Raw genomic sequence first — 57,671 nt, 5'->3', positions numbered from 1 at the left:
TTGCTTATCCGCTTGCATCTTACACTCCCAACTTTTCCAAAATCGTATTCAAGGAGTGAATATCCGGAAGCATCAAAAGCCAGGAGGGGAGACTTTTGCCATCCATGAGGAAATCCGCATTACTGTACATCAGCTTATCCGATTCATATCCGAACTCTGCCATAGGTACCGTAAGAATTCCTCCCAACATATTCACCGTACTGCTGGGCACGGACAAGTGCAAATCTACATGCACCAGCTGAGAAAAGGCATTGATATAAGAGCAAATGATGATATTTCCGACTTCCTTTAAAGCGGAAAATGCCATATCATCCATGGCATCAAAATCTTTGTATTCCGTTTGCAAGAGTTTTTTCAGCATCTTCCTTGCAAAGCGTTTATCATAGAGAAACAGCATCAGTCCGTCGAGATCTCCGCTCATCTGCACAAGCGTTGCACCGATGATTTCCTCTTCCTTTCCTATTCTCTTTACCGCACCGTCAAAATCCAGAATCTGCACCTTGGGAATCGTAATGCGAACTTCTCTCTGCAGTAGCTTGGAAAGAGCCGTAGCTGCATGACCCGTTCCAATACTTCCTATTTCCTTCATGACATCCAGTTCTTGAAGATTCAGATCTTCATAGCGGTTTATCTTCATTTCTCTATTTCCTCATCTTAAAACAAGGTTCCTATCCTCTTAATTGGTTAATGGTGCCTTCCACCTCATCCGATGTCTGTACCATTTTTAGTGCATAGCTGAACGCTCTTTGGCTTTCTATAAGACGGGTCATTTCCTTTGCCATATCCGTTCCGGAGCGTTCCAGCGTTCCTTCCTCCAGCACCGGGTTTTCTACTGCCTTGTCTACATTTTGTGTATCTCCCGCGCGGACTGCAAATTCATTGTCTCCCTTATTTACTAATCGACTGGGGTAAGTCAATGTATAAACTCCAACCTTCTGTCGCTTTTCTTCTATGCTTTCTTCGTCGTTTTCGTTCTCGTATAGATTGTTTTCCCTATCCTGTCCTTGCTTTGCCGCATCCGCAAGCATCCTTAAGCCGCTTTCATTGGCGAGCATTTTTTCACCCTTCTCATCCAAAACATGCTTCCCGGATTCGGTAAGCAGGTAGAACTTTCCGTCGGGAAACTCTCCTATATGAAAATGTCCGTTTCTTGTATAGCTGATTGCTCCGGACTTCGGATCCTGTAATTTAAAGAAGGCATGATCCATTCCTATCGCATAATCATTCGGCTGACCGGTACTCATAAATGCAGCCGTTCCGTGCTCGGTATTGGTTCTGACCACCGTCGTACCGGCACCTGCCTGTAACTCTGTTCTTGCTTCCGGAGAATCGTTCAAGTTATAATTAATCAGCTCTGAAAAAACGGCATTCTTCGGCTTAAAACCGTCTGTATTGATATTTGCCAGATTATTTCCGATAACATCCAACTTTTTCTGGCTGGCACTTGCGCCAAGTGCGCCAACATAAAATGACATATTCATAAGATTATCCCTCTACCTCTTAAATTCGCCCTACATCACTACTTGCCTTACTCATCACACTGTCATACATCCTAAGCATCTGCGCAGCACTCTGTAATGCCCTCTGGGAGCTCATCATGGTCGTCATTTCTTCAACCATGTCCACATTGGATTTTTCCAATATCTTCCAATTTACCGTGGTATCTAAAGGCTTATCGAGCTCCGCCTGGTTTGTGCTGAAAAGGTTATTGTCTTCTTTATGCATTGCGTTATAATCCACAAAATCAACAACCTTCAGCGTTCCGTATACCGTTCTCTGCTCTCCCGTGCTTTGCGGGTCGTAAATACTTCCGTCCGGATCAATCGCAAAATTATCGTTTGGAAGCACGATATCTTGTCCGTCCGTACTCTGTACTCTTCCTACTCCTGCAAGCTCCAGCACTCCATTTTCATCCACGGAAAAGGCACCACCCCTTGTGTACATCGTTCCCCTTGGCGTAGAAATGGCAAAATATCCTTTTCCCCCCAATGCAACATCGTAAATTCCGTCGGTCGTTTCATAGGACCCCTGTTCGTGGTCCGTATAGGTTCTTGCTGCGGATTTAATGCGGGAAGCCATAGCAATATCCTTTGGATGGTTCTTGTTATAGTTACCGGTGCGCACCATCATCTCTTCTTTGAATGTGGTGCTGACCATAGTATCTTTTTTATATCCCGCAGTCTGAATATTGACCATATTGTTACTGATGGTATTGAGATTTCTTCTTTGGGTAATCATGCCCGATGTTAAATCATAAAAACCTTGATACATAGTTCATCCTTTCTTTTCCGGATACAGAAAAAAGAGTCCTCTATCCTTCACGAAATTGGTCTTCGTCCCTTTTTCCACAGGGATAAGCATCTCGCTCCTTGATTATCGGACTCTTTTCCTCATTTTATAACGATTTTACGGATTTATTTTACTTATTTTAGATTGAATCGCGTTCCCTTTTCCAAGTAAAGCGTATGGCGCTTTCGGTACTAACGGAAAACACGCTATCCCTCTCCATGTTCATCCATATATTTCCTTAACTTCCGGATGGCAATGCTATGGAGCTGAGAAACTCTGGGCTGAGAGATTTCCATGACTTCCGCAATTTGGTTCATATTCAGCTCTTCCACATAATAAAGGGAAATAACCAGCCTTTCCTTTTCCTGCAAAGCTTCTATCGCAGAAGTCAGAGCACGGACATTTTCCTTATGCATAAAGTTAAATTCCGGCTGGGTGCTGCTGTCTCTGGATGGAATCTGCAGCAAGGTTTCATTTCCCTCATCATAAGTCATGTCAAGAGAAAGAACGTTTACCATATTGCTCATGCGCTGAATCTTCTGCAACTTTTTTACACTGATATTGAGATAATCCGCAAGTTCCTCATCCGAAGGCACTCTGCCTAAACGGGAATTCAATTCCAGGCTTGCCGTCTCCACACTCCTGCTGTCTCTATGAAAGTTTCTCGGAAGCCAGTCATTTTTACGCATCATATCTATCACCATACCGCGGATACGACGGGAGATATAGGTTTCAAACTTATTATCCCGATTCTCGTCGTAACGCTCGATGGCGCGCATGATTTCAATAACACCTTCATTTACGATATCATCCGTCTGCATAAAGTCATGGTACATCTCCCGCATCTGGTATGCGATGGAACGCACGATATAAACATATCGCATAGTTAGTTCCTGCTTCACTTCCTGGGCATGATTTTCTTTATACAAAAGGAAGAGTTCTTCATTGGACTTTTCTTCTAAACTTGGGTATTTTAAAGCATTCAAGATGGATTCCTCTTTTCCCGGATTTCAACTTTAAGCTATTCCGTATTCTTTCTAAGCGCTTCCTTTTTCTTCGGTATCCTCTTCCAGTTGCAGGCTTCCAATTGCCTGTATCTGCACATTGCTGGCTACTTCATTAAAGGAAAGTACTCGCACGTTTGGATAAAACTGCTCTATCAGGTGGTAAAAATGGATACGCATAACCTGTGAGGTCAAAATGAGCGGAGGGCCGGAAAGATTATTAAATTTTCTGCACTCTTCCGCAACCTGCCGAACCAGACTCTGTAGGAGTTCAGGGTTTAAGGCAAGATACATGCCGTTCTCTCCTCTGGAGAGGGAATTGACCATGGTTCGCTCTAAAGCCGCATCGATGGTAATCACCTTCATGTTGCCGTCTTCACAGTACATTCTGGTAATGGTTCTCTTTAAAGCGGCACGAACCTTCTCCACAATCTGATCCACATCCTTTACCGGTAAACCGTTCTCACTGATGGTCTCAAAACAGGTCTCCACAATGGTTTCCAAGTCTTTAATGGAGATTCCTTCGCGGAGTAACATCGTCAGGACTCTTTGCAAGAGGTTATAACTGATGACTCCCGGAAAGGCTTCTTCACAAAGCTCCGGTGCGGTTTTTTTCAGATTCTCCACAAGACGGACAACTTCCTGCCTGCTCATCAGCTCATGGGAATGTCTCTTGATGGTCTCCGAAAGGTGGGAAAGCATTACCGCCAGAGGTTCGATGACCGTGTAGCCATACATCTCCGCCTTATCCCGATTTTCCGGTCGAATCCACTTAGAAGGAATCCCATAGGCCGGTTCAATGGTTTCAATGCCGTCAACTGATTCTTCTACATCGTCCGGTTCCAAAGCAAGCAGGTAATCCACAAGGATTTCTCCTCTGGCAATCTCCTCCCCCTTTACTTTGATACTGTATTCATTGGTTCCGAGACTCGAGGAATCACGAAGGCGGATGGAAGGCACTACAAAGCCCATATCCTGTGCGTACTGCCTTCGGAAAATCACGATTCTCTGAATGAGTCTTCCTCCAACCGATTCATCCGCAAGAGGAATCAGGCTATATCCGAAGTCCATTTCAACAGGCTCCACCTGCAAGAGGTTGTAGACATTGTTTACATCTTTGTAATAGTCTTCTTCGCTCTGTGCAGCCGTTTCCGCCTGATTTTCCTCTAAGCCCAAGCCGTCTCCGTCCATCGGGGAGAGAAGTCCTTCTCCTCCCGCTCTGGCAAATTCAGGCTCTTCCTTAATCTTCTTCTCCAGATAGAAGCCTGCAGCGATAAAGCTTGCCGCAACCGGGATAATCTGCAATATGGGCATCCCCGGAATCAGCACGAGTACCAGCATAGCCAATCCGGTAATCATGATAGACCGGGGTTGCTGTGTAAACTGTCTGGATACATCCTCGTTTAAAGAGCCTTCCGAAACCGCTCTTGTAACAATCATACCCGTCGAAACGGAAATCAAAAGGGAAGGAATCTGTGCTACAAGACCATCTCCGACTGTTGCGATGGAATAGGTGGAAAGCACGGTAGCAAGAGGTTGTCCGGACTGTACGATACCGATGATACTTCCACCGATAAGGTTAATTGCCGTAGTAACGAGAGACATGATTCCGTCTCCCTTTACAATCTTCGTGGCACCGTCCATGGAACCGTAAAAATCGGATTCCGTCTGAATCTTCTGTCTTCTTTCTCTGGCCTGCTTTTCGGTAATCATGCCGGAAGAAAGATCCGCGTCAATCGCCATTTGCTTACCGGGCATGGCATCCAATTTAAAACGCGCAGCAACTTCCGATACACGTTCCGCACCCTTGGTGATGACGATAAACTGCATGAGGACGATAATCAAATAGATGATTAATCCGACGACCACATTTCCCCGTACAACAAAGTCACCGAAGGCTTTGATAATCGCACCGGACTCTCCGCCTCTTGTCAGAATGTTTCTCGTTGTAGAAACATTGATTCCCAGTCGAAAGAGAGTGGTAATCAAAAGCAGAGAGGGGAAAATAGACAGTTCCAGAGGCTCTCGAATCGTCATGGTGATCACCAGAATCATCATGGAAATCGCCATATTAATTACAATTGCCACATCCACAAGGGCAGGTGGCAACGGAATAATCAAAAGTAATATGATTACCAGTACAAAAAGTACCACTGAATTTTGCAAAAGTCGTCTAAGCATTCCTATTATCTTCCTTTGCTTTCTCTAAAATATCCTGTCTATTCTCTTTCCGATAGATATAAACCAGAATTTCCGCAACAGCTCCGTAAAAATCTCCGGGAATTTCTTTTCCCACCTTACATACCGGATACATGGCTCTTGCCAGAGGCTTATTCTCAATTGCCGTAACATGGTGTTCCTCTCCCACAGCCACAATCTTCAGTGCCAGCTCATCCTGTCCTTTTGCAAGGACTATCGGAGCCTGATTCTTATCCGGATCATACTTAATCGCAATGGCAAGATGTTCCGGGTTACGAATAATCACATCCGCATCGGGAACCGCCTGCATCATTCTCTGATTGGCCCTGGAGCGCATCATCTGGCGAATTCTACCCTTGATTTCCGGATTTCCTTCCAACTGCTTGTACTCATCCTTCACTTCCTGCTTTGTCATCCTAAGATCCATCTCATACTGCCATTTTTGATACATAAAGTCGAAAAAAGCGATAGCAAGGAAGACAGCACAGATTCGGGTAATCAAGTCGAACATCATACTCATCAAAGTAATACTTGAATTTTTAATGTCCATATGAATCATTTTGGAAATAGGAATGATATCCGCCTTTAAAATCGAGTAGAGAAAACTGATTAGAATCAATATTTTAATAATATTTTTAATCAACTCCACCAGATTCCGTTTGGAAAAAATCCTCCCCAGTCCCTTTGTAGGGCTTAAGTTCGAAAGCTTTGGCGAAAGCAGTTTAAAGCTGATATTGAAGCGAGTCTGCACCAGGCTTGCCATAACGCCCAAAAACATGGTAATCAGCAGTAAAGGCAGTGCCATTTTTACGGAAAGCCATATAACGCGGTATAACAATTGATTGGATACCGGCTCTCTCTCCTCTATCAATTCCAAAATATAGGCGAGAAAATTCCGTAAATCTTCATAGATAAAGGGAATGAGAAAACGCGCAGCATAGAAAACCCCAAAAAGAACCACAACGGTAACGATATCTCGACTTTGAAAAACATTACCTTCTTTTCTGGCATCTTTTCGCTTTTTTTCGGAAGGCGCCTCGGTTTTTTCGCTGTCTGCCACTATTTTCCTCCCTTTCTTCTATAACAACTGCATTACTTTTCCAAGATATTCAAACGCATTACCGATAATGTCTTTCATCTTATCCGAAATGGGAATCATCAGAAAATAAATCATGGAAAGTCCGACGGCAATTTTCAGCTGGAAGTTCACCTGGAAAATATTAATCTGCGGAATAACACGCATCAGTATTCCCAGGGCCACCTCCGTCATAAGCTCTATGCCCATAATCGGAAAGGCCAGTTCCAATCCCATTTTCATGGAAGCAACAAAAAGACTGAGCATCAGCTTCGGCATCATAAGAAGTCGTATCGACACTTGACCGAAGGGGTTTGTATCTATAGTCCGGAAGAGAATCTCCAAAAAACGGAGATGCCCGTCAACGGACAGGAAAAGCAAAAGTAAAAATCCGTAAAACAGTCCCGTACTGACCGTGGCTTGTGAACGGCTTTGGGGATCGAATACCTGCGACATACTCAGTCCCATGGAAAAATCAATGACGGAGGTCGCAAAGCGCAGAGATAAAAAAGCAAGATCCATGGAAAAGCCAAGACAAAAACCCACAAACAGTTCCTTCAGGAGAAGAAAACCGTATTCGATAAAGCTTGTAGGCTCCACTGTAAGCTTCCCGCCCGTATAGTTGTAGCAAAGAAGAGACAAGACCAGGATAAACGCCGCTTTCGCTTTGTTTGGATAATTCACTCTTCCAAATATCGGGTTAAACGCCACAGCTCCGCTCATTCTCATCACTATATAGGAAAATAAAATCAGCATCTTATCCTCCCGCTACCAGACCGAGAATCATAGTAAAAAAATCCTGCATCGTCTTTAAAAGGGTACTTCCCAGAACAGAGAGTAAGATGATAATGGCAATCAGCTTCGGTACAAAACTGAGTGTCTGCTCATTGATGGAAGTTGCGGCTTGAAAGATGGCTACCACAATACCCAATATCATGCTAATCAAAAGAAAGGGCAGGGCAACACGCAAGGCCAGCATAAAGGTTTGATTCATAATATCCAGAATTTCACTGCTGTTCAGCATTGCATCCCCCTTTCCCGATCTTTTCCGCATTATCCGAAGACTGTCCTTTTTTCGCTTTCACTTTGATCCGTCCTCTTTTCATCTCTAAAACCATATCTATCGGAAACTGTGTACCAAGCTGGAAAACAGGAGGTTCCAGCCATCCACTGTGATAAAAAGCAAGAGCTTAAAAGGCATCGAGACCATGGCCGGGGGAAGCATAACCATTCCCATTGCCATAAGTGTGGTAGAAACTACCACGTCTATAAGCAGGAAGGGCAGGTAAATCAAAAAGCCCGCAGTAAAACCTCTTTTTAGCTCAGAGGTCATAAAAGCCGGCACCACTACGGTTAAAGGATAATCCTTTGGATCTTTTTTCAGCTCCGCCTTGCTCATACTCACAAAGCGCTCCAGCGTCTTTACTTCCGTGTTTCGCAGCATAAATTCCTTCATATCTCTTCCCATGGTGTCCAGCGCCTGCTCCTGACTAAGGTTTCCCTTCTTATAGGGTTCATAGGCCTCAACATTAATTTTATTGATAGTGGGAGCCATGATATACAGCGTCAGAAAAAAGGCAACACCGGCTAAAACCATATTGGGAGGAGTCTGCTGCACTCCCATGGCGCTTCGGGTAAAAGACAGAACGATGATGATTCTCGTAAAAGAAGTCATCATAATGACAATAGACGGGAGCAGTGCCACAAAAGTCAGGAGATAAATCAATTCCAGTGTAGGCACGGACCCGCCGTTTAATCCAGTTAATAACTCATTCATCCGGACTCCTTTCCGAAATTGTTCGCTCCCTCGTCATTTATTACTTTCCCATCTCCCGCTTTTCCTCGGAAAATATGGGAAAAATCCACCCCTGCCTTCTTCCTTCCAAGAAGGAGAAATTCCTCTATCGGATTCATCCCGGGCAAGGCTGCCGCCTCCGGGTAATCCGCCTTCAGTTCTGAAATCAAGTTGCAGCCTTCAGGACCGGATGCGAGAAGTAGACAGCGGTCTTCCTTCTCCAAACAAAGAATAAACAGCTGTCTGTCCTGCGTGATCTGTATTGAATCCACAACCTTCATATAGCGCCCTTTTTGAAAGGCTCTACCGTATTTTCCGATAAACCGGCTCAGTGCCCATGCTCCCAGCAGGAAAAGACAAAGGAGAAGAAAACCCGATACCAAGGAAATACTGTCTTCCGTAAACATTATAAGCTCTCCTCATTGATGTCTTTCTTTAAGATTTCCGTTACACGAATACCGAAGTTATCTTCAACAACTACGATATCTCCCTTGGCAATACATTCTCCATTTACATAGAGATCGGCCTGTTCTCCCGCCATCTTATCCAAAACAACAAGAGAGCCTTGTGTGAATTCCAAGATATCCTTTACCAGTTTTCTGGTTCTTCCGATTTCTACGGAAATCTCCAAAGGAACCTTCATAAGGAGTTCACGGTTACTTGCATTTTCATCTCTTTCCGCATCATCCTCCTGGAACTCTTTTGAGTTCAAAGGACGTATGATATTGGCTTCGTTTTGCTTATCTCTTTCCAGTTTCATGTCCCGGATTAATTCCATCATCTGGTTCTGGGACTGCTGCATTTGATTGATAAGCTGCATGGTCATCGGTTCCAAATTGCCCCCCATTTCTACGCCTTGTGGCATGCTCATCATCGGTGTTCCGGCAGGAATTCCTTCCGGATACCCCTGCGTCGGGCCTGTGCTTCCTGTCTGCATCGTACTCCCTACTGTTCCGGCAAAGCCATTCCCTCCCGGATTAACAAAGGGACTCTCTCCCGAAACGGACTGTGCAGAGCTCTCTGCCGACCTGTTCGCTGTTCCTTCGGAAGCTGTGCTTACATTGTTTTCATCCGTTCCACCATGTAAGAGACTGTCCAGAAGTACATCCGACTGAGTCGGATCAAGGGATCCTGCATCTTGAGGAATAGGCACTTTCTCACTGTCTTCTTCCTCTTTTCTTTTCTTAATTCTTTGCAAAATCTCTTCCCGTATTCCTTCGTGCATCTCCTTCTGTACTTCCTCTTGTGTCTCCGTCTTTGCTTCAACAGGAGCTTCCGCACTGTTTGCCACAGACTTTTCAGCACTACCGACTTCCATAGGAGCTTCTGCACCGCTTCTATCCATAGGTGCTTCTGCGCTGCCGCTTTCCACAGACTCTTCCGCTACGGTACTCTCCGGATAAGCATCCGGGATTTCCGCTTCGGCTTCTTCCGCTAAACCGTACTGTGCTTTAAATGGCTCCAAGAGACGTTTCACAAGATCTACAGACATGATGTTAATGAACTCACTCTTCAGCTTTCCTTCAATCTCTAAAGTGAAGCGAATCGCTACTTTTACTTCACTTTCTTTAAAACATTTATCTTTAAAGGCATCTCCATCATTAATCTCATACGAGATTGGAGTGGAAATGTTTACCGTTGTTCCCAAAAACTCAGACAGTGCCGTTGCCGAGGCCCCCATCATCTGGTTCATAACCTCGCGAATCGCACTGGTATTGATTTCATCCATTACAAATTCTTCCGCAGAAATATCTGCCCCCATCATCGTCGATACAATGATGCGCACATCGTTTCTGGAGAAGAGCATAATGCTTTTTCCGTTTATTCCCGTAACATACGAAATTTCTACTCCTACCGCAGGTTCCAAATCATGAAAGTCAAATTCTTCCTTTCTTTTCACCTGTACTACCGGAGTAGTAATATTTACTTTTGAGCCCAAAAGAGTGGATACTGTCGTCGCAGATGCCCCAAGGCTGATATTCATAATCTCGCCAATAGCATCTATTTCCATTTCATTGAATCTTGTGGTACTCATCAATCATACTCCTTTATATTCCCTGGAATGAGTTATGTTGCTTTTAAGCACATGAAACACAACCCGCTAACTAATACAAACAATCCCTGTCTTATTATTTACCAATCTCCAACGCACGTTGTGCCATCGTTTTCATGGCATTGAGCGCTGTTACATTTGCTTCATAAGAACGAGTCGCAGACATGGAGTCTACCGTCTCTTTCAAAATGTCCACATTCGGATAATTCACATAGCCTTGGGCATCCGCATCAGGATGATTCGGATTATAGACCCTCTTCATTTCCCGATCGTCCGCAATAATACTATGCACTCTAACTCCCGCATGCTGCCCTCGGAAGCCTTTGCCATTTGCCGCATTCCTAAGCGCCTGCTGGAAAGAACGTGCTCCGAAGCTCTCCAAAACGACATCTTTTCTTTTGTAAGCTCCGCCACTTTCCGTTCTTGTGGTATCCACATTCGCAATATTCTCTGCAGCGATGTCCATTCTGACTCTCTGCGCACTCAAACCTGAAGCACTGATATCAAATGAATTTAAAAATGACATACTCTTCCTCTTCTCTCTTTAAACCCCTAAAATGGTTTTAACCGTAGAAGTGATACGCTCGGCATTAAAAGGCTTCACAACAAAATCTTTCGCCCCCGACTTAATAGCATCCACTACCATACTTTCCTGACCCATGGCGGTACACATCACAACCTTTGCCTCAGGATGTCCCTCTCTGATTTTCTTCAAGGCCTGCAAACCGTCCATATTGGGCATCGTAATGTCCATAATCACCAAGTCCGGGCTCTCTTCATCAAACTTTTTTACCGCCTCCATGCCGTCCTGTGCTTCCACGAAGGTGCAATCTGCAAACCCTCCCTTGGTCAGGGAGTTTTTGACCATCATTCGCATAAACGCTGCATCATCCACTAACAAAATCTTTGCCATCTTCGTTTCTCCTATCCTTATCTTTGCTTTTCTATATCTCCTGGTGTCTCCACCTTAAGAGTATCTTTTTCCACCTTACTCAGCTAAGGAATACTCCGAACTCACGTCTTCCAAAAGCTCCTGAACATCCTCCGCCATAACGCCTGTATTGGGACTTTCTATCTTAGCGTCAGCATCGGGACTGTCTGCCATGGCACTTACATCAATGCTTTCCGGCAACTTTTCACCGGATGCCTCTTCCCTAGGTACCTCTTCCAAAAGATCTTCCTCTGCTGTATCTTCTTTCGGCAGATCTTCCTTTTGCATAATGCGTTCCTCTATACGAACAGCAATATTTTTCTTGAAAACTCCCATCTTTCCGGTAAACCAAGGCTGTCTTCCCACATATAATTTCACTGCGGAATCCTTTTCCCTGTTCAAATCGATTACATCGCCTACCTTTAAGTGATACAAGTCTTCGATATCGAGTCTCACAATACCGAGCTGTCCGGTCATCGGGAACTCGGACGCACGGAGATGCTGCATAATGATGTCCTGGTTGTTTTCGTAAGCAAAACCTCTTGCCAGATGCTTCCGGTTATCAATAATCTTGAAGATATGCTCCAGCAGAGTTCCCGGAAGACAAAGTCTGATTCTTTCCATTGCAAGACCGGAAATGTCAACGTTCAATACGACAATGACTACCGTCTCATCCAAACCGACTTCCTGAACCATGGAGGGGTTCGTCTCTACCTTTGCGATCTTAAACTCCGCATTGATATAATTGCTGAATCCGTCTCCCAAGGCATGAACGATATAGTCCATAATCCTTTTGTACAGCGCCATTTCCACATCCGTGTAGCGATATTCCCCTTCCGTCTTTAAGAAGGATTCCGTACCGCCCAGCATGTGACTGACCAGAGTCAGAGTTAATCCGGGAGAAAGATAAGCCATCAAAGGCACATTGCTCTTTCCTTTTCCCTCAACATGGGTTTCCACGATGGTCATACAGTCGTTTTCATGAAAAGCATTGACGTACTCGTAATACCGGGTTTCTCGTAATTCCAAAACCGTAATATCCGTTGTAGTACGGAAAATACCGTTCACCTGGGAAGTCAAGATTCGAGCATAGTTATCAAATATACTCTTTAATAAACGAATCTTCTCTTTGGTAAACTTCCTCGGGCTGTAGAAATCATACTTACTGTAATGATCCTCTTGAACCTGCGATTCCTCATTATTAAGCTGGTCTAAAATCTCGTCCAGATCCGTTTCCACCGCCTCTTCTTTTGGCGGAGTGTCCTGCATGGATTTCAGAAGCGCATCAATTTGGCTTTGAGATAATACGTCTGCCATCTACAAACCTCTTCCTGAACTGTTGCGAAAAAGCTTTCCCTTTTTCACTTAACCCCTTTCGCCCCGATTGCAATTCTCTTTCCTTTTTTTCTTATCGTGAATGTCCCAGTCCCAGCCCTCTGGAAAGCTCTCTTACAAGGTAAGGAAAAAACTCCTCTTCCTCTTCTCCGGGAATTTCACGAGAAACACCGGCGACAGTCGGTACCTTATTTCGCGCCTGCTCCTGAGAGTGAGGCGCACGACCTGCGGGAACGGCTTCCTCCGGTTGAACCGGTACTTCCTCCGGTACTGCTTCCGGCTGAGCTTGCACTTCTGCCGTTGCCATCTCTCCGCCTGCCTCTATATTCTCTGCCTGAGGCTCTTCCCCTTCAGGGGAAACCTCTTGCAGTGCTTCCTGATTGTTTCCATTTTCAATATTTTCCGGAACACCTGAAGTTACAATCGTTTTATCGGCGTTCTTTCCGCTGTAATATTCTTGAAAATACTCATTTATGTCTCGAATTTGAGCCCCTTCATCGATAAGAAGAATCTCAACCCTTCGGTTTTTCGCTCTGCCTTCAGAGCTCTCATTATCCGCAATTGGATGGAATTGCCCATATCCTATACTGATGAGTTTTTCGGGAGCGATGATTCCTCTTCCCTGTATAAAGAGACAAACTTCCGCGGCTCTCATAACCGAAAGCATTCTGTCGTTTCTCGGATTGTTCGGTCTTGTGGGATCTCCTTGCGCCGTATGTCCCATAATATTGACCTGAGATAACTTTTCTCCACTGTTTTGCAGTGCATCACAGAAGACGGTTAAGGTTTCCTGCCCCTGCTTTGTAATCACGGAACTGTCTCCATCAAAGAAGGCTTTATCCTTAAATACCACAAAGGTATAATCCTCCCCTCGGGAAACCTCTACACCGGAAATTCCGGCATCATTCAGGGCTTTGACAATCTGAAGATACAGGTCTTCTGCATTCTCTATCGTCTCTGTTAACTCCGAAGGGTTTCCTGCTCCCGCACTTTCGCTCTCATTCGTTGACTTACCGTTTATAATAATCTGCTCCGCACTTTTCTCTCCCGGTCTTCCGTTCGGAAAAATGGAGCGGACAAAAACATCCCACTTTGCAGCATCCAGGGTAGACATCGAATAAAGAAGTACAAAGAAAGTCAGTAAAAGAGTAACCATGTCTCCATAGGTGTCCATCCAGGAACCGCCTTCCGGTCCACCTCCTCTTCTCTTCATTACTTTTCTCCTTCAGTCGCTCCATGCGACGAGTTCAGTCCGACCCTTGCCAAAATCTTACTCTGCTGTTTCTGTGCAAGGGAGGCAAGAAGTCTCTCTCTTATTACCTTGGGATTCTCACCCGACTGAATGGCAATAACACCCTCGATGATTGTCTGACAATATAAGATTTCTTCAGCATCTCTTAACGACAACTTTTGTGTAATAGGATGAAAGAAAACATTACTTAAAATAGTACCGTAAAAGGTGGTAACCAAGGCCACACTCATGTCCTGTCCCAACGTACTGGAACCTCCGGATCCGGAAAGATTCATCCCCTTTAACATATTGATCAGTCCTACCAGTGTTCCAATCATTCCGAAAGCAGGTGCATAGCCTGAACCTCTTATATACAGGCTCTTTGCTTCTTCATGTCGGATCATCATGTCTTCCACCTGTTTCTCTAAGGATTTTCTTACTTTATCGGGATCATTTGCATCGACAATCATCAAGACCGCCTGTTTGAAAAACGGTTCTTTTAAATCCTCCGCTCTTTCTTCCAAGGCAAGCAATCCGCTTTGTCTTGCAATTAATGCCAAATCCACTATCGAATCCACAGCCTGCGGTACACTGTATTTCTTATTGCCCCGGAAGCAGATAGCGATATGTTTCGGAACTTCCTTCAGTATACGGAAAGGATAGCTGGCAACAATTGCCGCAAGAGTTCCTCCTACGGTAATCAGAATACTGGGAATATCCCAGAAATTCATCAGCTTATCAGCGGTAATACCGTTAATGATTAGTATTATGGCCACTACCCAGCCTATAATCATTGATAAATCCATACTCTATCCATTAGCCTCCTTGCTTATTTCTTCTAATCAGAATACCTCTGTCCCCTTTATCTCAAGGACATCATCTCCGTCGTGGAGCTTATTCTGAAAAGTAAGGCAATTCCCCAAGAACCCCTGTACCTGCTTGATAATAGACTCTACGCTATCCTTTACAAGGTAAAAGTCTCCATTGGCAAGCTTGATTTTCGTCTCCGGTATTCGTCGAATGTATAAAACCTGAAAATAATTTAAAAAGATTTCTTCTCCGTTTAACTTTGTTAGGCGAATCATGATTCCCTTCCTCTCTTCAACCTAATCGGGTAATGACTCATCTACGGTTTATCCCGCAAGATAAACCGCAGATAAGTGTATACTTAGCTTAGAAGCTTCTTCCCTTATCGCTTCATGTTAACAAGGTCCTGTAGTACTTCATCAGACACGGTAATTATCTTGGTGTTCGCCTGGAAACCTCTTTGCGTGGTGATCATATCCGAGAACTCCTTGGCAAGATCTACGTTGGAAGCCTCAAGATAGCCGGCCATCAAAGTGGAGGTTGAACCTTCTCCCGGCATGGTTGCGGAAATATATCCCGTATTATCCCCGACTCCGGCATTAAAGGTGTTGTTTCCTGCCTTGCTCAAACCTTCCTGATTCTGGAAGGAAGCCACGCCGACCTTTCCTAAAACGATAGAAGTTGCTGTAATCTGTGCGGGTGGTCCGAGGGTCTTCAAATCAATAATGCCCTTTATAATACCGTCCTCGCCGATTTCAATCGACTTCATCTGTGCTGCACGGTTTGCAAAGGAGGGCGGTGTAAGGTCAACCGTTCCGTCGGCCTTTAACTCGGGAGCTCTTAAAGGAACTAAATCCTTGCCCTCGTCTCCATATTTCGTAGGCTCTGTCAGAGAATCCGGCTGGAAGCCGTATACGAAATTATGATTTGCATCCACAATATAGCCGTTTGCATCCACAGAGAACTGTCCTACTCTGGTATAGGCGAAATTGCTCTTCTTCAGTACCGCCGTAGTTGCCCGAATATCTGCAGGATCCAACACCACCTTCTTATTGGAAGAACTGGTGATAAAAAAACCGGAACCGTTGATGGCTGCATTAAATCCGCCTACATAGGTCGGTGTACTGGTTGTAAAGTCCGTTGCAATCGATCCGGTAAGAGATCCGTAACCGTACTGAGCCGGGTTAGCACCTCCGATAATCCCGTTTCCGTTTGTATCCGTCTTTCCCCCTGAAGAAGTTCTGGAGGTCTGGTACATTGCATCCTTAAAGCTATACGCCTGTGACTTAAAACCAAAGGTATTGACATTGGCAATATTATTACCGATTACATCCAATTTGTTTTGATGTGCCCTTAAACCTGCTACAGCAGAATCCATTGCTCTTAACATTCTTTTATTTCCTTTCCGAGATCTGAATTTTCTCTAAAAAGAGGTATTGCAATCTGTATAAGTTTACGTTTGACTATCGACCATTTTTCTCTTTTCTATAATAGAAAAATTAAATTTTAATGACCTCCCGGCCCCGGTGTGGCAGGACTTCCGGTGGAGGGGGCGGCAGGAAGGGTACTCGATGAAGCAGTACCTGTTCCTGCCTGTCTAAGCTGTATCAAACTGTTTAAGGGATATTCCGTTGTATCGCCATTTATCCGGAAGGTCGGTTCCTTACCGCTTAAGTTTACGGAAACAATCGTACCGCTCTTCTCCTTGGCTGCACTAGGATTAGCCGCAAGTATTTCCTCCGGAACCCTGACTGTTACTTCTTTTCCGATAAGCCCGGCAAGGTAAGTTGTCTTGGTCAATGCCATCTCTTCTTTCATATTGGTGGTCATGGTTCCCAAGCTCTGTACCATTGCCATCTGTGTCATCTGCGCCATCATTTCACTGTTGTCCATAGGATTAGTCATATCCTGATGAGCAAGTTGCGCAGACAAAAGCTTAAAATAGCTTTCAATTGTCAATGTATTTTTCTCATTGGCCTTCGCCGAGTAGCTCCCTGTTTCATAGGGGTTACTTGCTGAAGATACATTTGAAATACCCATATTCTTCTCCTTACTCCGTAAGACCGAGTCTCATTCTATGTAGGAATTCCTCGGTGTTACCCTTATTCTTCTCTTCTTCCGCTTCTCTTAGCCTACGTTCTGCCTCATTCTTGTTTTCTTTGCTGTTCGAATCGTTATCCCTAAAGAACTGTTCACCCTGATTCTCCTCATGGACAATGACCTTTGTAATTTCTCCGGTTTTCTCTTCCAAGATTCTTGCCATCTCTCCTGCACCGTTTTGTAAGAGATGGAGCGTCTTCGGATTCTCCGCTAAAATCACCACATTGGCTTTTCCGCCTATAAAGTTTACCTTTACGGTAATCTGGCCTAAGGTCCTCGGTTCCAGCTCAATCTTCAGCTCTCCCTTATGGAGATCCATTTTCTCAGCTAAAAGCTCTGCCACATCCTTTGTTATAGACTCTTCTTTTGTGACAAGATGTAAGTTTTCCGCTTTTTCGATTCCGGGAAGAGGGCTTAATTCCGCTTTAAAAGGTTTTTCCGCTTTAAGCTCTCCCATCTGTTGCAAGTCTTCTTTTTTTAAGTCGGGACGCGCAATTCGGTCCTTCAGGATCCTGCTTCCCTTCTTTTCTTCTCTTGTATCAGCCGCTTCCATCTTTTCACTTTGCACAGCAGGCTTCTTCTCTGAATCGGGTTTCAAAAGCTCTTCGCCTTTCTCTTCAAGCTTCTCTTCATTTAGCGGAAGCGATATCTTGGAAGAATCCTCTTCGGAAGCAATTGCCTTTTCCACGCCTTCTTCTTTGAAGCTTTCTTCTATAGCGGGAAGGTTTCGAATGCTCTCTTCTACCGCCTTTACTTCTCCGCTTAATCCGTTCGCCTCTTCCAGCTTCGTCTTCAGTTCCACCTTCAGCTGATCTCTTTGCATCAGAAAGTTATTTTCCAAGGCAAGGCTATCCACTCTTTCCTCTTCGGAAAGCATGTCTTTCTCTTCCGGCTTTTTCTCCGCCTTCTTTTCATCCGGCGTCTTAACTTTCACTTCCTTCTCTTCCCTTGGCTGCTCTTCTACATCCTTCTTCTTCCCTTTTGCCGCCACTTCTTCTTTTCCGTTCTCTTCTTTCGAAGCACGAAGGAAATTCCCGAAATTCAGGGCAAGGTCTTCTGCTTCCCCTCCCCTTGTTTTCAAACTCTCTTTTCCCAAGGAAAGGCTCGGATTCTGTTGAATTGTACTTGTGCTGTTGTTCAACATCATTATTTCCGCCATATTGTCTCCTGTACTACTTCTAGGCCTTCATTGCATGAGTAACAAATTCTTCAATGAAGGACTCCTCCGCTTTTCGTCCCTGTACGCGATATTCTTCCAGCCTTTTTTCCTTTAATTTCTCAAAGGTGTTGGTATCCATATGGGCTTTGATTACTTCTTTTTTCTTTTCCTCCGCGATAACCATTAGACGTGTAAGCTCGTTCTCTTCTTTTTTTATGCGTTTTTCCATTCTTTCCAGTCCGCGCACGTAAATCATCATGTTTTCGATAGAACAGCCCTCTTTCTTGATTCGCTCAAACTCCGCTTCATAGTAGTGCAACTCATCATTGAGCTCCTCTAAAAGGTTTTTTTGCTTCTGAACATCCTGTTCTTTTTTCGCAAGTTCTTCCTTCTTCTTGTCTAAAACATTCTGCTTAAACCGGTAGACTGATTCGAGACTGTAGCAAAACTTTTTCATTTCTGCCCGTCCTTTCTATTTTGGAATATCCTGCATCCTAAGGAATATCGGTTATTTCTTCCATTTTTATTACTGTTTCTTCATAGGAAAATGATTCATCTATATTTTGCGTTAGAAATTCGTTAATAGCAGGGTATCTGTCTATAACATCATCGAGTTTAGGATCGGATCCTTTTTTATATGCACCGATAGCAATGAGGTCCGCATTTTTTTGATATAAGCCAAGAACGTTTCTGATTCTTGCGGCATATTTTTTATGCTCTTCGGAGACAAGTTCCGTCATAAGACGGGAGATACTCATACCGATATCTATCGCTGGGTAATGATTTTCAGCCGCAAGTTGACGCGATAGTACGATATGTCCGTCCAAAATACCGCGGACCGTATCCGCGATGGGTTCGTTGGTATCGTCTCCTTCGACAAGTACCGTATAAACCCCGGTAATGGAGCCTTTTCTAAAGGCTCCCGCTCTTTCCAAAAGTCTCGGGAATTCCGCATAAATGGAAGGAGTGTATCCTCTTGCAATGGGCGGTTCTCCCGTTGCAAGTCCGATTTCTCTTTGTGCCATGGCAAAACGGGTTAGGGAGTCCATCATAAGAAGTACATCCATGCCCTTATCCCGGAAATACTCTGCAATCGTAGTCGCAACTAAGGGCGCCTTCACACGAAGCATTGCAGGCTGGTCGGAGGTCGCCACAACCAAGATGGTACGTTTCATTCCCTCTTCTCCGAGATCCTTTTCCACAAACTCCAGAATTTCTCGACCACGCTCTCCTACAAGCGCAATCACATTGATGTCCGCCTTTACATTTCTGGCAATCATTCCCATCAGGGTTGACTTTCCTACACCTGACCCGGAAAATATGCCGATACGCTGTCCCTTCCCTATGGTATTCAATCCGTCTATTGCCTTGATACCAAACTGAAGTCTCTCTCTGATCGGCGGTCTGTCCAAAGGATTCATATACGAATTATTGACTGTATAGTACTCACTTTCCGGGAAGGGCGCGCCTCCATCTATCGGCATCCCTTGTGCATCGACGATTCTTCCCTTTAAAAAATCGCCTACCGGAATACGCAGTCTTCGCCGTGTGTTCCGCACAAAGGCACCGGAGGTGATGCCCACGGAACTTTTATAAGTCATGAGCTGTACATGGTCTCCTTTGAATCCGACCACTTCCGCAGCAACCTGCGTCTCCGTCTCATCACTGTAAATCATACAGATATCTCCGATACTGGACTTTCCCGTACCGGAAGCCTCCATAGACATCCCTACGATATTTTCAATTTTTCCGATATTCTCGACAGTATCCATCTTTTTAATGGTGGAGAGAATATTTTCATACATTGATTACTCACTCTCTTGGGTATCCAAGTGTCCCAATCTTTCTCGCAGGTTTTCCATCTGTGTCGCTATCCCTGCATCTACGATTTCCTCCTGCGTCTCCATGATGAGTGTTCCCGGTTCTTCCTTTTCCACGATGACAAACTTGATGTTGTCGGAAACCTGGGCCAGTTCCGATGCAATATCGGAGTCCGTCGCTATCAGCATTTCATAATCCAGCCTGTCGATGTGCAGTTTCAACCAAGTGGTTTTCTTGATTCTTTCCGCCTCTTTTAAAATCATTCTCCGAATAACTTCTCCGGAAGACCGAAGGCTGACATGAATGATCTTTTCCGCAACAGCGATAGCGACGTCCTTTAACTCATCCATATAGCGGTAGAGTCTTTCCGTTTTGGCATCCTCCACGGTACGGAGGGTACGGTTTAAATCCTGTCTAAAGGATTCCAGCTCTTCCGCGTGTTCCGCAAGAATTTTTTCTTCCGCCTCTTTCTTTCCTTCCGCAAAACCTTCCCGATACCCTTCTTCCCTTCCTTCTTTTTGGGCTTTCAAGCGGGTCTCTTCGGCCTCCCTCTCAGCACCGTCTATAATGTGCTGTGCCTTTTCCAACGCAAGGTGAAGTAAGGTCTCATGGTAAGGATTCTCCTCTTTTTTTTCCGGAAGAACCATCCCCAAGCTTTCCTTCTGCTGCTCTTCCTCCTCTACCGCATTTTCGACATCCGCTAAAGCCACTGCGGATTCGGCTTCCAGAAGAGAGACATAGCTGGAAAGCTCCTTATTGTATCTGGATTTTATAATATTTCTAGACGAGGACATTGTCTTCATCGCCTCCCTTATTGATGATGACCTCACCCTTTTCTTCCAGTAGCCTAATGAGATTTACAATGCGCTGCTGTGCCTCTTCTACATCCTTTAAGCGGACATTTCTGGATACTTCCATATCGGACTGCACCGTTTCCGCCATACGCTTGGACATATTGTGGAAGAAAATCTGCTTCATTTCTTCGTTTGCCGTCTTTAATGCAAATACAATATCCTTGGACTCGCATTCTCTGATGAAGCGCTGAACGGAACGATCGTCCATAGTAAGAATATCCTCGAATACGAACATCTTATCCTTGATATCTGTAGAAAGATCGGGATCGGTTACATCCAATTCGTCAAAGATCTTCTTCTCATTGCTGCGGTCAATGTGGTTCATCACGTCCGCTACAAAGTCAATACCGCCAAGGTTCATATTGTCCTCACTGGTAATGATGGTATCGAACTTTCTTCTCATCTCTTCTTCCACAATGGCAATCGCCTCCGGAGAAACACGATCCATCTTTGCCATGGCGACTACGGTCGGAATACGCTTAGCTTCTACAAGAGTCTCCAGAATCTGCGCTGCCTGCTCCGCATCCATATAGGAAAGGATAAGGGCAATAACCTGCGGTCTTTCGTTCTGTAAAAGGGAAAGCAAAGCTTTCGGATCTCCCTTTGAGAAGAAATTGAAGGGTCTGGATGCCAGCGTATGAGAAACACGATCGAGCAAAGACTTGGCTGCCGTTGCTCCGAAGGCCTTCTCCAATACAGCCCTGGCATATTCCATACCGCCGTCCGTCATCATCTTGTGGGTCACGCAAAGGCGGTAAAACTGCTCCAGAGTATCTTCCACCATGGAGTTCGTCGTTCTTCCCATCTTTGCAACCTCAAAGGTCAGTTCCTCCACATCATGCTCTCCCAGATACTTATAAATCTGAGAGGCACGATCTGCTCCCAAGGAAACCACAACCAAAGCGGCTTTTTGTTTTCCGTTCAGTTCCTGATGCGGCTCCGTTTTCTCCGGATTTGCGGGATTTTTATTTCCTTTATTTTTTTGTACTTCTACGCTGTTTTCTGCCAAGGTTCTGCTCCTCTTCTCTCATCCAACTTTGAATCAGTTTTGCTACAACCTGTGGGTTTTGATCGGCGAACTCTCCAATGCTCTTCTTTAGCTTCATACCGTGAACCATCTTGCCTTCCGCACTCAGTTCATATTCATCCGGTTCGTCTATCGCTGCAATTTCATCACTCGGCTTTACGCTAAGTGCCTCCTGATTTTCCATCTCTTCTTCCATAAGCTTCTTCAGCTTCTTCTGCTTCTTCGCTCTCAGGATAAGAAGAATCACGATAAGAAGTAATAAGAATGCCGAAACACCTGCACCAATCAATGCCCAAAGCGGGAATCGACTCAGTACGCTCTTCTGCTCTGCCGGAGCCTCTTCCACCTGTTCCTCATCCTTTTTGGTAATAGAACGTAAAACGGTAATCTTACTGTCTGCGTCTTCTCTTTCGATTCCCGCAGCATCTGCAACAAGATTGACCAATTCTTTTTCCGGAATACTCAAATCATCCGTTTTAATCACCACCGCCACAGTGGTATTTTCCAAGACACCGGGAGAAATCTCCTTCTGTTCCTTTAAAACATTGTATAGCCATTCTCTCGCCGCACTGGAATTGGCGTATCCGTCAGCACTGTTCTGTCCGTTTTGTACGGTATACCGCGGCGTATCCGCATTGGAGTCCGTACCGGCGACACCCGCTGCATTTTCTCCGAAACCGCCTGCATTTTCTCCTGCCACCTCTTCATTATGAAGAAGACCCGTTTTATCCGTAGCCTCGATTTTTTCAGGAACCGAATACTGGGTATTTTCCTGAATCAGCTTCGCCATATTCAGCGTTCCTTTTACGGAAACAGCCAGATTCTCCATACCGTAAATTTTCCCGAGTACCCGTCTTATATTGGCAGCGATATTCTCTTCCACGGTAGCCGTGAGATTCGCCATGCCTGCTCCGGAAGCTCCGTCACCATCTTCCTCCGTTTTAATTTCTTCCATGGTTCCTGCATCAAAGACGGATACCTTGGTAAAATTCATTCCCTTAACAGAGCGGGCAACCAGGTTCTTGATTGCCTCGGCATTTTTTTCTCCCAGCTTCTCCCCGTCTTCCATCGTTACCACTACGCTGGCACTGGCATCAATCGGATTCTCCGTTTCTATGGCATAATTCTGCTCCGTGCCTTCCGCAATCGTGACTTTGGCGTCCCGAACTCCTTCAAAGAGACGAATCGTAGCCCCCAGTCGATCCTGTAAATCATAGAGGGTGTATTGCTTCTTATCCGATTCCGTCGTCATCAGTCCGGAATTTCCGATATACATATTGTAGGTAAATCCCGATTTCGGATATCCCTTGGATAGAAGCTGCGCTCTTAAGGTATCTACCGACTTTTCCGGAACCTTGACCGATCCGCTCTTTCCGTCATAGAGATAAGGCACTTTCTGTTCCTGCAAAAGGGAAACCACCTGTTGTGCCTCACTTTGACTCAGTGCGCTAAAAAGGGTTTGATATTCTGTTTTTTGACCTCTGGCAATCAGAAAAACCGCCACTGCAATGACTAAAGCCGTAGCCGCAGCAATGATGCCCAAGAGTTTTTTTGATTTTAGTGACAGCTTCTGCCACATTTCCTTGAGTTTTTGCACCTGCTAGCTCCCCTATTCCTTACATGTTCATCTTCATCAACTCGTTATAGCTGTCCAATGCTTTATTCCGTAACGATACAAGTAAGTCCAAGCTGATTTGTGCCTTGGCCTCCGCAATAGGAAGACTGTGGGCATCGGAAAGCTGACCTGTCGCCAAAAGATATTGTTTGTTTTCTACATCCAACTGCGTTGTTTTCACATTATTGATGGCGGACACAAATACATCTTTAAAAAGATTGGTATGCGCCGCACGAGATTCGGAACTTCCGCTTCCTATCCCTTGATTTGCAAAAACATTCCCTAATTTCCACGAAGTCATAGGGACAATGAATTCTGTATGGTCCATGTTGTTCCTCCTTCAGGACACAAAGACTTTTTTGCTCAACTTTTTTCTCACGATGCCGATTCTTCAAAAAAATTCAAAAAGTTCTGAGCGAACAATTTTAAGTATTTTTTAAGTGTGTGTTAGGTAATATAGCAAATATAAATATTCTTTACAAGAGTACTCTTTATTGCTTTCATTGTTTTCTCTAATATTTTTTGTGATTTTTCTTTAAGTTATTTAAACTTTTGGTCTTTTTCTCCTAATATTCTTGTAAAAATATATATATTTCTGCTTTTTTTCTGAATTTTCCTATAAATAATTTGTTTAATTTTATTTATTAAGTTTTTCAGAACATTTCCTTTCATTTTTTGTCCCGGGCAAAAGCATATCTTTTACCCGCTTTATGCATCCTTTCGGATTGGATCCTTATTCCCAAGTCCTCCCGCAACAAGCTTTGCAATTCCCGGATTCCAAACCCTTCTGACACTAAGCAGAACCTTGGTTCCGTTCTCCAGTGCGGAAGGTTTGAGGCTCACAAGAAAAATCCTTTTCTTTCCTTCCCGGTCTCTTCCGAAAAAGGCTTCTTCCTTCACTGTTTCCTTATCCCTTATCACATTGTTCTTCCTCAGAAATTGAAAGAAACGCTTTTCCTCCGATTTGGAAAATGTGGTTTTGGCATATTCCGTCAAGAAATCCCTGTCTCCCGGAGCAAGACTTCCGTGACTTTTTTCATAAAGCAATTCATTCTGTCCAAGACTTGGATTCCATAGAAGTACCAGCTCATAGCCGTTGTACAGATCTTTAACCTTGTCCATCATCTTCTTCTGCTTCAGCTTTAGAAAATCACCGCGATAAACCTGGATATTCAACAGATAGGCATTTCTTCCCGGTATGTGGCTGATTTCCTTTCCGCGAATCGAACAGAGGGAATCTCCCTCTATCGTATCCATATCACTGCCTCCTCCCTCCGAAAGAGCGGATAGAAAGGAACGAATCTGTTTATACTGTGCCGTATTTTTGTCGTTTATCAGTCTCTCCGTCTCCTGCACACTTAAGCCGTCTGCTATTGCAAGCTCCCGTTGAAAAGATTGATTCACATAGAGAAACTCGATTCTGTCTCCAAGCATTTCTACTATAGAAAGCGGAATCCCCGGTGCGATATCTTCCTTTTCTTCCAGAGCGGAAGGCGGAAGACAGCCGTTGCTCAGAAGATTGATATATCCTAAGTCATCGTTGTACTGCCTTTTTCCCGGTGATTCAAAGCGGAACCCGTTTTCTTTACAATGCAGAATACTGTTTTGATAAGGTCCGGGGCGTCCTATATAATAGCCTTGCAACTTCTCACATCCGATTTCTCGAAGAAAATCAAGCTGTTCCTCCGTTTCTACCCCTTCCGCCAAGGTTCTGATTCCGATTTTCTTGGCCATATCCACGATAGAGCTGATGATTTTTCTTGACTTCTCATTGGAATCCTGTAAAAGCATCATATCTATCTTGATTAAATCAAAGTCAAAATCCTTTAATACATTCAGCGAACTGTAGCCTGATCCGAAATCATCCATCCATACCTTATAACCGGCTTCATGGAAGCGCTTGATTCTACTGCTGATCAGTGCCGGGCTCTTACTCAGCACCGACTCCGTGATTTCCAGAGTCAACAGTTCTCTTGGTACCTGATACTTTTCTACCAGCTTCTCCAATTCTCCGAAAATATCACAAAGCTCAAAATCCATTCTGGAAAGATTCAGAGATACCGGAATCATTTCCTCCCCTCTTTCCCGTATTGCCGCAAACTCCTGACAAATCAGAGAAATAACATGGATATCCAAGAGGTGAATTAGATGATATTCCTCTAAAACCGGAATGAATTCCGCCGGAGAGAACATGCCAAACTGCGGGTCTATCCAACGAACAAGGGCTTCCAATCCGCAAACCTCCTTGGAAAGTGCACGAATCAAAGGTTGATAGTAAACATAAATATCCCCGTTCTCTATTGCTTTTTCAATGTGGTCCACAATAAATCGATGTTGCAGAAGCAGATGACTTAGTTCTTCATCATAAAAGCGATAAAAAACCGCCCTCTCTTTCTTGATACAGTCGCAGGCTGTTTTAGCCCTGTCACAAGCATTAATTATATTTTTCTTAGCAGAAATGCTGTAAATTCCAACCTTAAAATCCAGAGCCATAGGAATTTTCAGGTTCAAAAAATCCTCATGTGCCGAAATGAGTGTATCAACACAGTCCTTTTCCTTGCTTAACAAGGCAAACTGATCTGCAAACATACGAGTGATAAGGGCATCCGGAAAGGCTTTTTGCAAGATATTCGCCATTTCCACCAATAAGGCATCTCCCATCTCGAAACCGAAGCGATCATTATACAGTTTAAAATCCACAATATTAAAATAACAAAGAAGCTGTCCCTCCTCCATGAACTCTGTTGCAAGCTCCCGGAACAACTGATTTTTTATGGTTTTGCTGAGGGAATCAAAGTCTCCCTCTCTCAATTGATTTCTTTTTTCTATCCACTTCGGAAGAAGCGGATTCTGATTGCTATTCAATTCGGTTCCCTCCGATATAGTGGCATCCTACCTGAAATATTTGGATCAATGTCCGAAGTATTCTGTCGAAACGAACAAGAAAGGCAGGATAATATGTTCTCCCCCTTAATCATTACCGTTGTACGAGGTCTACAAGATTTATCGTCAAAAAAAGAGGAGATATAACTCCCCTTTTAAAAATTCTCTGTCTTATTCTGTTTTCGCGAAAGAGAATCCATAGCGTTCACAAAGCGCTTCGTATTCTCCGTCTTCCTTTAGTTTTCGAAACCCGCGTTCAAATGCGCGAAGAATCTCTCCATTCTGCCCCTTACTGACTATAAAGCAAAGTTCCTCCTCTTCTTGAATAGGATAAATCCGTACTCCGGCTTTGCTGAATGACTTTTCTACATCCGAAAAGACAATCTTGTTTGCTAACACTTCCAGAACAGGAAGCGTTTCCGCAACGGCATCCGCCTCGCCTTCTTCCGCTTTTTGAATATAATCTTCATTGCTCTGTACCACTTTCAGAAAATAGCCTTTTTCTTCTCTCTGCTTCTCCAAAAGCTTTGCCGCAAGGCTCCCTTCTTTTACCATAATGGTCTCTCCGCGAAGCTTATCGAAGACATCCGCACTGTCCTCGCCCTCCTCTCCAAAGAGGTAAGGAGAAAGGAGAAGTCCAAGCTTTACCATCCCATAGGATTCGGAAAACTGAATTCGCGTTTCTTCCTCTTCCTTAAGTAAGCCTCCCATTGCCATATCGGAAGTGCCGGTAATCACGGATGGGGCCAAGGCGGATTGGTTTTTAGGGAGAAACTTCAAGCTGAATCCTTCTTTTTCCGAAATCATTTTTATCAGTTCTATTTCGAAGCCAATGGGATTTCCTTCGCCGTCTTCTGCCGTAAACGGATAATTATCCTTATCATAGGCCAGACGAATCTCTCTTCCCTGTATCTTGCCGCTGGGCTTTTTTGCGCAGGAAACAAGTAAAAGAAAAAGAAGCAGGAATATCAGTTTTTTCACCTTGCACATTCCCTTTCCATAATCCGAAACAGGTGAAGCACGCTGGAAAAGGAATAGGCATCTCCTGATTCCCCATGATATACATCTCCTTGCCAGCTCGTTCTTTGCCTGAACTTGGTGTGTACAAAAAAGCTCCCTTTGCTGCCACGCTCCTCTACTATAGGAAACTTTTCTAAATGACTCGCTTCGTCCGCCAATCGTTTCTTTCCTCTTCTGTCGGGGTAGCTGTATTTTTCTCTTTTTCGAAAGCTTCTCTCTCTGGAAGAAGCCTCCGGGTAATCCCACTCATCATAGAAGGATTCCATTTTTTTGATTAAATCCAAGGTACCATAAAAAGGAATTCTATCCTTTGAATATTGTTGCACGAGCTCCCCTTGGAAGTCTCCCTCTTCCCTGCCACTGATAAGAATTCCCAGTAAATCAATGGCATAAAGGCTGTCTAATTGCTTGTCCATATTCCGCTATTCTTCCTATTCTTCTTTGCCTTCCTCGTCTTCCTCAAGATGGAAGTTTCCTTCCGTCAAGGCTCTATCCATGAGCTTTAGAAGTTCCAAAGCACTTCGAAAATATTGTCCGCGGTTTTTCTCTGCCCAAGTAATCTTTCCCTGCCAGGTATCATTTTCCATGCATTTCACCTCGACAATAAACGTGCTGTTCAGACTCTCTTTTTCTTCCATAGTCGCCCCCCTGTGTCTTTCTTTACTTTACTATGAATTGCAGGATAAAAAAAGAGGATTAGCGGAATTTTGTCTCAAAACGCACAGAAAGGCTACCGATGATCTGTCGGCAACCCTTCCTTCACGTTCAATGATTCACATTTTTCTACTATTTTATTTTTTAGCAAACTCGCTCGGGCTTTTCACTCTATAAAAAGCTCTGCATACTGCTTAAATCCCAAATTCTTCTGCCCAATATACTTCTCCGTCTACTTCAATGGCTGCGATTGCGCCGCTCTTGAATTCCGGCTTTAAAATATTGGCCTTATGGGATGGAGAATTCATCCAAGCTGCAACTACTTCATCGGCACTGTCGTAATACTGTGCAAGATTTTCTCCGTAAAGAACACTTGCATCTGCCGTATACCAAGAACTTCCATCCGGTCTTGTGTGGGAAAAGCTGCTTACGATTTCGTTTGCGCGAACTTTCGCTGCATTCTCAATCTGTCCGTTCCATGTAAGCGGGCTTAATCCGTTTGCTACTCTGATTTCATTCACTTTTGCAAATGCGTCCTGTGCATTTCCCTTTGCAGCATAAGCTGTAATTGCAAAGAATGCGGTAAAAATGGCTGTAAGTACAAATAATTTTATTACTAGTTTCTTCATGTGATAACTCCTTCTTTTACGAGGGAGTCAGGAAGCAGAATCATCTCGCCCTGGTCAGGGGATCCATGATTGCAGCTGGCTGACATTTTACAGTCCCTATAGCTTTGCGTCACCGGGTTTCCCCGGGTTTGCCATGGTTAAAAACCATATAGTTTTGAAAAGAATTGCTCCTTTTCGAGTATAAAAAAACCGACACTCAGGATCCTTCCTGATTGCCAGCTAACCGTAATCTTCACATGAAATTTGTTTTAAATGAACATCTTCATACTGAAAGATCGCAACTGGCTGCCATGTTACAGGCCCTATAGCTTTGCGTCACCGGGTTTCCCCGGTTTTGCTCAAACAGATCCGGTCAGAATCTGCTGGTAAGTCGTGCTTCCCTTGCTATCTCCTTGGCTAGCAGGATTTCAAATTAACTTACAATTCGGATTATAACATATTGCGAAGCAGTGTCAATAGAAAAATTAAAAATTAATGTTTTTTTGTTTTTCACTTTAATTATATAACGTTTTCCGCCTTTACTTCGCTTTTCAATAGTCGTTTCGACAGAATTCTTAAATAATATAAATGCAATTTCAAACCCAAACACATATTTAATATTTTTTATAAAAAGATGCCAGCAAAAATGAATGATGTCTTTAACAAAAAATAGGCCTGAAAAAATATAGACCTGAAAAAATATAGGCCTGAAATGAGGATGCGAACGCAGATTCTCCCCCTTTCAGACCTATACTATATGAAAGCTATTTCTTAATTTAATTTTCAAATCCAATATAAATTCTTATTCTTCTATCATCAGAATGGAACGATATACTCCGCTGATTTCTTCTTCGCTAAGAGGCATGGGATGATTTTGCAGTCTTTCCACATTGACCGACTTCGTTAAAGTCTCCAGCGTCCCTTTCCAAAAATCCTGCTCTTTCTCGGGAGAACTGTCTTGCAAATCCATTCTCTCCAGATAGAATCGTCTCTCTTTCGGAATGAGATCCATTTCTTCCAGAAATTCCAGATAACGTTCCACCCCCTCTTCCGGCTTGTTCCCGCCAAAGCAATGGGCAAGAAAGCGAAGGCTCTCCAAGTCTTCCATCTTCTCTTTATTCCTTGTCAGTAAGGGATAAAGCTCTTTATTAACAAGGCTCGTTGCAAGGCCGTGAGGAAGCCCGAATAGTGTTCCGAGCTTATAGGAAAGTGCGTGTCCTCCGGTAGTTTTGGTAATGGCAATCGCCTTTCCGGCCTGATTTGCAGCATAGGCTATTTTCTGAAGAGCATCACTCCGGTTTTCAAAGTAAGCCTGATAGAAATCCAAAATCGTTTCAATCGCTTCCTTCCCGTAATACATGCTGTCTCCCACACTATTCTTACACCAGATAGCCTCCATGGCATGGCTCAAGGCATCCATAAGACATACCTTCTTCTGGTAAAGCGGTAAGAAAGCCAGACTTCTTGCATCTTCTACGCGAATCAGCGGATAGATACTTTCATCTTCTATAGATAGCTTTTCTCCGTCCCGATACAATACGGCAAAGGGAGTGCTTTCCGAGCCGGAACCCGCCGTAGTGGGGATAGCCACAAAGGGTACCCCGTTATCCTGCCAAGGAACTTGGAAAAGTTTTTCCTCAGGCACGGCGGAAAACAGCTTGATACACTTTCCCGTATCCATTGCGGAACCGCCGCCCACCGCGATAATGACATCTCCGGAAAAAGCACTGAACGCTCTACTTCCCTCTATCGCTTCTTCCAACTTGGGATTCACGGAAAAGCCGGAAAACTTCTCCACTGTAATTCCCATTTCTTCTTCTATCTCTGCAAAATCTCTTCCTATTGGAAGCTTAAAAAAAGAATTTCCCGCAACGAGAAAGATTCTCTTCCATGCATTACGACGAATCGAATCCTTCAGCTCTCTTTTTACATCATCCCTCCCCAGGACAATCTGCGCTTCTATCAATTCTTTCCTCATAACTACGATATTCTCCTTTAAGGCCTTTTTCCTCTCCCCTTATAGACCTCTTTCAAGAGCAACTATAAAGATAAGCCGATAAAACAAAAAAATTCGCAGTCTATTCTACCGCAAAGCTCCCGGATGGAAAATATATTTTATGATATTTATTATAAAAAATTCTTAAATTCTTTTACCACTTCCTTAATTCCCTGTCCTTCCTTATCTCCTAAGAGACAAGAGCCCGCTCCGGATATCTTCTTTTCCATCTTTTTTGAAATATCTTTCCCTGCAAACTCTTTTATTTTTGCAAGATAAGCTTTCTTCATCCCTTCCGATTGCACAATCGTTAAATCCGAGTGAAAAAGTCCCGGAACCGTCACATAATATTCCATATTAGTAAAGGCTTTTCCGTCTTCTTCATCCTTGGGATTGATTTCATCCGTTACAAACCAAGGGATATAGACCAATTTATTGGTATACTTTTTAAGTTCGCTACTGTAGAAGTTGGGATCCACTGTCCACACAGGGTTAAAGTCATCATAGGGAGAATTGATCACGATACAGTCCGGAAGTTCTACTGAAAAATCATAGCAGTTGTAATCAACAATTTCATATCCCTTTGGAAAATCCTCTCCTTCGTAGTGTATTTCTTTCAGTCTTCCGTCCCCGCATTTGTCATAATAAGGAATCGGAATAATCTTACACTCTATCTCTTCCTCCTCTAACAGAGCATCCACCAAAGGACGAAGACTTGCAAAGTGCTTTGCACTATGCGGCAGAAAGACAACTTGCTTTTTAAAGTCTTTCTGCACTGCAGCTTGTAAATTTTCAAGACAAGTTAGAATGTTTTCCCTCTCTTTTTTAAGCGATTTCACTAAAAGAGCTGAACCTTTCGAAAAATCACCTGTTTTACCCTGCTCCGATATTGTCTGATAAAGCTCGAATAAGGCTTCGCAATACTCTTCTATCACAGAAACCGACTTCGTGCCTTCCCCTTTTTTCTGCTCTATGGCATTGCCGAAAGTAATGGCTTCTTCCTGCATCGTGGCAAGTTTTGAAAGACATCTTGGAAACTCTCTATTCTCTATGGCATCCATGAATTCTTTTTGTGCAGAGTAAAATGCCTCTACTGTAAGCATAGCCAAGTCTCTAAAGTTTTGAATCTGCGGTCTTCGTAAATCTTCCTCTGAAAAGGAATATTCTTTTTTCCACTTCATTTTTGCCTTATCATTCAGTTCTTTTTCATACTTCTTAAAATAGGGATAGTTATGTGCTCCTCCTGCTTTAACCTTTCTATGATAATCTCCGTATTCTGCACGAAGCACTGCATTATAGCCTTCCGGAGCAGGAAACTGTATATTGCACAATGAAATATACTTCGTTTTTGAAAAAGCATCTTTTGGAAGCCTATACTCTTCTTGAAAGACATGCCAAGGAATGCAGGAGATCTCTTCTCCTCCCTTTCCATTTTCTTCCTGAAATATCTCGTTCATTTTCTTATATAGTTGATCTTTTAACGGTAAGGTTTTTGAAAAAGAGAATCTGAACTCCGCCGTTGCCCTTTTTAATGCAAGTTGAAATCTCTGACTTTCCTCTCCCTGATTCATGGCGATTAATAGAGAAAGCAGCGCTTCCAACCGCTGCCTTCTATCTTCTTCCAGCTTTTGATTTCCGGATAACTCATCCAAAATTATTATATCAACCGTCACAGGATAAGGATATTCACTATATTTTTTTAGTATTTTTTCTCGACCTCCTAACTCTCCCTTCCACACCGTTGAAAAAAAACTATAAAAATCTTCTTTAATGGAAAGAGACAAAAAGCTCAGCTCCTCCGGAAGCTCATCTTGTACAACTTTTGTAAAAACTTCAAAATCTCTACGAAACATCATAATATCAATATCATCATCCCAAGGAATAAACTGACCATCTCGTACCGCTCCAATTAGAGCGCCCCCAGCAATATAGTAAGAAATATCATGTTTTTTGCAGATTTGATCAACCTCGGATAGAATCGTAAGCTCGGCCCCCCAAAGTCGCTTAATGATTCCCGGAATATAAAATCCATCTCTGACCTCGTCATAGAAAAATTCTCTCTCTAATTTCATCTTGCTCCTTCTTTACCCATCTATATCGGATTCTTTGGTTTTATGATTTTTATTTACTGTTTTGCATTCCCTATTCCCGCTTCATTTTATTCTTCTCTTTATTTTTTTAGAGCAAAAGCCTTAACACATTCCACCACTTCCTTAATTCCCTGCCCTGCTTTCTCTCCCAAAAGACAAGAACCCGCTCCCGATATCTTCTTTTCCATTTTCTTTTTAATATCTTTCCCTGCAAACTCCTCTATCTTTGCAAGATAGGCTTTCTTCATTCCTTCCGATTGCACAATCGTTAAATCCGAATGGAAGAGTCCGGGTACCGTTACATAATATTCCATATTTGTAAATGCTTTTCCGTCCTCTTCATTCTTCGGATCGATTTCATCCGTTACAAACCAAGGGAGGTAGACCAGTTTATTGCTATACTTTTTAAGCTCTTTGCTGTAAAAAGCCGAATCCACGGTCCAAACCGGATTATATTCATCATAGGGAGAATTGATTACGATACAGTCCGGAAGTTCTATTGAAAAATCATAGCTTCTACAATCGATTATTTTATATTCCTTCGAAAATTCTTTTCCTTCATAGTGTAGCTCTTTCAAAGTCCCATCTCCATATTTATCGTAGTAAGGAATTGGGATAATCTTACAATCTATTTCTTCATCCTGTAATAAAGCATCCACTAGAGGACGAAGGCTCGCAAAGTGCTTTACAGTATGAGGAAGGAAGACCACCTGTTTCTTAAACTCTTCTTTCAAAGCTACTCGCAATTTTTTTAGACAAGCAAGAGGGTTTTTCAGTGTTCTTTGTAGTTCTTTTTGTAAGCTCGGAGAGAAATCTTTCGGAAAGCAAATTTCTTCCCGGCCTTCCTCTTTATCCTTTCCCTCCTCTTTCGATCCCATTAAAGACTGATAGGCATGATACAAAGCCTCACAATACTCTTCTACTAAAGAAATCGACTTGCTTCCCTCTCTCTTTTTTTGTTCTATGGCATTTCCAAAGGCAATGGCTTCTTCCTGCATTGCGGAAAGTCTCGAAAGACAGGATGAAATATCCCCTCTTACATATTCTTCTAAAAGCTGTTTTTGAGAAGCCATATGGAACTCTACTATAGACAGCAGCATATCTCGAAAGTTCTGTATTTTGGGACGAACTAGGTCTTCCTCAGAAAAATGATAATCGGAATCCCATTCTACTCCCAAAAAATCCTGCAGCTTTTTCTTCAATGTTTTTGTACAAGGATAGTCATGAATACCCCCCGCTTTCACTTTCTTATGATAATCTCCAAATTCCGCCTTAAGTACCGCATCATAGTTTCCCGGAATCGGAAGTTCCATACCGCAAAAAGGAATCCGTTTGCTTTTGTCAAAAGCGGATTTAGGATACTTGCATATTCCCTGATCAAAATAGAAAGGCATCACTGCAAGCCACTCACCTTGATTCCCATTATATTCTTGGAATATCCTATCCATAAGATAAGCTACCTGTGGTCTTAAGTCCCTCCCTCTATCAAAATTTATTTGTAATAATGTTTCTATCTCTTGTAACTCCTTAAAGAGAAGTCTACTTTTATCATTCTTTTCTATAATTTGAAAAACAACAGAGAACATATTCAATATATTTTTCTGCAATTCTTCGTCTTCAGGATTTATAGGAAGTTCATCTATTTTAAAAATATCTATGGAAACTCCAAATGGACATTCATGATATTTTCTAAGAACTTCCGATTCAAATCCAATAACTTGTTTTCCTAAGGCTCCCCACAATCTATAAAAATCATGATTTATCTCCAAAGCTCTGAAGCCCAATTCTTCCGGAAGCTCTTTCTCTACCACTTGAACAAATCGATTATAGTCGCTCCTTAACATCATGATATCGATATCATCGTCCCAAGGAATAAAGTTTCCATCTCGTACCGCTCCAAGAAGAGTCCCTCCAACAGCATAGTAAGGAATATCGTATTTTTTACAAATCCTATCTAGCTCTGCCAGAACCGTAAGTTCAACTGCCCACGTTCTCTTTATGATTCCCGGAATATAAAATCCATCTCTGACTTCATCGTAGAAAAACTCTCTCTCAAATTTCATTTTACTCCTTCTTTATCCATCAATATCGGATTCCTTGGTTTTATGATTTTTATTTCCTATTTTGCATTCACTATTCCCGCTTCATTTTATTCTTCTCTTTATTTTTCTTCTCTTTATTTTTTAGAGCAAAAGCCTTAACCCATTCCGCCACTTCCTTAATTCCCTGCCCCTTTTTCTCTCCCAAGAGACAAGAGCCCGCTCCGGCTATCTTTTTTTCCATCTTCTTTGTGACATCCTTCCCTGCAAACTCCTCTATCTTTGCAAGATAGGCTTTCTTCATTCCTTCCGATTGCACAATCGTGAAATCCGAATGAAAGAGTCCCGGAACCGTCACATAATATTCCATATTGGTAAAGGCTTTTCCGTCCTCTTCATTCTTCGGATCAATTTCATCCGTTACAAACCAAGGTATATAGATAAGCTTATTGGAATACTTTTTAAGCTCTTTACTGTAAAAAGCCGAATCCACGGTCCACACCGGATTAAATTCATCATAGGGAGAATTGATCACGATACAATCCGGAAGCTCTACTGAAAAATCATAACAGTTGTAATCTACAATTTCATATTCCTTCGGAAAATCCTCTCCTTCATAGTGTATTTCTTTCAGTCTTCCGTCCCCGCATTTGTCATAATAGGGAATCGGAATAATCTTACACTCTATCTCTTCCTCCTCTAACAAAGCATCCACCAAAGGACGAAGACTTGCAAAGTGCTTTGCGCTATGTGGCAGAAAGACAACTTGCTTTTTAAAGTCTTTCTGCACTGCAGCTTGTAAATTTTCAAGACAAGTTAGAATGTTTTTTCTCTCTTTTTTAAGTGCTTTCACTAAAAGAGCTGAACCTTTCGAAAAATCACCTCTCGCGCCCTGCTCGGATATCCTCTGATAAAGCTCGAATAAGGCTTCGCAATACTCTTCTATCAAAGAAACCGACTTCGTGCCTTCTCCTTTTTTCTGCTCTATGGCATTGCCGAAAGTAATGGCTTCTTCCTGCATAGTAGCAAGTTTTGAAAGACATCTTGGAAACTCTCTATTCTCTATGGCATCCATTAATTCTGTTAGTGCAGAGTGAAATGCCTCTACTGTAAGCATAGCCAGGTCTCTGAAGTTTTGAATCTCCGGTCTTATTAAGTCTTCCTCTGAAAAAGAATACTCCGGCATCCATCTGTCTTTAAAATGCTGTTGCAGCATGCCTTTAAATTTCTTAAAATAAGGGTAGTTATGCGCTCCATCTGCTCTAACCTTCCTATGATATTCGCCGAATTCTGCACGAAGTATTACATCATAGCCTTCCGGTATGGGAAGCGATCCGGTATAAAAAGGGACTCTTTTCCTTTTTTCAAAAACTCTTTTAGGATACGAATAGTCTTCGTGAAGAATATACCAGGGGATACAGGTAAGCCTTTTACCAGCTTTTCCATTATATTTAATCAATTCTTTCTCAATCTCTTTATATAATTGTCTTTCTAAAGGCAAGTCCCTGTCAAAATGCGCAGAAATCAGATTTTCCAATTTTTTAAGTTCTTCCTGAAACGTATCATCTTTTTCAGGATTTTTCTTTAACCTGTTTAAAATAGCAAGAAATCCCATCAATACTCTTCTTCTTCTTTGTTCCTCCTCAGGCTTCTCGGAAAGTTCATCTATAACAAAAATATCTACTGATGCCATAAACGGGTATTCCTGGTACTTGCGAAGTAATCCCGAATGAACATCCACACTCTGTGTTGATATTGTTGTAAAAAAACTATAATGATGCTCCTGTGTTTCTAAAGTATTAAAAGATAATTCTTTTGCAAGTTCATCCTTTAGAACCTCTTTAAATTTATCGTAATCTTTACGAAGCATCATAATATCGATATCATCGTCCCAAGGAATACACTGACCATTTCGGACAGCTCCCAAAAGAGTTCCTGCAGCTGCATAATATGGAATATCGTATTGATTACAGATTCTATCAATTTCAGACAGGATAGTCAGTCCGGCTCCCCACGCTCTCTTCATAATTCCCGGTATATAGAAGCCATCCCGGACCTCATCATAAAAAAATTCTCTTTCGAATTTCATTCCATACTCCTTCTTGTAAATTATGATTGACCTTTTCGCCCGTATTCCCTATATTTTCAGTAATTTCTCTTACTTTGCCATGAGAAAACTCTTGGTCAAACGGTAAAGAAAGTGGCGTATTATCCAAAAAATCCTCGAGAGTGTACAATATCGTTTCCTGTAATCCATATAAAAATTTCCTCCATGGTAAAAATCCGGATTCGAAAAGAATTTTCCATCTGTGCTTTTTGGTAATCCTATATAAGCTTATTTACCAGCCAATACTTCTTTCCTTTATTTTTCTAAAAATAGCCTAAAGCAGTCCACCACATTCTGAATCCCCTCTCCCTCTTTCTCTCCCAGGAGACAGGAGCCTGCTCCGGCTATCTTTTTTTCCATCTTTTTTGCGACATCCTTCCCTGCAAACTCCTCTATCTTTGCAAGATAGGCTTTCTTCATCTCTTCCGATTGCACAATCGTTAAATCCGAGTGAAAAAGCCCCGGAACCGTTACATAATATTCCATATTAATAAAAGCTTTCTCATCTTCCTTAGCATGGGGATTAATCTCATCTGTCACAAACCAGGGGATATAGATAAGCTTATTCGTATACTTTTTCATCTCCTTGCTATAAAACGAAGGCGCAACGGACCATACCTGATTAAATTCATCGTAAGAGGAATTTATAACAATGCAATCCGGGAGTTCACTCGCAAAGTCATACGTTCTGTAGTCGGTAATTTTATATTCTTTAGGGAAAGCATCTCCTTCATAGTGCATTTCCTTCGGGCTTCCATCTCCATATTTATCAAAATAAGGTATCGGGATAATCTTGCACTCCATATCCTCCGCCTTAAGAACTGCATCCACTATAGGTCGTATGCTCTCAAAATACTTCATACTATGCGGAAGAAAGACAACCTGCCTTTTAAAGTCTTTTTTCAAAGCAGTTTGCAATTTTTCCGGATAATACAAAAGGGTATTTGCAATTTTTTCCAATTCTTTTTGCAAGCCGGAAGAAATATCTGTAGATCTACAGATTTCTTCTGTCTGTTTTTGCTTTTCTATTCCGTCTTCTTTAAGAGCCGTTAAATCGCTTAAAGCGTTATAAGCCTGATAAAGAGCATCACAATACTCTTCCAATACTCTAACCGACTCCGTACCCTCTCCCTTTTTCTGTTCTATCGCAGTTCCAAAAGCAATCGCTTCTTCCTGCATCCGGGAAAGCCTTGAAATACAAGTGGAGATATCCCCTTTTAGGCAATCTTCAAAAAGTTGTTTATGCGAAAGCTTAAAAGCTTCCGCCATAGAAATGGCTATATCTCTAAAATTCTGTATTTTAGGACGAACTAAATCTTCCTCGGAAAAATGGTAGTCAGGGTCCCATGTTCCCTTCATCAAAGTTTTCAATTTATTCTCATATTTCTTTAAGCAAGGGTAGCCATGTCCACCCCCACCCTTTACTTTCTTATGATAATCCCCATACTCGGCACGGAGTACTGCATCATAATCTTCCGGAATCGGAAGCTGCATACCGCAAAATGGAGTCCATTTGCTTTTGTCCAAAGCGGAACGAGGGTATTTGCAGTTTCCCAAAAATGCATAAAACTGCATGATAGCAAGTTGGTCCCCTTCTCGTCCATTGAACTCCTGAAATATTTTATCCATTACGCGGCGTAATTGTGGCTTTAATGCAGTCCTTTGATCGAACTGAATTTTCATTATTTTTTCTATTTCATTTATTTCTTTCAAAACCGCTTTGCTTTTCCCGTGTTTCTCAATTGCTTCAATAAGGAATAATATTCTCCTGAGTAATAAGCTTCTATGCTCTTCCACTTCCGGATCTTTTTCCAGTTCATCTACAATAAAAATATCCACTGATCCTGCATAGGGATATTCGTGATACTTCCTAAGTAATTCGGCAGCAAATCCAACAACTTGCTTTCCCACTGAAGCCGCCAATTCTTCGCAGTCTTGATTCACCTCTAAAGAATTAAAGGAAAGTTCTTCCGGAAGTTCCTTTTGGGCAATCTGCGCAAATCGATTATAGTCCTTTCGCAGCATCATGATATCGATATCATCATCCCAAGCAATAAATTGACCATCCCGGACCGCGCCCAGTAAAGTCCCTCCATCTGCATAATACGGAATATTATATTTTTTACAGATTCTGTCAATCTCGGATAAAATTGTCAGTTCATACGCCCAAAATCTTTTTATTATACCGGGGATATAAAACCCGTCCCTGACTTCATCATAGAAAAACTCTCTTTCGAATGTCATATCTCTCCCTTTTATCTATATCTTTTTTAGAAGAAACTTCTTTCTAATTTTCTCGCATTTTATGCTTTTAATAAAAAGTGGCTAAAGAAGTCTGCCACATTCTTAATCCCCTGTCCCTCTTTCTCGCCCAAGAGACAAGATCCCGCTCCGGATATCTTTTTTTCCATCTTCTTTGAGATATCTTTCCCTGCAAACTCCTCAATTTTTGCAAGATAGGCTTTCTTCATCCCTTCCGATTGCACAATCGTTAAATCCGAATGGAAGAGTCCGGGAACCGTTACATAGTGTTCCATGTTGATAAAGGCCTTTCCGTCTTCTTCATCCTGTGGATTGATTTCATCCGTTACAAACCAAGGGATATAGACCAGCTTATTCGTATATTTTTTCATCTCCTTGCTGTAGAAAAACGGGTCTACGGTCCATGTTAGATTAAATTCGTCGTAAGGGGTGTTGATTACGATACAATCCGGCAGTTCTTCTGCAAAGTTATAGGTCTTATAGTCTGTTATTTCATATTCTTTGGGAAATTCCCTTCCCTCATAATGCAGCTCTTTCAAGCTTTTATCTCCTCCCCTATCATAGTAAGGAATCGGAATGATCTTACATTCCTTATCCTCTTCCTTTAGAAGAGCATCCACTAACGGGCGAAGGCTCTCAAAATGCCTTGCAGTATGTGGCAGAAAAACAATCTTTTTCTTAAACAACTTTCTTAAACTATTATCTAATCTCTGCAGGCAGGATTCTGCTTCCTTAAGCTTCCATTCCACTTCTTTCTCTGACTTTGTTTTGGGAGAGTCATCTAGTTCATTCATTATTTGATGGGTTTGATACACTATTTCACAATACTGCTCAAGTATGGAAACCGACCCGGTTCCGGCTCCCTTCTTCTGCTCTATAGCATTTCCAAGAGCAATCGCTTCTTCCTGTGCAATGACAAGCGCGGAAAGACATGACTGAATACATCCGCTCTTATACTTTTCAAGAATCTGTTTTTGTAATTCCATAAGATGTTCTTCCAGCAGTAAGGCTATATCTCGAAAGTTTTGTATGTGTGGTCGATGTAAATCTTCCTCGGAAAAATGATAGTAAGGATCCCATTTGCCTTCCACATATTCAATAAATTTTTTCTCCGGTATCTTTAAAAAAGGATATTCATGACCGGGACCGCCCTTCACTTTCTTATGGTAATCCGCATATTCAGAACGGAGCACTGCATCATAACCCTCCGGAACCGGAAGTTGCATACCATGGAAAGAAATCCATTCTGTTTTATCAAAAGCAGAACGAGGGTAAATGCATATGCCCAAAGGAATGTAACACTGTAAAATCGATACTTGTCTCATTCCTTGTCCATTGAACCTTTGAAATAGTTTATCCATTATCCGGCATATTTGCGGTTTCAGAGCTCTTTTTCTGTCAAAATGAATACCTAATATGCTTTCTACTTGCTTTAGCTTATGAAGAAGAGCTGGACTCTTTTCTTCATTTTTAGAAATAGCAAGAAAACTCCCAAGCATCCTTAAGTTCTTTTCCCATTCTTCTCCCTCTTCGGCATCCTCTGTTATTTCATCTAAAATAAAAATATCTATCACACTCGAATAAGGATATTCATGATATTTTTTAAGTAATTCAGAATCGAATCCAACTTTAACCTTTTCTACCATCGCCGCCAAACCAACATAGTCTTTATCCACATCCGTAGCAATAAAAAGTAATTCTTTTGGAAGCTCCTTCTGCGCAAAGTGGATAAATCGATTATAGTCCTCTCGAAGCATCATAATATCAATGTCATCATCCCAAGGGATAAATTGTCCATCTCGCACTGCCCCAAGAAGTGTTCCGCCACCCGCATAGTAGGAAATATCATACTTCTTGCAAATCCTATCCACCTCAGAGAGAATCGTGAGTTCCGCCCCCCACATTCTTTTCATTATACCGGGGATATAAAACCCGTCCCTGACTTCATCATAGAAAAACTCTCTTTCAAATTGCATAATACTCCTTCTTTGCATTTCTCTATATTGGATTGCTTTCTTCATTCTACGAAAATCTTAAAAAGAGAAATCTCAAGCTTTGGATACAAGATTCTTATTCGATGCAAATAGAAATCTTCTAAAACACGACACTACTTCCTTGACTCCCTGCCCTTCTTTCTCACCTAGAAGACAAGAGCCTGCTCCGGATATCTTTTTACTCATCTTTTTTCGGATATCTTTTCCCGCAAACTCCGTTATTTTAGAAAGATAAGCTTTTTTCATCCCTTCTGATTGCACTATACTTAAATCGGAATGAAAGAGCCCGGGTAAATTGACATAATAGTCCATAATACGAAATGCCTTCCCATCTTCCTTCTCCTTCGGGTTTATTTCATCTGTCACAAACCAGGGAATGTAAACCAGCTTTTTCGTATATTGTTTTAACTCTCCACTAAAATAATGAGGATCCACCATCCAAACCGGATTGAATTGATCATAGGGAGAATTGATTACGATACAATCCGGAAGCTCTGTTGCAAAGTTGTAGTTTCTATAATCTGTGATTTCATACTCCTTAGGGAAATCCTCCCCCTCATAATGCATTTCTTTCAGGCTTCCGTCTCCGTATCGGTCATAGTAGGGAATCGGAATAATCTTACACTCCGTGTCTCCCGCCTCTAGAAGCGCATCCACTAAAGGTCGAAGACTCTCAAAATGTTTAGCACTATGCGGAAGAAAAACGACCTGCTTTTTAAATTCCTTTTTCAAAGCTGTATTTAATTTTTTTAAATAATAGGAGGGTTTTTTCAATGTTCTTTGCATTTCTTTCTGCAATGCAGAAGAAAAATCCATTGGGAAATGCATTTCATTTCTTCTTCCCTGCTCATCTATTTCGTTTACATTCAATTCCACGATAGCCATTAAAGCTTCATGAGCGTGGTACAAAGCATCGCAATACTGTTCTAATATGGAAACCGACTCTGTACCTTTTCCCTTTTTCTGCTCAATGGCATTCCCAAATAAAATGGCTTTCTCCTGCATTGAAGCTAGCCCCAAAAGACAAGAATGAATATCTCCTTCATGATAATATTCAAAAAGCTGTTTTTGTAATACGGTAAATGCTTCCGCCATAGACATCGCTAAATCTCGAAAATTCTGTATTTCATAGTGAACCAAATCTTTATCGGAAAAATGATAATGCAAATCCCATTTACCTTGTGAGATATCGTGCAGTTCTTTCTCTTTAGCCCTAAGGCAGGGATAATCATGTTCCCCTATGCTTCTTACCTTCTTATGATAATCCGTATATTCCGAACGGAGTATCGCATCATAGTCTGCCGGAATCGGAAGCTGCATACCATGAAAAGGAATCCAGCGGGTTTTTTTAAAAGCAGAACGGGGAAATTTACATGTTCCCTTAAACGCGTAATAAGGCATATTTGCCAGATAATCCCCTCCTGCTTCATTAAACTCTTGAAACAACTGATAAAGAAGTCTGTATATTTGCGGTTTGAGTTTTTTTCCCTTATCAAAATGAAGATCAAACAAGTTTTCTATTTCTTTTAATGCCTGATTAAACGACTCTCTCTTTTTATCTTTATCTAAGAATTTAAGAATTTCAAGGAACAACTCCCATATTGTATTTCTATACTCCTCATCTTCCGGATCATTAGACAGCGCATCCAAGACAAAAATATCTATACCTAGTGAGTATGGAATCTCTTGATATTTTCTAAGTAATGCAGCGTCAAATCCGATAATGGCTTTCCCCACTGACGATGCAAATGTCTCATACTCTTTACATACCTCAAAACTATAAAAAGACATTTCTTCAGGCAGTTCTTGTTGAACCACCTGAACGAAGCGATTATAGTCCTCTCGAAGCATCATTATATCAAGATCATCATCCCAAGGAATAAATTGTCCATCTCGCACGGCCCCAAGAAGTGTTCCGCCATCCGCATAGTAGGAAATATCATACTTCTTGCAAATTCTATCCACCTCAGAGAGAATCGTGAGTTCTGCCCCCCACGCTCTTTTCATTATTCCGGGAATATAAAATCCATCCCGAACTTCATCATAGAAAAACTCTCTTTCAAATTGCATAATACTCCTTCTTTGCATTTCTCTATATTGGATTGCTTTCTTCATTCTACGAAAATCTTAAAAAGAGAAATCTCAAGCTTTGGACACAATATTTTTATTCGATGCGAATAGAAATCTTCTAAAACACTCCACTACTTCCTTGACTCCCTGCCCTTCTTTCTCACCCAGAAGACAAGAGCCTGCTCCGGATATCTTTTTACTCATCTTTTTTCGGATATCTTTTCCCGCAAACTCCGCTATTTTAGCAAGATAAGCTTTTTTCATCCCTTCTGATTGCACTATACTTAGATCGGAATGAAAAATACCGGGCACTTCCACATAGTATTTCATATTGTGAAAGGCTTTTCCGTCTTCTTCGTCCTTCGGATTGATTTCGTCGGTTACAAACCAGGGAATATACACCAGCTTATTCGTATATTTTTTCATTTCCCGACTATAAAAAGCGGAATGCACCGCCCACACCTGGTTAAACTGATCGTATGGCGAATTGATTACGATACAATCCGGAAGCTCTGTTGCAAAGTTGTAGTGCCTATAATCTGTGATTTCATATTCCTTGGGGAAGTTATCCCCTTCATAGTGCATCTCTTTCAAGCTTCCGTCTCCATACCGATCATAGTAGGGAATCGGAATAATCTTACATTCCGTATCCCCCGCCTGTAGAAGCGCATCCACTAAAGGGCGAAGGCTTTCAAAATGCTTGGCACTATGCGGAAGAAACACCACCTGTCTCTTGAAGTCCTTTTCTAAAGCGGAGCGCAATTTCTTTAAGTAATATCCCGGTTTTTTCAATTTTTGCTTTAATTCCTTATGTACTGTAGCGGATAAAATAGATAAATCTTCCATAGGCAATAGTTCACTCAATGCCATATAAGCCTCATACAGTGCTTCACAGTATTGCTCTATTACGGAAATGGAAACTACTTGTTCTCCTTTTTTCCGTTCTATCGCCTTTCCCAACACAATGGCCTGTTCCTGCAGATTAGAAATATCCGAAAGACAGCCGGGAATATCTCTCTTTGTATAAGTATAAAAGAGTTCCTTATGAAGACCGGTAAACTCTTCTACTGTCCTTATGATGAGATTTCGGAAATTCTCTACAACGGGGTGCTCCAAATCTTTTTCTGAAAAGTGATAAGTAAAAATCCACCCTTCCTTGAGTTTCTCTCTGAGTTCATCTTCACAAATCTTAAAATAAGAATAGGCATGTAAGCCTCCGGCTTTTACCTTTTTATGGTAATCTCCATATTCAGCACGAAGTACCGTATCATACCCTATCGGAGCCGGAACTTCAGTATTACAAAAGGGAATCCTATTGCTTTTTTCAAAGGCAGATCGAGGATAACTATATATGCCAAAATAGGCGATCCAAGGGACTATCGCAAGCATGTCACTTCCAGTACCATTAAACTCCTGACATACCCTATCCATAACACGGAACAATTGTTCTTTCAGTGATTTCTCCCTATCAAAACGGATTTTCAATACGTTTTCTATCTCTTCTAACTCTTCCAGCAATTGTTCCGTTTTTCCATATTTTTCATCGTATTTAAGAATTCCCCCTAACATTTTTAAGACTTTTTCTCTAAACTCTTCATCTTCAGGGTTCTGAGCAAGTTCATCCAAGATAAAAATATCTATCGTTTCCGGATAGGGATATTCTTGATATTTTCTAAGTAATTCCGGTCGAAAATCCGTATTTTTTTTCCCTAGATGTGCAGTAAAGTTGGAATACTCTGTGTTTAACTCCAAGGATTCCAAGTCCAATTCTGCAGGCAGTTCTTTCTTGGCAAACAGGCTGAATCTCTTAAAATCTTCCCTTCTCATAATGATATCTATATCATCATCCCAAGGGATAAATTGACCGTCCCGCACTGCTCCAAGAAGTGTTCCGCCATCTGCATAATAAGGAATATTATATTTTTTACAAATCCTATCAATCTCAGATAAAATTGTAAGTCCGGCCCCCCACAATCTTTTAACTATCCCCGGAATATAAAACCCATCTCGTACTTCATCATAGAAAAACTCTCTTGTAAATTCCATCTTACTCCTTTATTTTCCTTATCTCGTTGGACAATTTATTGTTTTCTCACCTTTGAAAAATCCTTCTCCCAGGGAATAGAAAAAACATGGAAGAACTTCCTATCCTCCCACGCCTTGCAAATTTCCAGGGTTCCATCCGTAGAACCTGTGTCACAGAGCACTACCATGTCTACATAAGGTATAATTGCCTTTAGGCAACGCTCTATGCAACGGCTTTCATTTTTGATAATCATTGTTAAAGAAAGTTTCACTTTGTTCTCCCTCACAAAAGTTAAAACTTGAACTACAGATATAGCGGTATCCTTCCCCTACTTCTTCTTCGCATTTTCGGAAATCAGTTTGAACACATGATTCCGCACTTCCGATTCCATCCCAAGGCTCATCCGGAGAAAACGAAGCCCGTAGCCGAAGTTTCCGTTTTCGGCAGCTTTCATCCAAACTACCACAAGCTTTAATTCCCGGTCTTCTTTATCGAAGCGATAGCGGAAGCGTACAATATCATCTTCTTTCAAAGGTTCCGAACTTTCCATAAAAATACCGCCGGCACTTAGGTTTCGGATAACGCCGAAGAAGTGGAGTTCCTCGCTTTCTCCATCTTCTGCATCCGGCTCTGTCTCTTTTACAAAGGGAAGCTCCATCGCAACAGATACACGGACGTCGTTCTGTCTTTGCACGATACGGAGAACCTCCTGTACCTCGCAAACTCCGATCCATGGATAGGGGCTTTCCGGAAAGGCCGGATTTTTACGCATAAGAACTTCGGAGAGTGTCACTATCATGCCCTTTTGCAGGTCATAAAAGTCAATCTCCGAAATAAAGCGTCTGTCTTCGAACTTATATCCCTTAAAATAAAGAATGATTTCCTCATCATTTTTTTCGACCAGTACGGGAATATTTCTATCTCCCTCCGGCCAGTGCACCATTCCCTTTTTACAGTCCCGTAAAACCATAATCTGCTCCTTCCTTTCTTAATTTCAAAAAGAGGAGTTCTCCTTTTTCCTCTGCTTTATATCCGTTCTCCCGTTTCACCTATTCGAGCCGGCATCATCATCTGAATCTGCAATAACGATACCAAGCTCTGAAAACTCTGCCTGTCCAAGGTCACGGTAGAATTGTCTCCATCCCCTGCTGCCGCTTCTCTTTGTCTTCCCTGTAGCAGACTCTGCGTAAGAAGAGACTGCATCACACCGGAAAGAAGAAGAGAGTTTCCTCCGGAGGAACCCAAGAACGACAAGAGCGAATTGTTTCCGAAAATTCCATTCCCTCCTCCGAGTCCCAAGTTGCTTTCGGAATAAGCTGAACTGCTTCCTCCCTGATCTCCCTTATAATTAAAGTGGCTTTTTGCCTGATACGCATTGTCTCCGAGGTCAGCCATGATTTTTCTGACATAGTCCTGTGTCTCTTTATAAGGCGGTACTCCGCCATACTTCTTCACTGCCCCGGGACCGGCATTGTATGCGGCAAGGGCAAGCGGAACAGAACCGAAGCTCTTGATATTGTCCCGAAGAAGCTTTGCTCCTCCCATGATATTTTCATAAGGATCAAAGGCATTCTTCACCCCCAGTGTTTTTGCCGTGCCGGGCATAAGCTGCATGATTCCCTGTGCTCCCGCATGGGAAACGGAATTGGGGTTGAAATTGGATTCCTGTTTTGCTACGGCAAGAAGAAGCGACTTCGATACCCCATAGGTTCGACTCGCTTCGTCGAAAATAGACTCATATTGTGCAGCCCTTCCCGGAAGAGCACTCGCTTTGGTAAACGCATTCGTTCCCTGCAGGCTTCCCTCTCTCACCGTAGTGGAAAGGACATTCCGAAAAGACAGCGCGTCCCCGGCTTGGGACAGACCCTGTATCGGATTGTTCTGCACTCCCCTTACCACTCCCTGTAGTCCACTTTGTAAAGGAAATAAATCCATCTTAATAACTCCTTCTCCTAGTATTCCAAACGAATTACAATTGTATCGACAGAATTTGCCGCAAAGATAAGCGGATATTTCTATTTCATGATTTTTTTCAATGTTTGCAGATCATCCTCTTGTCCCACCTATTCAAAAGACGCTCTCGCTCGATTCCGACGAAACGGACACTAAGCATCGAACTTCGCTCACACTCGTTCTCTGCAAGTGCCGGCGTCTCCAAACGCTTTTTCATTAGGTGAGACAAGAGGCTTTCATCAATAAAATCAAACAAAAAAATCATGAAATCGACGCCGCTGTCCTATGTTGCGGCTCCGTCGGCGCCTAAATGTCTTCCTTCCACATCGGTATTGCTAAGCATTTTCCCGTCTTCGACAAAGAAATAGGTTTTTCCGTTGATATTCTGGAAGCCTCTTAGCATGGCTCCGTTTTTATCAAGGTAGTACCAGTCTTCTTTATATTTTAACCAACCGATATGCATCCTTCCTTTGAATTCGGGATTCAAGTAAAACCAATCTCCCCGGCTGTTCTTCCACCAACCGTTTATCATGTATCCGTCCTGCCCGAAGAGATACCACACATCCGGTCCGTAATGCACCCAAGTATTGCTTAGCATCACTCCGTCATCCCGGAAGTAAGCAAATTTATCTTTTCCTGTCTCTACGAGACCGGTCTCCATTGCACCGCTCTTCGGATTTAAGAAAAACCATTCTCCGCTTCTTTCCAGCCAGCCTTTCTTGACTCGACAGGATGCATCCAAAAAGTACCAGCGTCTCCCCACATAGCGCCAAGAATTGGGCTCTACTCCATTTCCTTCGCTTAAATAGTCTTCAATGCTTTGCTCCGGTTCAAGCTCAGGTCCGCTTCCTGCAGGCTCCGGCACCTCATCTGTTGTGGCTATGACATATTGTCCTTCTTTTAAATATTTCTTCTGCTCTTCCGTAAGAGGTGCTGCCTTGACTTCGTAGTAATAGGTTTTCCTCTTGTCCTTCATATATTTTCCGAAGTCAAAAAAACTGGTTTTGACCCCTTTAAATTCCTGTACCAGCTTATTATCTCCATAGAGTGCTACCGTATAGGATGGAGCAAAACGAACTTTATCCCAGATTCCCATCGAGTGTGCACCATTCCAAGCTGCATAGCTTACATTACCAAGAACCATCATCGGGATATAATCCGCCTTGACCAACAGATTATTCCCTTTTATGAGCTTTGCTTCTACGAAATTTGCACCGCTGACTCCTACTTTGGAGCGGTTAATCACAGCGGAAAATACCTTTCCCTCTTTTGCATGCAAAAGGATTTCCACTCTTACCTTCTGCCCCGGAACCCAGTAATCATAGTCCTTTCGGTAATGCACATCCGTAATCTCGACATCGTTGTCAGAGACAGTAACATCAGGGGGAACGATTTCCTCCTGATCTCCAAACCGACTTGCAAAATTGACTTTAATCGTCTCAATGACCGTCGATTCTGCCGCCCTTGCATTGTTACTGAAAGGAATTAAAATCAGCCAAATTAAAAGGAGAAGCAGAATCAGCTTTTCCGTAAACTCCAAAACCCGAAGTTCCCACGTTCCTAAAGCCTTCTTCTTCCCCTTTTTCATATCCTTCTCCTTCATTATCCGGCAGGTCCCTTGCCTTTTAGCACGGCTCATTCAGCTTGTCTAAAAGAGCCGTATCTCTTTCGTTTCCTTCTTCTTTACATCGACGAAAGGGAAAAAACTATAAGCAAGTTCAGCGGATAAGAAGGGTTCCTTCTTCATCTATCGCCTAAAGCTGTTTTCATCTAATATACCGTCCGCATTTAAGGGGAAACCGTCTACCCAGGTATTCCTAAGCATTTCCCCGCTTTCTTTCTGAAAATAATACCAGTTTCCGTCTATGGAGACCCAGCCCGTTTCCATAGCTCCGTTACTGTTCAAATAATAGGTCTTCTCATTCCGTACCATAAAACCGCTGAACATGACGCCTTCCAGCGAATTCTCCAGCTCATTTAAGTAATACCATCTCCCCTGATCAAGTAGCCAGCCTTTATGCATTCTGCCGCTTTCTTCCATGTAATAGTATCTGCCGCTTATGATGTGCCAACCCTGCCCAAGCATCTCTCCGGAAACCAGTCCGTTTACGGCTTCGTTATCCGGAACAAGGTAATACCAGTTGTTATTGTCTTTAATCCATCCGACAGCCATGTCTCCGTTTTCATGGAAGAAATACCACTTTCCGTTTACATTCTCCCATCTTTTTGCCATTTTCCCGTCCGGTCGAAAATAATACCAGTAGCCGCCGATATGTCCCCAGCCGGTAAGAAGTGCTCCGCTTGGTAAGCGATAGACATACTCATTTCCATCCTTATCCCAACCGACCTTCTTTTCTGTTCCGCTGACAACCTTGTCTCCGACTCTTCCTTTTCCATCCGATACATCTCTATCGTCAATTACCAGCTCCGAAGACTCGCTGTATGTACTGCTTCCTGCATAATTTTTTTCTTTGTCATTTTTCAGAATCGTTTTTACCCGTACCGTATAATTTCCCGCCTTCGTCATATAGGGGTAAAAATTGTATTGTGTTGCATTCAGTCTTGCCAGCTCAAAAATACGATTTCCGTTTCGGAAAAGCTGAACCTGGTAGCTGTGTGAATCCGATTGTCCGGGAGTCCAGGAAACCTGCCCGAGTGTTCTTGCATTCCAGTCTACGGAAACAGGCGCATCGTATCTTCCCTGTACCGCTTTCAGTTTTACAGTAAGATGAAGATCATCTCCTTCTCGTTTCGCGGAAACGTAAGAACCGCCTTCTATATGGAACGTTCCGGAGTGATAGGCGGCCTGAAAGAAGTTCGTTGTAACATCCACGGGAGTAAGCACCAGCACTACCTTAAGCTCATCACCTACGGTTACATAGGACTTTTTCCCGCTACCCCATTCCGCCTTTGTAATGGTAAAGTTACTCCCTTTTGCCATGGCAACAACTTCATGCGCTTCTGCCTCCGCTCCCTCGATTCGGATATCTCCCGGACTATCTCCGGGCTCCAGGCGGGATTGCACTTTCACCCGAATATTTCGTATCGGAGAGGATGCCGCAAAACCATTTTCCCGGAAAAACAGTACAAAAAAAAGACATACTATGAGAACAAAACTCTTCCGTATACTCTGCTCCTTCATTTTAAACCTCGCTCTTCTATGCCTGTCCTTAGGCAAACCTTAAGAAGAGAGTCTTTCCCGTACCTTCGTTTCTTTCTCTTGTCCGGACTGTTCCTCCTGCCCTGCTTCGTTCTTTTGGAGCTCTCTAATCCGTCTTTCCTCTCTTCTTTTTTCTTGTTCTTCCTTATCTTTTTCTGCATCTCCCGTAAAGCCTAAAAAATAAATATAGATCTCTACAATTGCCTGAAAAAGCTCTTCCGGAATTTCTGCCCCCAGCTTCATCTGGGTAAGCAAGGACGCCAAACTGTCATCCTCATACACCGGCACACCTGCTTTCATGGCAGTTTCCGTGATTTTTTCCGCCATATGCCCCATTCCTGCCGCAACAATCATGGGTGCACCATTTTTCTCACTGTCATATTTCAGCGCCGCTGCTTTTCTCTCCATGAGTTTACTGAAATCCGCCATTGTCTCCTTCTCCTACGCACTGCTTATTCTATCGGCAGTCTTTTCTCTATTTAAAAGGGAAAAAAGCTGTCTAAATTCTTACGTTTAGTCCCTTCTCCGCATCTTTAAGTCCCGGGAAGACTTCCTGCAATTTAAAATCTCTTGTTTTTTGATATATTCCCAGATTCGCAACAGAAAGACCGTTTTGCCGTAAAATCGTGTTTACAACTCCTTCCACATCCTTCTGCTTCTCCATCAGATCTTCCGGCATAAACAGGCTCATATCCACTCTCATGTCGGTAATACCGGAAATAATTTCAAAACTTCCCAAGTTCTGGATATTGAATTTTAAAAGCATCTTGGTCAGCTTTCCTCCATTCATATCCTTCGCATCCTGATCCACCCACATCTCACTCATCACATCTTTCTCTCCGTATCGGAAGGGTAAAACAAGATGTTGCAAAGGCATATATACACTTTCATTCAGTAAAAGCCCTCTTAAGACATCTTGAAACTGAGAAATATTTTCCGTTCCCGTCTTTCCCTCCGCTCCCGCAAGGAGAAATTGGTTGAAGAGCTTTGTAAAATTATTTCCTGTTTTCATCTCCAGATTCTTTAAGCTCTCTTGGAAAGCTTCCTCCGGATCTCCCTTAAAAAGCAATCGAAAATCGGAATTATTCAATAGTGCCTCTTTTTGTTTTGCAAGAAGTTCTTCCGATCCGTTTTCGTATTTTACAGCATAAAGCACAAAGAGAATTGCTGCATTACGCACAGCCCCGTAATCATGGGTACGGGAAATATAGTTGGATAAGAAAGGAATAATCTGACCATTTATTAAGGAAGAATTCGCTTTATCCTCTCCCATGCCCCCTTTAAAATTCATCTGCGATATCAAATCCTCGAATTCCCCTTGAAAGGAAGGTAAGAGGAGTTTATCAATGTCGCCCGCAATGGTTTCCAGTTGCGCTAAAAAATGCCCGGACGAACTGTAGTCGTTATAGCTTTTTGCAAAGTTCAAAATTGCGGTACGCAAAGAGGAAGAAATGTTACCTTGTAACATTCCCCTTAAATTGTTAAACAGATTCCCGGAAAACTTAATCTGTGCCTGCTGTTGATTCTGTAAAAAATCCTTTAACTCTTCCGGACTGTCCATTTCCATCGAAGAAAAAAGTTCTTTTAAAACTTCACTGATTTCTTCCTTATTTCGGCTTAGCGCCACAGCGCCTTCCCCAAAAAGTACGGTTTCCATCTCTTTCGGAAGGTTCACATTGTCCGTGAGCTCTCTCAAAAAGGCCGCGTAATTTCCTTCGAAATCGACCGCAGAAAACCGTCCTTCTCCCGTGGAACTTCCTGTCTGTCCTGTCTCCTGCCCATCTGCCCGGTTAACCGCAGATGGATTTACCGGATTTTTAACAGACATATCCGGAGCCACACGACCATGTTGCACTGACGGATCCGGAGTCACGGGGGCAGATGTTACTTGTAAAATGTTTGCCATTTTCCCTCCCAAAGTGTAAAATTGTTCTAATAAAAAAACGAAATTTAATCTCGTATTTCAACTGTACATTACTTATATCGACAAATTTCTCGCCGATATAGTAGGGGTAGAAGGGTATTTCCTATGAAAATTTTTCTTTTAAAGGAAGTATACCCCATCTATTTCCCCTGTGCAAGAATCTTTCCCGAGGGAGTGGGCGGATGCTTTGCCTAGAATAATTGCAAAAGAAAACGGTGAGAATAGAGGAGAAAAACGCCGTTTATAGGAGGAAAAATGAATTTTTCAATCAGACCTGATTTTAACACCCGCGTAGATTATCAGACTCGTCAGGCGTCCTTAGCCAAGAAACCCGCTGTGCAGGTTGAAAAGGCCAAAAAACCGGATACGGATACCTTATCTCTTTCCGGCGGAAACAAAATCGATGACAGAAGCTTTGTAGCAGCCCTTAGTAAGGCAACTGCCGATTCCATCAGAGTCGGTGCCTCGGACAAGAAAGTGGCTGAGCTTCATCAACAGGTACAATCCGGTGCCTATCGCCCCAATGCAAGACGCATTGCAGAAAAACTCTTAGGCTATAAGGACTAAAGTTTTTATTGGAGAAAATATCATGACTGTTGAATGTAAAAAAAAGTGGGATGAGCTGCGCCCCGTTTATACGGAGTTGTCCGCTCTGCTCTCTTCTCTTTGTGACCTCGAAGATTCCCTAAGTATATCCGCTTCAAACAATGCAAAGGATAAAATTGACGCATTGGTGACAGAGGCACAGCCCACTTTACTCCGTTTCAAGGGCTTAGAGAAGAAACGGGAAAAATTACAAAAAGAACTGGGATTGGTTCCCGCCTCTCTTCCTTCCATTTTGGAAAAAGCTCCGGATGAGGAGAAGGAAGAATGGGCGGAAAGCATCGAAAATCTGGAAAAGAATCTGCATCGCTTTATACAGTCGAAAGAAACTGCCGATAGAATCATGCAGGTACGTTTAATCGATCTTTCCCAAAAGCTCGAGGGAAAGACCGAAGCGAAAAAATTTAGGGATAGAAGGGTATAAGCATTCTTTTTAGGATGCTTCTCTTTTTCAAGGAGGAGTTATGATAAGAGCGACTTTTGCCGGCTTCGATACGGCATTGTCCGCAATGCGGATGAATCAGAAAAAACTGGATGTAGTCGGACATAACCTTGCGAATATGAACACCGAAGGCTATACACGGCAGGATATGAAAACATCGTCCATCAACTATAAAAATCCGACTTCGTTTTATACCAACTCGAACGAAACGAATGTGGGATACGGTGTTGCAATGGACGGAATGCGACAACTTCGTGATCAATTCCTGGATAAGCAATATCGTGCCCAAAATGGAAGGGCATCCTATTCTCAGGAACTCGGAGAGTCTTTAAAAGCGTTGTCCAGATTTTTAGATGAAACAAAGATAAACGGTCTCCGCGCCTCCTTTGATGATATCCAAAAATCTCTTCTCAACATGCAAGATCCCTCTAAGATACAGGACCCGGTCTATGAAGGAGAATTCATGGGCAGAGTCCAGGCTATGACACAGCTTTTAAATTCTGCCGCAGAGGGCATTATTCAGGCGGAAAAGAATGAATTTCGTAAAATAGATGGAACCGGAACCTCCGAAAACGGTGCCATTCAAAAAATAAATACTTTAGTACAAGAAATCGGAGACTTAAACCGAAGAATCAAAAAGAACCAGCTTATGAAACATCCTTCACTGGAATTAATGGATGAGAGAAATAAGCGTTTGGATGAGCTTTCCAAGTATATTCCCATTGAGGTGGAAACTTTTTCCGAGGAGTATACCTCGGCCACCCCGCCGACGACCCGCTATCGTATTTACAACTATGATTCCGCGGGAAATGTCACAGGACGCTCCGATTGGCCGGAGGATATCCGTGTCAATCTTGTTTACCGGGACAGCACGGGCGGCAACACGGAAATAAAGAAAATCACCTTGGTAAACGGTTCTATTGATGCGGATTTAAAGGATGCTACGGGAAGACATTACAATGTAGGAAAAGTGGAGCTTGCGACCCCCGCCTTACCCGCACAACCGTACTCGGAGGACAATCCTTTAAATACACAGCTGAAGTTTACCGGTTTCAAAAAGAGGGTCGGTACACCGGACAGCTTTACTACGGATACCTCGAAGGTTCGCTTTGCTTCAGGCAGTGTACAGGCTAACTTGGATATGCTTTCTTCCTGTGATATTCGTCAGCTCTCTCATGCAGGAGGCGTAATCAACTTAGCTGATTTAAAGGCAAGCAACGAGATGACTTCCTACAGCTATGACTTCTATATGGGTAAGTTGGATCTCCTTGCAGAAACCTTTACCAAAAATATGAATGCAGTTAATAAGAAGGGAAATACAGACTATAACGGTACTGTAACACCGAATCCGACAAACCCGAACCATGTTTTACTGATTAATAGAGATAAAACAGCCGGTCCGACCGGAGGAAATATTCCGGATGATGTGACTGCAGCAAATATCGGAATCTCCAAAGGCTGGGTAAACGGAACCACGCATGTAGGAACCCACGGTTTCCGAAACGGTCCCACCTTAACCAATCAGGGGGATACAACCGATACGGTTTTGGAGATGCTTGAGCAGTTGATTAGCCCCATGATGAAAATGAACAATACCAAAACCAGTTATGGGGACTATATGAACAATGTATCCACTACTTTGGCTACCGATTCCTATGCCAACAACAATGCGCATACCATCAATAAGACCGTCTTAGACGGTCTGAATACCTCCAGAGACCAGCTTTCCGGAGTCAGTCTTGATGAAGAAGCGGCAAATATGATGACCTTCCAGTCCTCTTACAATGCAGCCGCAAGACTTATGACTACCTTAAATGATACCTTGGAAACCTTGCTGGCAATCGGAAGATAACAAGCGTTCTTTCAAATTTTGATATATATCCAATCCCCCTAAAAGAGGAGTCTTCTTCACCGGAGACTCCTCTTTTACTCTCTTACTCTCTTACTTTTTATGTCTTGCTTTTTCTTATCCTCTACTGTAGTATTTTTTTGTTCTTATAATTAATCCGAAAGAGATACGTAAGCTTTTTAAGCTTAGCTTTTTAAAATTCACATACTATATGAGTGATACTCATTAAGGATAAGAAGAGGTAACGCATGAAACTCCAGCTTTTTCATAAATCCGTGCAGGAAAAGGTTCACGAAAAGGTGAAAAAAAATATTGAAAAACTGCATCATACACTCCCGAACTGGGAACGCTATCTTTTGATGTGCTGTGTCCCTCTCTATTTTATGCTGATCAGTCTTACTCAGCAGGCACCGGGAGAGGTTCTTAAGGGTGTTGAAAATATTATCAGAGAGCCCGACATTCTGATTTCCGACTACTTTGTTGTCGGAGGCGTCGGTGCCGCTTTTTTCAACGCCGGCTGCCTTGCCATCATTTCACTCGGGATTCTCTGCTTTACCAAGTCCGACTTTGACGGGAGCTGTATCGTAGCAGCTTGTCTTATGTTCGGTTTTTCTCTCTTCGGAAAAAACCTTCTGAATATCTGGTCTATCTTAATGGGTTATGTATTATACGCAAAAGTACACCAAGTACCGATAAAAAAGTATCTCTATATCGGTTTTTACGGCACCACTCTCTCTCCCATTATCACGCAAATCATGCTGACCAAGACTCTGCCTTTTCATTGGCAGCTGCTCCTTGCGGTTTCAGTGGGGCTTATCATCGGCTATGTTTTGGTTCCGATTTCTCTTCATACCAAACACGCTCATATGGGATATTCTCTCTATAATGTCGGTTTTTCCTGCGGAATCATCGCCACCATCGTGACCTCCCTTATGAAATCCTTCGGCGCCAAAATTGAGTCCCGACTGCTCTGGGATACCGGACACAGACTCTTCGGATTTCACAGTCTTCTTGCACTTTTCTTAACGCTTATTCTTCTTTCTCTTGTCATCGGGAGGGGGGAAACCCTTTCTTCCTACTTCGAAATGCTGAAAGAAAGCGGAGTGGGCGGTCCGGACTTCTTAAAAAAATACGGAGACTATCCTACCATATTCAATATGGGTGTAAACGGTCTTCTGATGACGCTCCTCCTCTACTATACTGGAGGAGACTTTAACGGTCCGACCATCGGCTCCATCTTCTGTGTGGTCGGCTTCAGTGCCCTCGGAAAACACATCCGAAATATTCTTCCGGTGCTGATCGGAGTCATTATTGCAAGTTACTTAAAAATCTGGGACTTGAACGATCCGAGTTCTACGCTGACCCTGATTCTATCCACCACTCTCGCACCGATTACGGGAGAGTTCGGGATACTCTGGGGAATGGTGGCAGGCTTTCTTCACTCTTCCGTTGCTCTAAATGTCGGCGCGGTCTACAATGGAACAAACCTCTACAACAACGGCTTTGCCGGTGGAATCGTGGCCATCTTCCTTGTTCCGATTATCCAGTCCGTGCGTAGCCGTATGAAACCTTCCGCACTGTATAAAAAGGAAGGCGGAACAGGAACAAATGAAAGCAAGTAAAACTACAGCTTTTACACCCCTCTTTTCGAGATTCCTATACAGCGCAAAGGATGTCGTGATTCACCTCTTTATAAAATGCCCTTTGCAAGTCTTCGTAAGAGTTTTTGTACTGCTTAAGCAGCACCATAAGCTTCGTCACAACCGCTTCCAGTGTCATATCGTAGGCTTCAATCAGCTGGAAGTCCTTTTTTACCTTTTGTCCGACGCGGTAAATCTCCATATTGGAGCCTTCGTTCATAACCTGGGTCGCCATGACAAGAACCTTTCCGGCCTCTTTCCACTTCTTCATTTCTCGGTATACGGTGTCCATTAGAGCATCGGGAATTCCTCCTACTCCGAAGCTTTCTATCACGATGCAATCATAGTTTTCAAACAAATAAGACAAAAGCTCCGGTCTTGTTCCGGGAATCAGCTTAAACACACAGACCGAATCACTGATTTCCGGGAAAAAGCGAACCGGCTCCCTCTCCGGAATATAGGGAAGATAGCGAATGATTCTCCCGTCCTGCACTCTCGCAAGAACGGGAAAATTTACGCTTTGAAAGGCATTGAAGGAACGAGCCTGCATCTTCTTCGCTCTCGTGCCTGCAATGACATTTCCGTCAAAAACAAGCACTACATTTTCCGAATACTCATCCATCGCATAGAGAATACTGTCCCGTAAATTCACTCTTGCATCCGTACCCTCTTTTTCTATGGGCTGCTGTGATCCGGTTACGACAATCGGCTTTCTGGAATGTTGAATCATATAGCTAAGCGCCGCGGAGCTGTAGGCCATAGTATCCGTGCCGTGAAGCACTACAAAGCCGTCATAGCGGTCATAGTTTTCTTTTATCGCCTGTGCCAAAGCCGTCCAAATCCTTGGATTCATATTTGTCGAGTCAATATTACAAAGCTGGAAAACTTCTATCTCACAGAGGTCTTTTACCTCCGGTACATAATTCACAATTTCCTCGGCGGCAAGTCCGGGGCTTAATCCGTCTCCCGTTTCTTTGGAGGCAATGGTTCCTCCTGTTCCGATTAACAATATTTTCTTCATCTCTTTATCTTCATTCCCTTTCCAAGAATTAAAGC

General features: G+C 42.7%; 52 protein-coding genes and 2 riboswitches (1 of these 54 cut by a window edge). Of the genes, 4 read left to right on the top strand and 48 right to left on the bottom strand.

What is annotated here, in order from left to right; all coding sequences use genetic code 11:
* From HMPREF9625_RS06055 to HMPREF9625_RS05825, 47 genes are all read right to left on the bottom strand, one after another.
* A protein-coding gene (locus HMPREF9625_RS06055; protein WP_009534796.1) for a chemotaxis protein CheD crosses the window boundary here: on the bottom strand, positions 1-18 show its 5' end (the start). The gene continues 471 nt to the left of window position 1, outside the view; the window shows 18 of its 489 coding nt (coding positions 1-18); the start codon lies at positions 16-18; the stop codon falls past the left edge of the window.
* A 1-nt stretch (position 19) separates the two neighbouring features.
* The gene (locus HMPREF9625_RS06050; protein WP_009534797.1) at positions 20-637 is read right to left on the bottom strand and encodes a chemotaxis protein CheC; all 618 of its coding nucleotides are present in this window, start codon (positions 635-637) and stop codon (positions 20-22) included.
* Positions 638-668: 31 nt separating this feature from the next.
* The gene (locus HMPREF9625_RS06045) at positions 669-1,481 is read right to left on the bottom strand and encodes a flagellar hook-basal body protein (RefSeq protein ID WP_009534798.1); all 813 of its coding nucleotides are present in this window, start codon (positions 1,479-1,481) and stop codon (positions 669-671) included.
* Positions 1,482-1,500: 19 nt separating this feature from the next.
* On the bottom strand, positions 1,501-2,271 hold the full coding sequence (locus HMPREF9625_RS06040; protein WP_009534799.1) for a flagellar hook-basal body protein: 771 nt from the start codon (positions 2,269-2,271) through the stop codon (positions 1,501-1,503).
* Between the two features lie 224 nt (positions 2,272-2,495).
* On the bottom strand, positions 2,496-3,275 hold the full coding sequence (locus HMPREF9625_RS06035) for a sigma-70 family RNA polymerase sigma factor (RefSeq protein ID WP_009534800.1): 780 nt from the start codon (positions 3,273-3,275) through the stop codon (positions 2,496-2,498).
* 51 nt (positions 3,276-3,326) lie between these two features.
* Positions 3,327-5,474 carry a flagellar biosynthesis protein FlhA gene (gene flhA / locus HMPREF9625_RS06030; protein ID WP_009534801.1) on the bottom strand — a complete coding sequence of 716 codons (2,148 nt, stop codon included), beginning with the start codon at positions 5,472-5,474 and terminating at the stop codon, positions 3,327-3,329.
* A complete protein-coding gene (flhB, locus tag HMPREF9625_RS06025) occupies positions 5,467-6,552 on the bottom strand; it encodes a flagellar biosynthesis protein FlhB (protein ID WP_009534802.1) in 1,086 nt (361 codons plus the stop codon). The genes flhA and flhB overlap by 8 nt, the downstream gene beginning before the upstream one ends.
* Before the next feature lie 18 nt (positions 6,553-6,570).
* Positions 6,571-7,323 carry a flagellar biosynthetic protein FliR gene (locus HMPREF9625_RS06020; RefSeq protein ID WP_009534803.1) on the bottom strand — a complete coding sequence of 251 codons (753 nt, stop codon included), beginning with the start codon at positions 7,321-7,323 and terminating at the stop codon, positions 6,571-6,573.
* Position 7,324: 1 nt separating this feature from the next.
* Positions 7,325-7,591 carry a flagellar biosynthetic protein FliQ gene (locus HMPREF9625_RS06015; protein WP_009534804.1) on the bottom strand — a complete coding sequence of 89 codons (267 nt, stop codon included), beginning with the start codon at positions 7,589-7,591 and terminating at the stop codon, positions 7,325-7,327.
* A 96-nt stretch (positions 7,592-7,687) separates the two neighbouring features.
* The gene (fliP, locus tag HMPREF9625_RS06010) at positions 7,688-8,344 is read right to left on the bottom strand and encodes a flagellar type III secretion system pore protein FliP (protein WP_009534805.1); all 657 of its coding nucleotides are present in this window, start codon (positions 8,342-8,344) and stop codon (positions 7,688-7,690) included.
* Positions 8,341-8,769 carry a flagellar biosynthetic protein FliO gene (locus HMPREF9625_RS06005; protein WP_009534806.1) on the bottom strand — a complete coding sequence of 143 codons (429 nt, stop codon included), beginning with the start codon at positions 8,767-8,769 and terminating at the stop codon, positions 8,341-8,343. The genes fliP and HMPREF9625_RS06005 overlap by 4 nt, the downstream gene beginning before the upstream one ends.
* Positions 8,769-10,397 (bottom strand): flagellar motor switch protein FliN, encoded by a 1,629-nt coding sequence (gene fliN / locus HMPREF9625_RS06000; protein ID WP_009534807.1) that lies wholly within the window; start codon positions 10,395-10,397, stop codon positions 8,769-8,771. The genes HMPREF9625_RS06005 and fliN overlap by 1 nt, the downstream gene beginning before the upstream one ends.
* Positions 10,398-10,491: 94 nt before the next feature.
* Positions 10,492-10,941: a flagellar basal body rod protein FlgC gene (flgC, locus tag HMPREF9625_RS05995; RefSeq protein ID WP_009534808.1), complete on the bottom strand. Its 450-nt coding sequence runs from the start codon at positions 10,939-10,941 to the stop codon at positions 10,492-10,494.
* An 18-nt stretch (positions 10,942-10,959) separates the two neighbouring features.
* Entirely contained in the window at positions 10,960-11,328 is a 369-nt protein-coding gene (locus HMPREF9625_RS05990) for a response regulator (RefSeq protein WP_009534809.1), read from the bottom strand.
* Between the two features lie 75 nt (positions 11,329-11,403).
* The gene (locus HMPREF9625_RS05985) at positions 11,404-12,663 is read right to left on the bottom strand and encodes a flagellar motor switch protein FliM (protein ID WP_009534810.1); all 1,260 of its coding nucleotides are present in this window, start codon (positions 12,661-12,663) and stop codon (positions 11,404-11,406) included.
* A gap of 91 nt (positions 12,664-12,754) precedes the next feature.
* Positions 12,755-13,894 carry an OmpA/MotB family protein gene (locus tag HMPREF9625_RS05980; RefSeq protein ID WP_009534811.1) on the bottom strand — a complete coding sequence of 380 codons (1,140 nt, stop codon included), beginning with the start codon at positions 13,892-13,894 and terminating at the stop codon, positions 12,755-12,757.
* The gene (locus HMPREF9625_RS05975; RefSeq protein ID WP_009534812.1) at positions 13,894-14,718 is read right to left on the bottom strand and encodes a motility protein A; all 825 of its coding nucleotides are present in this window, start codon (positions 14,716-14,718) and stop codon (positions 13,894-13,896) included. The genes HMPREF9625_RS05980 and HMPREF9625_RS05975 overlap by 1 nt, the downstream gene beginning before the upstream one ends.
* 36 nt (positions 14,719-14,754) lie before the next feature.
* A complete protein-coding gene (locus HMPREF9625_RS05970) occupies positions 14,755-14,997 on the bottom strand; it encodes a flagellar FlbD family protein (protein ID WP_009534813.1) in 243 nt (80 codons plus the stop codon).
* A gap of 104 nt (positions 14,998-15,101) precedes the next feature.
* Complete coding sequence (locus HMPREF9625_RS05965; RefSeq protein WP_009534814.1) at positions 15,102-16,109, bottom strand: flagellar hook-basal body complex protein; 1,008 nt, start codon at positions 16,107-16,109, stop codon at positions 15,102-15,104.
* A gap of 116 nt (positions 16,110-16,225) precedes the next feature.
* The gene (locus tag HMPREF9625_RS05960) at positions 16,226-16,759 is read right to left on the bottom strand and encodes a flagellar hook capping FlgD N-terminal domain-containing protein (protein WP_009534815.1); all 534 of its coding nucleotides are present in this window, start codon (positions 16,757-16,759) and stop codon (positions 16,226-16,228) included.
* Between the two features lie 10 nt (positions 16,760-16,769).
* Positions 16,770-17,978 carry a flagellar hook-length control protein FliK gene (locus HMPREF9625_RS05955; RefSeq protein ID WP_009534816.1) on the bottom strand — a complete coding sequence of 403 codons (1,209 nt, stop codon included), beginning with the start codon at positions 17,976-17,978 and terminating at the stop codon, positions 16,770-16,772.
* Between the two features lie 19 nt (positions 17,979-17,997).
* Entirely contained in the window at positions 17,998-18,435 is a 438-nt protein-coding gene (fliJ, locus tag HMPREF9625_RS05950; protein ID WP_009534817.1) for a flagellar export protein FliJ, read from the bottom strand.
* Between the two features lie 37 nt (positions 18,436-18,472).
* Entirely contained in the window at positions 18,473-19,783 is a 1,311-nt protein-coding gene (locus tag HMPREF9625_RS05945) for a FliI/YscN family ATPase (protein ID WP_009534818.1), read from the bottom strand.
* A 3-nt stretch (positions 19,784-19,786) separates the two neighbouring features.
* Positions 19,787-20,593 carry a FliH/SctL family protein gene (locus HMPREF9625_RS05940; RefSeq protein WP_009534819.1) on the bottom strand — a complete coding sequence of 269 codons (807 nt, stop codon included), beginning with the start codon at positions 20,591-20,593 and terminating at the stop codon, positions 19,787-19,789.
* Positions 20,580-21,662: a flagellar motor switch protein FliG gene (gene fliG, locus HMPREF9625_RS05935; RefSeq protein WP_009534820.1), complete on the bottom strand. Its 1,083-nt coding sequence runs from the start codon at positions 21,660-21,662 to the stop codon at positions 20,580-20,582. Before fliG ends, HMPREF9625_RS05940 begins: the two co-directional genes overlap by 14 nt.
* Entirely contained in the window at positions 21,628-23,277 is a 1,650-nt protein-coding gene (gene fliF, locus HMPREF9625_RS05930) for a flagellar basal-body MS-ring/collar protein FliF (protein ID WP_009534821.1), read from the bottom strand. Before fliF ends, fliG begins: the two co-directional genes overlap by 35 nt.
* A 19-nt stretch (positions 23,278-23,296) precedes the next feature.
* On the bottom strand, positions 23,297-23,623 hold the full coding sequence (gene fliE, locus HMPREF9625_RS05925) for a flagellar hook-basal body complex protein FliE (protein ID WP_009534822.1): 327 nt from the start codon (positions 23,621-23,623) through the stop codon (positions 23,297-23,299).
* Positions 23,624-24,003: 380 nt separating this feature from the next.
* Entirely contained in the window at positions 24,004-26,160 is a 2,157-nt protein-coding gene (locus HMPREF9625_RS05920) for a putative bifunctional diguanylate cyclase/phosphodiesterase (RefSeq protein ID WP_009534823.1), read from the bottom strand.
* Between the two features lie 189 nt (positions 26,161-26,349).
* A complete protein-coding gene (locus tag HMPREF9625_RS05915) occupies positions 26,350-27,168 on the bottom strand; it encodes a substrate-binding periplasmic protein (protein ID WP_009534824.1) in 819 nt (272 codons plus the stop codon).
* The gene (locus HMPREF9625_RS05910) at positions 27,156-27,614 is read right to left on the bottom strand and encodes a hypothetical protein (protein ID WP_009534825.1); all 459 of its coding nucleotides are present in this window, start codon (positions 27,612-27,614) and stop codon (positions 27,156-27,158) included. Before HMPREF9625_RS05910 ends, HMPREF9625_RS05915 begins: the two co-directional genes overlap by 13 nt.
* A 15-nt stretch (positions 27,615-27,629) precedes the next feature.
* The gene (locus tag HMPREF9625_RS05905) at positions 27,630-27,836 is read right to left on the bottom strand and encodes a hypothetical protein (RefSeq protein WP_009534826.1); all 207 of its coding nucleotides are present in this window, start codon (positions 27,834-27,836) and stop codon (positions 27,630-27,632) included.
* Between the two features lie 210 nt (positions 27,837-28,046).
* Positions 28,047-28,481: a CAP domain-containing protein gene (locus HMPREF9625_RS05900; RefSeq protein ID WP_009534827.1), complete on the bottom strand. Its 435-nt coding sequence runs from the start codon at positions 28,479-28,481 to the stop codon at positions 28,047-28,049.
* Between the two features lie 67 nt (positions 28,482-28,548).
* A riboswitch (cyclic di-GMP riboswitch) is annotated at positions 28,549-28,624 on the bottom strand.
* A 130-nt stretch (positions 28,625-28,754) separates the two neighbouring features.
* A riboswitch (cyclic di-GMP riboswitch) is annotated at positions 28,755-28,830 on the bottom strand.
* A gap of 432 nt (positions 28,831-29,262) precedes the next feature.
* Entirely contained in the window at positions 29,263-30,438 is a 1,176-nt protein-coding gene (locus tag HMPREF9625_RS05895) for a phosphonoacetaldehyde reductase (protein WP_009534828.1), read from the bottom strand.
* Positions 30,439-30,587: 149 nt separating this feature from the next.
* Positions 30,588-32,528 (bottom strand): LicD family protein, encoded by a 1,941-nt coding sequence (locus HMPREF9625_RS05890; protein ID WP_009534829.1) that lies wholly within the window; start codon positions 32,526-32,528, stop codon positions 30,588-30,590.
* A gap of 98 nt (positions 32,529-32,626) precedes the next feature.
* A complete protein-coding gene (locus HMPREF9625_RS05885; RefSeq protein ID WP_009534830.1) occupies positions 32,627-34,609 on the bottom strand; it encodes a LicD family protein in 1,983 nt (660 codons plus the stop codon).
* 70 nt (positions 34,610-34,679) lie between these two features.
* Positions 34,680-36,674, bottom strand: a complete 1,995-nt coding sequence (locus HMPREF9625_RS05880) for a LicD family protein (protein ID WP_009534831.1) — start codon at positions 36,672-36,674, stop codon at positions 34,680-34,682.
* 273 nt (positions 36,675-36,947) lie between these two features.
* Positions 36,948-38,936, bottom strand: coding sequence for a LicD family protein (locus tag HMPREF9625_RS05875; RefSeq protein ID WP_009534832.1), 1,989 nt, complete (start codon positions 38,934-38,936; stop codon positions 36,948-36,950).
* A gap of 59 nt (positions 38,937-38,995) precedes the next feature.
* Positions 38,996-40,930 (bottom strand): LicD family protein, encoded by a 1,935-nt coding sequence (locus tag HMPREF9625_RS05870; RefSeq protein ID WP_009534833.1) that lies wholly within the window; start codon positions 40,928-40,930, stop codon positions 38,996-38,998.
* Positions 40,931-41,002: 72 nt separating this feature from the next.
* Positions 41,003-43,018 (bottom strand): LicD family protein, encoded by a 2,016-nt coding sequence (locus HMPREF9625_RS05865; protein ID WP_009534834.1) that lies wholly within the window; start codon positions 43,016-43,018, stop codon positions 41,003-41,005.
* Positions 43,019-43,090: 72 nt separating this feature from the next.
* The gene (locus HMPREF9625_RS05860) at positions 43,091-45,064 is read right to left on the bottom strand and encodes a LicD family protein (RefSeq protein ID WP_009534835.1); all 1,974 of its coding nucleotides are present in this window, start codon (positions 45,062-45,064) and stop codon (positions 43,091-43,093) included.
* A gap of 35 nt (positions 45,065-45,099) precedes the next feature.
* Positions 45,100-45,315, bottom strand: coding sequence for a glycosyltransferase (locus HMPREF9625_RS05855; protein WP_009534836.1), 216 nt, complete (start codon positions 45,313-45,315; stop codon positions 45,100-45,102).
* A 57-nt stretch (positions 45,316-45,372) separates the two neighbouring features.
* Entirely contained in the window at positions 45,373-46,014 is a 642-nt protein-coding gene (locus HMPREF9625_RS05850) for a PilZ domain-containing protein (RefSeq protein WP_009534837.1), read from the bottom strand.
* Between the two features lie 56 nt (positions 46,015-46,070).
* Positions 46,071-46,979, bottom strand: a complete 909-nt coding sequence (locus tag HMPREF9625_RS11530) for a lytic transglycosylase domain-containing protein (RefSeq protein WP_009534838.1) — start codon at positions 46,977-46,979, stop codon at positions 46,071-46,073.
* A gap of 301 nt (positions 46,980-47,280) precedes the next feature.
* Positions 47,281-48,585: an N-acetylmuramoyl-L-alanine amidase family protein gene (locus tag HMPREF9625_RS05840; protein ID WP_009534839.1), complete on the bottom strand. Its 1,305-nt coding sequence runs from the start codon at positions 48,583-48,585 to the stop codon at positions 47,281-47,283.
* Positions 48,586-48,744: 159 nt separating this feature from the next.
* The gene (locus tag HMPREF9625_RS05835; protein WP_009534840.1) at positions 48,745-50,139 is read right to left on the bottom strand and encodes an N-acetylmuramoyl-L-alanine amidase family protein; all 1,395 of its coding nucleotides are present in this window, start codon (positions 50,137-50,139) and stop codon (positions 48,745-48,747) included.
* 39 nt (positions 50,140-50,178) lie between these two features.
* Positions 50,179-50,586, bottom strand: a complete 408-nt coding sequence (locus tag HMPREF9625_RS05830) for an EscU/YscU/HrcU family type III secretion system export apparatus switch protein (protein ID WP_009534841.1) — start codon at positions 50,584-50,586, stop codon at positions 50,179-50,181.
* Between the two features lie 70 nt (positions 50,587-50,656).
* On the bottom strand, positions 50,657-52,063 hold the full coding sequence (locus HMPREF9625_RS05825; RefSeq protein WP_009534842.1) for a hypothetical protein: 1,407 nt from the start codon (positions 52,061-52,063) through the stop codon (positions 50,657-50,659).
* 273 nt (positions 52,064-52,336) lie between these two features.
* Here HMPREF9625_RS05825 and HMPREF9625_RS05820 point away from each other — a divergent pair, with 273 nt between their 5' ends.
* From HMPREF9625_RS05820 to HMPREF9625_RS05805, 4 genes are all read left to right on the top strand, one after another.
* Positions 52,337-52,648, top strand: a complete 312-nt coding sequence (locus HMPREF9625_RS05820; RefSeq protein WP_009534843.1) for a flagellar biosynthesis anti-sigma factor FlgM — start codon at positions 52,337-52,339, stop codon at positions 52,646-52,648.
* 22 nt (positions 52,649-52,670) lie between these two features.
* The gene (locus HMPREF9625_RS05815) at positions 52,671-53,108 is read left to right on the top strand and encodes a hypothetical protein (protein ID WP_009534844.1); all 438 of its coding nucleotides are present in this window, start codon (positions 52,671-52,673) and stop codon (positions 53,106-53,108) included.
* Positions 53,109-53,148: 40 nt separating this feature from the next.
* Positions 53,149-54,978 (top strand): flagellar hook-associated protein FlgK, encoded by a 1,830-nt coding sequence (locus tag HMPREF9625_RS05810; protein WP_009534845.1) that lies wholly within the window; start codon positions 53,149-53,151, stop codon positions 54,976-54,978.
* A 245-nt stretch (positions 54,979-55,223) separates the two neighbouring features.
* Positions 55,224-56,597 (top strand): DUF1576 domain-containing protein, encoded by a 1,374-nt coding sequence (locus HMPREF9625_RS05805; RefSeq protein WP_009534846.1) that lies wholly within the window; start codon positions 55,224-55,226, stop codon positions 56,595-56,597.
* A gap of 34 nt (positions 56,598-56,631) precedes the next feature.
* Here the strand turns inward: HMPREF9625_RS05805 and HMPREF9625_RS05800 are convergent, their stop codons facing one another.
* On the bottom strand, positions 56,632-57,636 hold the full coding sequence (locus tag HMPREF9625_RS05800) for an asparaginase (protein WP_009534847.1): 1,005 nt from the start codon (positions 57,634-57,636) through the stop codon (positions 56,632-56,634).
* Positions 57,637-57,671: the final 35 nt, after the last annotated feature.

Origin of the sequence: Oribacterium parvum ACB1, assembly GCF_000238055.2 — a bacterium.
Classification (GTDB): Bacteria; Bacillota; Clostridia; order Lachnospirales; family Lachnospiraceae; genus Oribacterium; species Oribacterium parvum.
Note: the sequence above shows the minus strand (reverse complement) of the source record. Positions and strands in the feature narration are given on the sequence as shown.

What these genes read in the sequence shown, in the direction of transcription:
- HMPREF9625_RS06050 (WP_009534797.1), bottom strand. Translation starts at nt 637, where the DNA reads ATGAAGATAAACCGCTATGAAGATCTGAATCTTCAAGAACTGGATGTC.
- HMPREF9625_RS06045 (WP_009534798.1), bottom strand. Translation starts at nt 1,481, where the DNA reads ATGAATATGTCATTTTATGTTGGCGCACTTGGCGCAAGTGCCAGCCAG.
- HMPREF9625_RS06040 (WP_009534799.1), bottom strand. Translation starts at nt 2,271, where the DNA reads ATGTATCAAGGTTTTTATGATTTAACATCGGGCATGATTACCCAAAGA.
- flhA (WP_009534801.1), bottom strand. Translation starts at nt 5,474, where the DNA reads ATGCTTAGACGACTTTTGCAAAATTCAGTGGTACTTTTTGTACTGGTA.
- HMPREF9625_RS06020 (WP_009534803.1), bottom strand. Translation starts at nt 7,323, where the DNA reads ATGCTGATTTTATTTTCCTATATAGTGATGAGAATGAGCGGAGCTGTG.
- HMPREF9625_RS06015 (WP_009534804.1), bottom strand. Translation starts at nt 7,591, where the DNA reads ATGCTGAACAGCAGTGAAATTCTGGATATTATGAATCAAACCTTTATG.
- fliP (WP_009534805.1), bottom strand. Translation starts at nt 8,344, where the DNA reads ATGAATGAGTTATTAACTGGATTAAACGGCGGGTCCGTGCCTACACTG.
- HMPREF9625_RS06005 (WP_009534806.1), bottom strand. Translation starts at nt 8,769, where the DNA reads ATGTTTACGGAAGACAGTATTTCCTTGGTATCGGGTTTTCTTCTCCTT.
- fliN (WP_009534807.1), bottom strand. Translation starts at nt 10,397, where the DNA reads ATGAGTACCACAAGATTCAATGAAATGGAAATAGATGCTATTGGCGAG.
- flgC (WP_009534808.1), bottom strand. Translation starts at nt 10,941, where the DNA reads ATGTCATTTTTAAATTCATTTGATATCAGTGCTTCAGGTTTGAGTGCG.
- HMPREF9625_RS05990 (WP_009534809.1), bottom strand. Translation starts at nt 11,328, where the DNA reads ATGGCAAAGATTTTGTTAGTGGATGATGCAGCGTTTATGCGAATGATG.
- HMPREF9625_RS05985 (WP_009534810.1), bottom strand. Translation starts at nt 12,663, where the DNA reads ATGGCAGACGTATTATCTCAAAGCCAAATTGATGCGCTTCTGAAATCC.
- HMPREF9625_RS05980 (WP_009534811.1), bottom strand. Translation starts at nt 13,894, where the DNA reads ATGAAGAGAAGAGGAGGTGGACCGGAAGGCGGTTCCTGGATGGACACC.
- HMPREF9625_RS05975 (WP_009534812.1), bottom strand. Translation starts at nt 14,718, where the DNA reads ATGGATTTATCAATGATTATAGGCTGGGTAGTGGCCATAATACTAATC.
- HMPREF9625_RS05970 (WP_009534813.1), bottom strand. Translation starts at nt 14,997, where the DNA reads ATGATTCGCCTAACAAAGTTAAACGGAGAAGAAATCTTTTTAAATTAT.
- HMPREF9625_RS05965 (WP_009534814.1), bottom strand. Translation starts at nt 16,109, where the DNA reads ATGTTAAGAGCAATGGATTCTGCTGTAGCAGGTTTAAGGGCACATCAA.
- HMPREF9625_RS05960 (WP_009534815.1), bottom strand. Translation starts at nt 16,759, where the DNA reads ATGGGTATTTCAAATGTATCTTCAGCAAGTAACCCCTATGAAACAGGG.
- HMPREF9625_RS05955 (WP_009534816.1), bottom strand. Translation starts at nt 17,978, where the DNA reads ATGGCGGAAATAATGATGTTGAACAACAGCACAAGTACAATTCAACAG.
- fliJ (WP_009534817.1), bottom strand. Translation starts at nt 18,435, where the DNA reads ATGAAAAAGTTTTGCTACAGTCTCGAATCAGTCTACCGGTTTAAGCAG.
- HMPREF9625_RS05945 (WP_009534818.1), bottom strand. Translation starts at nt 19,783, where the DNA reads ATGTATGAAAATATTCTCTCCACCATTAAAAAGATGGATACTGTCGAG.
- HMPREF9625_RS05940 (WP_009534819.1), bottom strand. Translation starts at nt 20,593, where the DNA reads ATGTCCTCGTCTAGAAATATTATAAAATCCAGATACAATAAGGAGCTT.
- fliE (WP_009534822.1), bottom strand. Translation starts at nt 23,623, where the DNA reads ATGGACCATACAGAATTCATTGTCCCTATGACTTCGTGGAAATTAGGG.
- HMPREF9625_RS05915 (WP_009534824.1), bottom strand. Translation starts at nt 27,168, where the DNA reads ATGTGCAAGGTGAAAAAACTGATATTCCTGCTTCTTTTTCTTTTACTT.
- HMPREF9625_RS05910 (WP_009534825.1), bottom strand. Translation starts at nt 27,614, where the DNA reads ATGGACAAGCAATTAGACAGCCTTTATGCCATTGATTTACTGGGAATT.
- HMPREF9625_RS05905 (WP_009534826.1), bottom strand. Translation starts at nt 27,836, where the DNA reads ATGGAAGAAAAAGAGAGTCTGAACAGCACGTTTATTGTCGAGGTGAAA.
- HMPREF9625_RS05900 (WP_009534827.1), bottom strand. Translation starts at nt 28,481, where the DNA reads ATGAAGAAACTAGTAATAAAATTATTTGTACTTACAGCCATTTTTACC.
- HMPREF9625_RS05895 (WP_009534828.1), bottom strand. Translation starts at nt 30,438, where the DNA reads ATGAGGAAAGAATTGATAGAAGCGCAGATTGTCCTGGGGAGGGATGAT.
- HMPREF9625_RS05890 (WP_009534829.1), bottom strand. Translation starts at nt 32,528, where the DNA reads ATGAAATTAGAGAGAGAATTTTTCTATGACGAGGTCAGAGATGGATTT.
- HMPREF9625_RS05885 (WP_009534830.1), bottom strand. Translation starts at nt 34,609, where the DNA reads ATGAAATTTGAGAGAGAGTTTTTCTACGATGAAGTCAGAGATGGATTT.
- HMPREF9625_RS05880 (WP_009534831.1), bottom strand. Translation starts at nt 36,674, where the DNA reads ATGAAATTCGAAAGAGAATTTTTTTATGATGAGGTCCGGGATGGCTTC.
- HMPREF9625_RS05875 (WP_009534832.1), bottom strand. Translation starts at nt 38,936, where the DNA reads ATGACATTCGAAAGAGAGTTTTTCTATGATGAAGTCAGGGACGGGTTT.
- HMPREF9625_RS05870 (WP_009534833.1), bottom strand. Translation starts at nt 40,930, where the DNA reads ATGCAATTTGAAAGAGAGTTTTTCTATGATGAAGTCAGGGACGGGTTT.
- HMPREF9625_RS05865 (WP_009534834.1), bottom strand. Translation starts at nt 43,018, where the DNA reads ATGCAATTTGAAAGAGAGTTTTTCTATGATGAAGTTCGGGATGGATTT.
- HMPREF9625_RS05860 (WP_009534835.1), bottom strand. Translation starts at nt 45,064, where the DNA reads ATGGAATTTACAAGAGAGTTTTTCTATGATGAAGTACGAGATGGGTTT.
- HMPREF9625_RS05850 (WP_009534837.1), bottom strand. Translation starts at nt 46,014, where the DNA reads ATGGTTTTACGGGACTGTAAAAAGGGAATGGTGCACTGGCCGGAGGGA.
- HMPREF9625_RS11530 (WP_009534838.1), bottom strand. Translation starts at nt 46,979, where the DNA reads ATGGATTTATTTCCTTTACAAAGTGGACTACAGGGAGTGGTAAGGGGA.
- HMPREF9625_RS05840 (WP_009534839.1), bottom strand. Translation starts at nt 48,585, where the DNA reads ATGAAAAAGGGGAAGAAGAAGGCTTTAGGAACGTGGGAACTTCGGGTT.
- HMPREF9625_RS05835 (WP_009534840.1), bottom strand. Translation starts at nt 50,139, where the DNA reads ATGAAGGAGCAGAGTATACGGAAGAGTTTTGTTCTCATAGTATGTCTT.
- HMPREF9625_RS05830 (WP_009534841.1), bottom strand. Translation starts at nt 50,586, where the DNA reads ATGGCGGATTTCAGTAAACTCATGGAGAGAAAAGCAGCGGCGCTGAAA.
- HMPREF9625_RS05825 (WP_009534842.1), bottom strand. Translation starts at nt 52,063, where the DNA reads ATGGCAAACATTTTACAAGTAACATCTGCCCCCGTGACTCCGGATCCG.
- HMPREF9625_RS05820 (WP_009534843.1), top strand. Translation starts at nt 52,337, where the DNA reads ATGAATTTTTCAATCAGACCTGATTTTAACACCCGCGTAGATTATCAG.
- HMPREF9625_RS05815 (WP_009534844.1), top strand. Translation starts at nt 52,671, where the DNA reads ATGACTGTTGAATGTAAAAAAAAGTGGGATGAGCTGCGCCCCGTTTAT.
- HMPREF9625_RS05810 (WP_009534845.1), top strand. Translation starts at nt 53,149, where the DNA reads ATGATAAGAGCGACTTTTGCCGGCTTCGATACGGCATTGTCCGCAATG.
- HMPREF9625_RS05805 (WP_009534846.1), top strand. Translation starts at nt 55,224, where the DNA reads ATGAAACTCCAGCTTTTTCATAAATCCGTGCAGGAAAAGGTTCACGAA.
- HMPREF9625_RS05800 (WP_009534847.1), bottom strand. Translation starts at nt 57,636, where the DNA reads ATGAAGAAAATATTGTTAATCGGAACAGGAGGAACCATTGCCTCCAAA.